58 protein-coding genes, 1 tRNA gene and 1 pseudogene (1 of these 60 cut by a window edge) are annotated in these 56,358 nt (G+C 52.0%); 28 read left to right on the top strand and 32 right to left on the bottom strand.

The window, feature by feature from the left end; genetic code table 11:
• Positions 1-245 precede the first annotated feature (245 nt).
• On the top strand, positions 246-1,607 hold the full coding sequence (locus C7M51_RS05405) for a carbohydrate porin (protein ID WP_160620843.1): 1,362 nt from the start codon (positions 246-248) through the stop codon (positions 1,605-1,607).
• A 36-nt stretch (positions 1,608-1,643) separates the two neighbouring features.
• Here the strand turns inward: C7M51_RS05405 and C7M51_RS05400 are convergent, their stop codons facing one another.
• Positions 1,644-2,549, bottom strand: coding sequence for a LysR family transcriptional regulator (locus tag C7M51_RS05400; protein WP_160620842.1), 906 nt, complete (start codon positions 2,547-2,549; stop codon positions 1,644-1,646).
• Between the two features lie 211 nt (positions 2,550-2,760).
• Here C7M51_RS05400 and C7M51_RS05395 point away from each other — a divergent pair, with 211 nt between their 5' ends.
• On the top strand, positions 2,761-3,738 hold the full coding sequence (locus C7M51_RS05395) for an NAD(P)H-dependent flavin oxidoreductase (RefSeq protein WP_160620841.1): 978 nt from the start codon (positions 2,761-2,763) through the stop codon (positions 3,736-3,738).
• A gap of 397 nt (positions 3,739-4,135) precedes the next feature.
• On the opposite strand, the gene C7M51_RS05390 is transcribed toward C7M51_RS05395, so the two are convergent.
• A complete protein-coding gene (locus C7M51_RS05390; RefSeq protein ID WP_160623578.1) occupies positions 4,136-4,552 on the bottom strand; it encodes an Ail/Lom family outer membrane beta-barrel protein in 417 nt (138 codons plus the stop codon).
• Between the two features lie 599 nt (positions 4,553-5,151).
• Between C7M51_RS05390 and C7M51_RS05385 the strand changes: the two genes are divergently transcribed.
• Complete coding sequence (locus C7M51_RS05385) at positions 5,152-6,675, top strand: methyl-accepting chemotaxis protein (RefSeq protein ID WP_244323803.1); 1,524 nt, start codon at positions 5,152-5,154, stop codon at positions 6,673-6,675.
• A 120-nt stretch (positions 6,676-6,795) separates the two neighbouring features.
• On the opposite strand, the gene C7M51_RS05380 is transcribed toward C7M51_RS05385, so the two are convergent.
• The 4 genes from C7M51_RS05380 to exaC form a co-directional block, all read right to left on the bottom strand.
• Positions 6,796-6,984, bottom strand: a complete 189-nt coding sequence (locus tag C7M51_RS05380; protein ID WP_160620839.1) for a hypothetical protein — start codon at positions 6,982-6,984, stop codon at positions 6,796-6,798.
• Positions 6,985-7,108: 124 nt separating this feature from the next.
• On the bottom strand, positions 7,109-8,089 hold the full coding sequence (locus C7M51_RS05375; RefSeq protein WP_160620838.1) for an XdhC family protein: 981 nt from the start codon (positions 8,087-8,089) through the stop codon (positions 7,109-7,111).
• Positions 8,089-8,652 (bottom strand): nucleotidyltransferase family protein, encoded by a 564-nt coding sequence (locus C7M51_RS05370; protein ID WP_160620837.1) that lies wholly within the window; start codon positions 8,650-8,652, stop codon positions 8,089-8,091. Before C7M51_RS05370 ends, C7M51_RS05375 begins: the two co-directional genes overlap by 1 nt.
• A gap of 142 nt (positions 8,653-8,794) precedes the next feature.
• Complete coding sequence (gene exaC / locus C7M51_RS05365) at positions 8,795-10,315, bottom strand: acetaldehyde dehydrogenase ExaC (RefSeq protein ID WP_160620836.1); 1,521 nt, start codon at positions 10,313-10,315, stop codon at positions 8,795-8,797.
• A 249-nt stretch (positions 10,316-10,564) separates the two neighbouring features.
• On the opposite strand from exaC, the gene C7M51_RS05360 reads away from it, so the two are divergent.
• Positions 10,565-11,458, top strand: a complete 894-nt coding sequence (locus C7M51_RS05360) for a DMT family transporter (RefSeq protein WP_160620835.1) — start codon at positions 10,565-10,567, stop codon at positions 11,456-11,458.
• A gap of 65 nt (positions 11,459-11,523) precedes the next feature.
• Positions 11,524-12,900, top strand: coding sequence for a CoA transferase (locus C7M51_RS05355; protein WP_160620834.1), 1,377 nt, complete (start codon positions 11,524-11,526; stop codon positions 12,898-12,900).
• A 3-nt stretch (positions 12,901-12,903) separates the two neighbouring features.
• Here C7M51_RS05355 and C7M51_RS05350 read toward each other — a convergent pair whose 3' ends face one another.
• The 4 genes from C7M51_RS05350 to C7M51_RS05335 form a co-directional block, all read right to left on the bottom strand.
• Positions 12,904-13,482 (bottom strand): TorD/DmsD family molecular chaperone, encoded by a 579-nt coding sequence (locus C7M51_RS05350; protein WP_160620833.1) that lies wholly within the window; start codon positions 13,480-13,482, stop codon positions 12,904-12,906.
• Between the two features lie 34 nt (positions 13,483-13,516).
• Complete coding sequence (locus C7M51_RS05345; protein ID WP_160620832.1) at positions 13,517-14,254, bottom strand: phosphatase; 738 nt, start codon at positions 14,252-14,254, stop codon at positions 13,517-13,519.
• A gap of 47 nt (positions 14,255-14,301) precedes the next feature.
• On the bottom strand, positions 14,302-15,243 hold the full coding sequence (gene ghrA, locus C7M51_RS05340) for a glyoxylate/hydroxypyruvate reductase GhrA (RefSeq protein ID WP_160620831.1): 942 nt from the start codon (positions 15,241-15,243) through the stop codon (positions 14,302-14,304).
• Positions 15,244-15,323: 80 nt separating this feature from the next.
• Positions 15,324-16,793 (bottom strand): peptide MFS transporter, encoded by a 1,470-nt coding sequence (locus C7M51_RS05335; RefSeq protein ID WP_244323802.1) that lies wholly within the window; start codon positions 16,791-16,793, stop codon positions 15,324-15,326.
• Between the two features lie 231 nt (positions 16,794-17,024).
• Here C7M51_RS05335 and C7M51_RS05330 point away from each other — a divergent pair.
• Positions 17,025-17,112: transfer RNA gene (locus tag C7M51_RS05330), tRNA-Ser, on the top strand.
• Positions 17,113-17,515: 403 nt separating this feature from the next.
• Here C7M51_RS05330 and C7M51_RS05325 read toward each other — a convergent pair.
• The 3 genes and pseudogenes from C7M51_RS05325 to C7M51_RS05315 form a co-directional block, all read right to left on the bottom strand.
• Entirely contained in the window at positions 17,516-18,307 is a 792-nt protein-coding gene (locus C7M51_RS05325) for an ATP-grasp domain-containing protein (RefSeq protein WP_160620829.1), read from the bottom strand.
• Between the two features lie 1,146 nt (positions 18,308-19,453).
• On the bottom strand, positions 19,454-20,167 hold the full coding sequence (locus C7M51_RS05320; protein WP_160620828.1) for an MgtC/SapB family protein: 714 nt from the start codon (positions 20,165-20,167) through the stop codon (positions 19,454-19,456).
• A gap of 36 nt (positions 20,168-20,203) precedes the next feature.
• Positions 20,204-21,438, bottom strand: a pseudogene (locus C7M51_RS05315) (MFS transporter).
• A 117-nt stretch (positions 21,439-21,555) separates the two neighbouring features.
• Here C7M51_RS05315 and C7M51_RS05305 point away from each other — a divergent pair.
• From C7M51_RS05305 to C7M51_RS05295, 3 genes are all read left to right on the top strand, one after another.
• Positions 21,556-21,780: a hypothetical protein gene (locus tag C7M51_RS05305; RefSeq protein WP_244323801.1), complete on the top strand. Its 225-nt coding sequence runs from the start codon at positions 21,556-21,558 to the stop codon at positions 21,778-21,780.
• 309 nt (positions 21,781-22,089) lie between these two features.
• Positions 22,090-23,757, top strand: coding sequence for an alpha,alpha-trehalase TreA (gene treA / locus C7M51_RS05300; protein WP_160623577.1), 1,668 nt, complete (start codon positions 22,090-22,092; stop codon positions 23,755-23,757).
• Positions 23,758-23,985: 228 nt separating this feature from the next.
• A complete protein-coding gene (locus tag C7M51_RS05295; RefSeq protein ID WP_160620826.1) occupies positions 23,986-26,145 on the top strand; it encodes a TonB-dependent siderophore receptor in 2,160 nt (719 codons plus the stop codon).
• 235 nt (positions 26,146-26,380) lie between these two features.
• Here C7M51_RS05295 and C7M51_RS05290 read toward each other — a convergent pair whose 3' ends face one another.
• Complete coding sequence (locus C7M51_RS05290) at positions 26,381-27,235, bottom strand: SDR family oxidoreductase (protein ID WP_160620825.1); 855 nt, start codon at positions 27,233-27,235, stop codon at positions 26,381-26,383.
• Positions 27,236-27,320: 85 nt separating this feature from the next.
• Between C7M51_RS05290 and C7M51_RS05285 the strand changes: the two genes are divergently transcribed.
• Positions 27,321-27,716 (top strand): winged helix-turn-helix transcriptional regulator, encoded by a 396-nt coding sequence (locus C7M51_RS05285; RefSeq protein WP_160620824.1) that lies wholly within the window; start codon positions 27,321-27,323, stop codon positions 27,714-27,716.
• A gap of 97 nt (positions 27,717-27,813) precedes the next feature.
• Here C7M51_RS05285 and C7M51_RS05280 read toward each other — a convergent pair whose 3' ends face one another.
• Entirely contained in the window at positions 27,814-28,062 is a 249-nt protein-coding gene (locus C7M51_RS05280; protein WP_141174355.1) for a GlsB/YeaQ/YmgE family stress response membrane protein, read from the bottom strand.
• Positions 28,063-28,075: 13 nt separating this feature from the next.
• Positions 28,076-28,273, bottom strand: coding sequence for a glycine zipper domain-containing protein (locus C7M51_RS05275; protein ID WP_160620823.1), 198 nt, complete (start codon positions 28,271-28,273; stop codon positions 28,076-28,078).
• A 216-nt stretch (positions 28,274-28,489) separates the two neighbouring features.
• On the opposite strand from C7M51_RS05275, the gene C7M51_RS05270 reads away from it, so the two are divergent.
• Together C7M51_RS05270 and C7M51_RS05265 are read left to right on the top strand one after the other, a co-directional pair.
• Positions 28,490-29,224: a flagellar brake protein gene (locus tag C7M51_RS05270; protein WP_160620822.1), complete on the top strand. Its 735-nt coding sequence runs from the start codon at positions 28,490-28,492 to the stop codon at positions 29,222-29,224.
• A gap of 93 nt (positions 29,225-29,317) precedes the next feature.
• On the top strand, positions 29,318-30,460 hold the full coding sequence (locus tag C7M51_RS05265; RefSeq protein ID WP_160620821.1) for a mechanosensitive ion channel family protein: 1,143 nt from the start codon (positions 29,318-29,320) through the stop codon (positions 30,458-30,460).
• Here the strand turns inward: C7M51_RS05265 and emtA are convergent.
• The gene (gene emtA / locus C7M51_RS05260) at positions 30,445-31,062 is read right to left on the bottom strand and encodes a membrane-bound lytic murein transglycosylase EmtA (protein ID WP_160623576.1); all 618 of its coding nucleotides are present in this window, start codon (positions 31,060-31,062) and stop codon (positions 30,445-30,447) included. The genes C7M51_RS05265 and emtA overlap by 16 nt on opposite strands.
• Positions 31,063-31,266: 204 nt before the next feature.
• Here emtA and ldcA point away from each other — a divergent pair, with 204 nt between their 5' ends.
• Both ldcA and C7M51_RS05250 read left to right on the top strand, forming a co-directional pair.
• Entirely contained in the window at positions 31,267-32,220 is a 954-nt protein-coding gene (gene ldcA, locus C7M51_RS05255) for a muramoyltetrapeptide carboxypeptidase (protein ID WP_160620820.1), read from the top strand.
• A 40-nt stretch (positions 32,221-32,260) separates the two neighbouring features.
• A complete protein-coding gene (locus tag C7M51_RS05250; protein ID WP_160620819.1) occupies positions 32,261-32,617 on the top strand; it encodes a DUF4186 domain-containing protein in 357 nt (118 codons plus the stop codon).
• A 58-nt stretch (positions 32,618-32,675) separates the two neighbouring features.
• Here the strand turns inward: C7M51_RS05250 and C7M51_RS05245 are convergent, their stop codons facing one another.
• The gene (locus C7M51_RS05245; RefSeq protein ID WP_160620818.1) at positions 32,676-32,861 is read right to left on the bottom strand and encodes a hypothetical protein; all 186 of its coding nucleotides are present in this window, start codon (positions 32,859-32,861) and stop codon (positions 32,676-32,678) included.
• Between the two features lie 221 nt (positions 32,862-33,082).
• Here C7M51_RS05245 and C7M51_RS05240 point away from each other — a divergent pair, with 221 nt between their 5' ends.
• Positions 33,083-33,427 (top strand): hypothetical protein, encoded by a 345-nt coding sequence (locus C7M51_RS05240; protein WP_160620817.1) that lies wholly within the window; start codon positions 33,083-33,085, stop codon positions 33,425-33,427.
• Between the two features lie 5 nt (positions 33,428-33,432).
• Here the strand turns inward: C7M51_RS05240 and C7M51_RS05235 are convergent, their stop codons facing one another.
• Positions 33,433-33,759 carry a four-helix bundle copper-binding protein gene (locus C7M51_RS05235; RefSeq protein ID WP_160620816.1) on the bottom strand — a complete coding sequence of 109 codons (327 nt, stop codon included), beginning with the start codon at positions 33,757-33,759 and terminating at the stop codon, positions 33,433-33,435.
• A 198-nt stretch (positions 33,760-33,957) separates the two neighbouring features.
• Here C7M51_RS05235 and C7M51_RS05230 point away from each other — a divergent pair, with 198 nt between their 5' ends.
• Positions 33,958-34,512 (top strand): hypothetical protein, encoded by a 555-nt coding sequence (locus C7M51_RS05230; RefSeq protein WP_160620815.1) that lies wholly within the window; start codon positions 33,958-33,960, stop codon positions 34,510-34,512.
• Positions 34,513-34,523: 11 nt separating this feature from the next.
• On the opposite strand, the gene C7M51_RS05225 is transcribed toward C7M51_RS05230, so the two are convergent.
• On the bottom strand, positions 34,524-34,730 hold the full coding sequence (locus C7M51_RS05225) for a DUF2767 family protein (RefSeq protein WP_160623575.1): 207 nt from the start codon (positions 34,728-34,730) through the stop codon (positions 34,524-34,526).
• A 149-nt stretch (positions 34,731-34,879) separates the two neighbouring features.
• On the opposite strand from C7M51_RS05225, the gene C7M51_RS05220 reads away from it, so the two are divergent.
• The 4 genes from C7M51_RS05220 (at position 34,880) to C7M51_RS05210 (ending at position 37,160) form a co-directional block, all read left to right on the top strand.
• Positions 34,880-35,131, top strand: a complete 252-nt coding sequence (locus tag C7M51_RS05220) for a hypothetical protein (RefSeq protein WP_160620814.1) — start codon at positions 34,880-34,882, stop codon at positions 35,129-35,131.
• 48 nt (positions 35,132-35,179) lie between these two features.
• Entirely contained in the window at positions 35,180-35,356 is a 177-nt protein-coding gene (locus C7M51_RS22210) for a hypothetical protein (RefSeq protein WP_167522362.1), read from the top strand.
• Positions 35,357-35,454: 98 nt separating this feature from the next.
• Positions 35,455-35,994, top strand: coding sequence for an SRPBCC family protein (locus tag C7M51_RS05215; protein ID WP_244323800.1), 540 nt, complete (start codon positions 35,455-35,457; stop codon positions 35,992-35,994).
• A complete protein-coding gene (locus C7M51_RS05210) occupies positions 35,994-37,160 on the top strand; it encodes a zinc-dependent alcohol dehydrogenase (RefSeq protein WP_160620813.1) in 1,167 nt (388 codons plus the stop codon). The genes C7M51_RS05215 and C7M51_RS05210 overlap by 1 nt, the downstream gene beginning before the upstream one ends.
• Positions 37,161-37,249: 89 nt before the next feature.
• Here the strand turns inward: C7M51_RS05210 and C7M51_RS05205 are convergent, their stop codons facing one another.
• The 4 genes from C7M51_RS05205 to C7M51_RS05190 all read right to left on the bottom strand — a co-directional run bounded on the left by C7M51_RS05205 (position 37,250) and on the right by C7M51_RS05190 (position 40,594).
• The gene (locus tag C7M51_RS05205; protein ID WP_160620812.1) at positions 37,250-37,498 is read right to left on the bottom strand and encodes a hypothetical protein; all 249 of its coding nucleotides are present in this window, start codon (positions 37,496-37,498) and stop codon (positions 37,250-37,252) included.
• 213 nt (positions 37,499-37,711) lie between these two features.
• Complete coding sequence (lysM, locus tag C7M51_RS05200) at positions 37,712-38,152, bottom strand: peptidoglycan-binding protein LysM (RefSeq protein ID WP_160620811.1); 441 nt, start codon at positions 38,150-38,152, stop codon at positions 37,712-37,714.
• A gap of 103 nt (positions 38,153-38,255) precedes the next feature.
• Entirely contained in the window at positions 38,256-40,142 is a 1,887-nt protein-coding gene (locus C7M51_RS22585; protein WP_280116109.1) for a M10 family metallopeptidase C-terminal domain-containing protein, read from the bottom strand.
• A gap of 251 nt (positions 40,143-40,393) precedes the next feature.
• A complete protein-coding gene (locus tag C7M51_RS05190) occupies positions 40,394-40,594 on the bottom strand; it encodes a hypothetical protein (protein ID WP_160620809.1) in 201 nt (66 codons plus the stop codon).
• Between the two features lie 220 nt (positions 40,595-40,814).
• Between C7M51_RS05190 and C7M51_RS05185 the strand changes: the two genes are divergently transcribed.
• The 3 genes from C7M51_RS05185 to C7M51_RS05175 all read left to right on the top strand — a co-directional run bounded on the left by C7M51_RS05185 (position 40,815) and on the right by C7M51_RS05175 (position 42,419).
• Positions 40,815-41,402 carry a YceI family protein gene (locus C7M51_RS05185; RefSeq protein WP_160620808.1) on the top strand — a complete coding sequence of 196 codons (588 nt, stop codon included), beginning with the start codon at positions 40,815-40,817 and terminating at the stop codon, positions 41,400-41,402.
• A gap of 299 nt (positions 41,403-41,701) precedes the next feature.
• Entirely contained in the window at positions 41,702-42,025 is a 324-nt protein-coding gene (locus C7M51_RS05180; RefSeq protein WP_160620807.1) for a hypothetical protein, read from the top strand.
• 160 nt (positions 42,026-42,185) lie between these two features.
• Positions 42,186-42,419, top strand: coding sequence for a hypothetical protein (locus C7M51_RS05175; RefSeq protein WP_244323799.1), 234 nt, complete (start codon positions 42,186-42,188; stop codon positions 42,417-42,419).
• Between the two features lie 47 nt (positions 42,420-42,466).
• Here C7M51_RS05175 and C7M51_RS05170 read toward each other — a convergent pair whose 3' ends face one another.
• On the bottom strand, positions 42,467-43,741 hold the full coding sequence (locus C7M51_RS05170) for a Glu/Leu/Phe/Val family dehydrogenase (protein WP_160620806.1): 1,275 nt from the start codon (positions 43,739-43,741) through the stop codon (positions 42,467-42,469).
• Positions 43,742-44,312: 571 nt separating this feature from the next.
• Between C7M51_RS05170 and C7M51_RS05165 the strand changes: the two genes are divergently transcribed.
• Positions 44,313-45,764 (top strand): amino acid permease, encoded by a 1,452-nt coding sequence (locus tag C7M51_RS05165; RefSeq protein WP_160620805.1) that lies wholly within the window; start codon positions 44,313-44,315, stop codon positions 45,762-45,764.
• Positions 45,765-45,820: 56 nt separating this feature from the next.
• Here the strand turns inward: C7M51_RS05165 and ahr are convergent, their stop codons facing one another.
• From ahr to C7M51_RS05150, 3 genes are all read right to left on the bottom strand, one after another.
• A complete protein-coding gene (ahr, locus tag C7M51_RS05160) occupies positions 45,821-46,837 on the bottom strand; it encodes an NADPH-dependent aldehyde reductase Ahr (RefSeq protein WP_160620804.1) in 1,017 nt (338 codons plus the stop codon).
• A 133-nt stretch (positions 46,838-46,970) separates the two neighbouring features.
• Positions 46,971-47,468, bottom strand: a complete 498-nt coding sequence (locus C7M51_RS05155; RefSeq protein ID WP_160620803.1) for a thioredoxin family protein — start codon at positions 47,466-47,468, stop codon at positions 46,971-46,973.
• A 260-nt stretch (positions 47,469-47,728) separates the two neighbouring features.
• Entirely contained in the window at positions 47,729-49,780 is a 2,052-nt protein-coding gene (locus C7M51_RS05150) for an FUSC family protein (protein WP_160620802.1), read from the bottom strand.
• Positions 49,781-50,161: 381 nt separating this feature from the next.
• On the opposite strand from C7M51_RS05150, the gene mqo reads away from it, so the two are divergent.
• Complete coding sequence (gene mqo, locus C7M51_RS05145; RefSeq protein WP_160620801.1) at positions 50,162-51,817, top strand: malate dehydrogenase (quinone); 1,656 nt, start codon at positions 50,162-50,164, stop codon at positions 51,815-51,817.
• A gap of 442 nt (positions 51,818-52,259) precedes the next feature.
• Positions 52,260-52,502 (top strand): hypothetical protein, encoded by a 243-nt coding sequence (locus tag C7M51_RS05140; protein ID WP_160620800.1) that lies wholly within the window; start codon positions 52,260-52,262, stop codon positions 52,500-52,502.
• A 14-nt stretch (positions 52,503-52,516) separates the two neighbouring features.
• Here the strand turns inward: C7M51_RS05140 and C7M51_RS05135 are convergent, their stop codons facing one another.
• Together C7M51_RS05135 and ymcF are read right to left on the bottom strand one after the other, a co-directional pair.
• Positions 52,517-52,783 (bottom strand): DksA/TraR family C4-type zinc finger protein, encoded by a 267-nt coding sequence (locus C7M51_RS05135; RefSeq protein ID WP_160620799.1) that lies wholly within the window; start codon positions 52,781-52,783, stop codon positions 52,517-52,519.
• Between the two features lie 130 nt (positions 52,784-52,913).
• Complete coding sequence (gene ymcF, locus C7M51_RS22720) at positions 52,914-53,003, bottom strand: cold shock small protein YmcF (RefSeq protein WP_425281004.1); 90 nt, start codon at positions 53,001-53,003, stop codon at positions 52,914-52,916.
• A 979-nt stretch (positions 53,004-53,982) separates the two neighbouring features.
• On the opposite strand from ymcF, the gene C7M51_RS05130 reads away from it, so the two are divergent.
• Positions 53,983-54,318, top strand: a complete 336-nt coding sequence (locus C7M51_RS05130; protein ID WP_160620798.1) for a hypothetical protein — start codon at positions 53,983-53,985, stop codon at positions 54,316-54,318.
• Positions 54,319-54,537: 219 nt separating this feature from the next.
• Here C7M51_RS05130 and C7M51_RS05125 read toward each other — a convergent pair whose 3' ends face one another.
• On the bottom strand, positions 54,538-54,891 hold the full coding sequence (locus C7M51_RS05125; RefSeq protein ID WP_160620797.1) for an anti-adapter protein iraM: 354 nt from the start codon (positions 54,889-54,891) through the stop codon (positions 54,538-54,540).
• A gap of 677 nt (positions 54,892-55,568) precedes the next feature.
• Between C7M51_RS05125 and C7M51_RS05120 the strand changes: the two genes are divergently transcribed.
• Entirely contained in the window at positions 55,569-55,808 is a 240-nt protein-coding gene (locus tag C7M51_RS05120; RefSeq protein WP_160620796.1) for a biofilm development regulator YmgB/AriR family protein, read from the top strand.
• 92 nt (positions 55,809-55,900) lie between these two features.
• Here C7M51_RS05120 and C7M51_RS05115 read toward each other — a convergent pair whose 3' ends face one another.
• A protein-coding gene (locus C7M51_RS05115) for a manganese catalase family protein (RefSeq protein ID WP_160620795.1) crosses the window boundary here: on the bottom strand, positions 55,901-56,358 show its 3' portion. It continues 400 nt past the right edge of the window; only the last 458 of its 858 coding nucleotides appear in the window; its start codon lies beyond the right edge, outside the window; the stop codon is at positions 55,901-55,903.

Below are 56,358 nucleotides of genomic sequence, written 5' to 3'. Positions count from 1 at the left end.
CCAAACTAAGTTGCCTCTTGCCTCTTGTCAGACAGGTTCATTTTTATAATCATTCTCCCCTCAAGGATTGTTACTGTACAACAGGCAAAACCTAAACCGCTTTGGTTTCGAAAATCGAAAACAAAACGGTTTAGGTTTTTTTTTGCTGCAAATTCAGCAGCCACTACTTCCACAACAAACTTTAAGGCGATTTTATTATCGTCGTTGCAATCCTGCGCCTGATATTTATTAACTTTGAGATAACCATGAAAAATTCTAACATTGCTCGACTTACTCTACTTTCAGCGCTTTTATTACCCGCAATGTATGCCTCTGCGGAAAAAAATGAATGGAATGGAACCGTATTAGGATTTGAAGCACCGGGCACCGGGTTGCTTGGTGACATGCTGGGTATCAGGCCGATACTTGAAGATCATGGCTTCAACTATCATCTTAACTATTTGAATGAAATCGCTTATAACGCTGGCGGCGGCTACAATCATGACGAACACGTCGCCTATATCGATCAGTTTTCATTAACCTTTAGCCAGGATCTTGAACGTTTTACCGGTATCCCGGATGCAAAAATTGAAGGAAATATCGTCAATCGTAACCATGATGATAATTTAACCACAAAACGCCTGCAGGATCCCCGGGTCAATATGAATGACTCCGGACAGGAAAGTCATGGTACCGGTTCGATTACGCGTCTTGGCTGGTTAACCTTCAGCCGTACCTTTGACGATCGTCGACTACAGTGGCGAATTGGTATGATGAATAAGGTGCAAACCTTTGATCAGGTCGCGCCCTGTGATTTCCAAATGCTGATGCTCTGTGGCGGCAAATCCGCGAATTCCTTTTTTTGGAATAACTGGAATATCCATACCTGGGGAACAACCTTTGTTTATAAAATAACCCCTGAAGTTACCGTTAAAACTGGTATTCTGGAGCAAAATCCACGCGCCACGGCACGTAGTCAGGCCTGGAGCTGGTCAACCAAAGGCAGTAAAGGCTTTATACTTCCGGTAGAGCTGGAATGGAAAACTCATATCAATGACCTACCCGGTATTTACAATATTGGCGCGCAGTTTACTAATGCCAGGCAATATGATCTCTATAGTGGGAAATCACAGCCTGAGGGCTTAAGCGATGCGCAAGGTTATAAAGAATACCATCGCACCTGGTTTATGTGGGCGGGTGCCAATCAGCAGGTTACGCGACACGCTGATGATGCAAACAGAGGGATGAGTTTAGGCTGGAATATCGGCGCAGGCGATCAGCGCAGTAACTTTCTGCATATTGTTACCGCTGCGTCAATGCGCTACCGCGGCCTGTTCGATGCCAGGCCGCAAGACTGGATTGGCCTTGGCGTCAGTTACATAGATATGAGTAAACATTACAGCCGCCAGCAACAGGCAAAAAATGAAACGATGAGCATCAACGATTATAACAATGCGCTTTACAATCCGGTTCCCGGCCATTCTGTTAATGCGGAACTCTACTATCGATTCCGTCCGGTTAGCTGGCTTGAATTGCAGCCGGGAATCCAGTACTGGCATCGTCCCGGTGGCTTAAGCGAAACGCAGGACGCCTGGGTTGGCGAATTAAAAACGAGCATAACCTTTTAATCACGTTACGCTGGCGGGCTCCGCCGCCTGCCAGCATTAATTTATCGAGCCAGGCCGCTGTAGTAAATTATCCAGCCAGTCGGCAAAAACACGCACTTTACGCGCAAGATGTCGGTGCGGGTAAAGAATAGATAGTTTACGGGCCGGAGGTGGATAATCGGGTAAGATTTCCACCAGGCGCCCGTTATCAATGTGGGGCTGTAAAAAAATATTCATCCCCTGTAGCATTCCCAAACCCGCCAGTCCCGCAGCAACATAGGCTTCAGCGTTATCCAGTACCAGTTTTCCCGGCATAAGGATTTTTTCAGTGCCTGTAGGCGTCTGAAATGTCCACGGTATGATTCGTCGACTGCTGCTGTTGATCCAGTTTACCGCCTGACGCCCTTGTAAATCATCAAGCGTCTTCGGCATACCATGCAGCGCCAGCCAGGAAGGGCTGGCACAGGTGGTCATTTTAATCAGCCCCAGCGGTCTGGCAATATAATCACCATCTTCCAGTTCTCCCATACGTAGCACACAGTCCAGTCCATCACGCAACATATCCCGGCGGCGATCGGAACTACTTAACACGATTTCAATATCAGGATGATCGCGATAAAAATCGGGCAGGTTGGGAATGACCAACAGAGTGGCAATTGCGGTAGGCATATCCACACGTAACTGCCCCCGTAAGGGACGGTTACCAGCCAGAGATTCCAGCAAATCATCAGCCTGATTTAACAAATGTTTGCTGCGCCGATAAAAATCTTCCCCTTCAGAGGTAAGCTGAATCCGTCGTGTTGTACGCAGCAGTAACCGCACGCTGCTGTATTGCTCCAGCTGTTGTATCGCTCGGGTTACCGCAGGACGATGAATTTGCAGATTTTCCGCCGCCCGGGTAAAGCTGCCAGACTCGACAATTTCGATAAAGATTTTAATAGATTCAAACAGATTAATTTGCATAACGCCGTATCATGTGAAGGAGATGCGCCCATTTGTATTACGGGGAATCTTTTTGCCAGCGCCCCGGACTGATTGTTACACACACAATAATAGTGTTGAAACGAATTAGCTATTTTTCAGAACAATAAGGCTGCGTAAAATTCCCGGACATTGTGTTTTCAACTTTCGCGCTCTGCTTCAGGGCGCGGTGAAAATATTAAGGGAAATCATCATGCAAAATAACCGTATCTGTCAGATTTTGGGTATAGAAAAGCCCGTCATTCAGGGGCCATTATCCTGGCTAACTGATGCCCGCTTTGTTGCTGCCGTCAGTAACGCCGGCGGATTGGGTGTACTTGGCCCTAATGCAGGACTCACCGCTGAAACCGCAGTCTCGACTCCGGAAGAAACCGCAGCAAAAATGCGCGAGGAAATTCGTAAAACAAAACGCCTCACCGATAAACCTTTCGGTGTTAACCTGATCCCTACGCCTGAAAACGATATCTGGACGCCCCCAATTGTTCAGGTGTTAAAAGAAGAAGCGGTAAAGGTTGTGGTTTATACCGGCTATGGTGAAGGCGCTGTAATTCCTGCGCTGTTTGATGAGTTAAAAGCTGCGGATATTAAAATCATCTACCGTGATATTAATCCAACGCCAGAAAACAGCCGCATCGCCGAAGAGGCCGGAGCAGACATTATCGTCGCAACCGGTTTTGATGAGGGCGGCACCCTGCCCGGCACGGTATTAGGCACCTTTTCTATTGTTCCGCTGATTGTCGATGCCGTACAGCAGGTTCCCGTTTTAGCAGCAGGAGGTATTACTGACTGCCGTACGGCCAGAGCCGCCCATGCATTAGGCGCAGAAGGCGTATTCGCCGGTTCCGTATTTATTAGCACAGAGGAAAACCGTGTTCCACAGCAGATAAAAGATAAAATTGTCGCGGCCAACGGTCTGGATTTGCTGCTCTTCCGTACGCAGCCGGCTTACTATCGCGCCCTGCCCGGCAAACTGGCAGAAAAGCTGGTGGCGATGGATAAAGCGGGCTGCAGCAATGAAGAGCTGGGCGCTGTAATGGGCGGATTGCGCGGTTTACGCCTCGGCATGCTGGAGGGAAATAGTGATGAAGGCTACATCTCGTTAGGTACCGGTATCGGCAATATCCGGCGAGTGAAAAGCGTATCGGAAGTGGTGAACGAACTGGCAATTTAGTTCAACAAAGTAAATGCAGGGTCAGACACGCCCTGCATAATGAATTAAACCATCCATGTTCATACGTGCTGCTGGTTCAGGCTTTTTTATCCCCATTCGCTGAACCTGCTCCAGAGATTAACTGTTCACGCCTTTGTTACCAGTTTGTCGGAGCTTGCGGGAGAAACAAGGCGGCCATTGTAAGCACAGGAAGACTTTATCTGAAGAGTATGGGCTATTTATTTGAACACTCTAAGCGAATTACCGGACGGCAGGCAAAGTGAGAAAAGCCTCACTTTGCCTTTTACAGACTGGCTACTGAAAAACCAACAAGCGGCCCTGGTCAGACGAAAGCCTTAATAAGGCAAACAGGTCATTTCCACGTTGGCAAATAAATATATTTACAATAAATCTTTAATCAGAAATTATAACCAATACCAACGTTAAAAGTATTTATAGTATAATCGTTAATAAAATTCATTCTTGTTCCTTCATAACCCGCATTGATGGTAAAGTTTTCATTAACGTTAAAAATAAATCCTGCGCCATAAGCAAAAGAGGATTTACGCCCATCATATTTACGATTAACTTCAGGAACTTTACCACGCACTTTTATGCGCGCCGGGCCGCCGGCCACATAGAACGATGCATAATCATTAATACGGAAAGAAGGACCAAACAACGCTGAATAATATTTCACATCAACATGATGGGTAAAATGATGATTTCTTACCGTCTTACTAAGTTCGTCATCGCCCTTCATCCAGGTTAAAGAAGTCATCAGGCTAATCAGGGAGTCCATTTTATAGTGATATTGCAGGTTAACGCCACGAATCTCGCTAAAACCACTGGCTTTGCCCTGCGCATAGCCTACCTGAACAGTATATGATCATTGGCCGATGCTGCGCAGCTGGTTATCCCGGTAACGAAAAGTAGTGCAAGGGTCAACTTTTTCATTTTTGAATTCCTTTCAAAATAAAGTATATGAAAAACCATTAATAAATTTTCTGAGTTTACGCTTCCCGTCGGCACACCATTAATGCGAGATGGTTAAGATTAATTAATATTAGCAAGTTTAACTTAATTTCCTTTTTTACAACCACACCTGCAACAAGCCTGCCTGACGGAGCAGTAATCAGACACGTAATGGTAGTCTTATTCTACTTTCACACTTTTCAAAAAGTATAATGATTCCCTGTCATTCGGTTATTTTTGGCATCTACACAAGTCTGAAATTTCCCCGTATTTATTAATTTGTTATGTCTCTCATTTCCTGCCGCCTTTTTCCTGGCCGCAACAGAATAATGACTACCCGCTCTAAAGGTTTCTCTGCCTGCGCCGATGTTTATGCGTCCCCTGGAAAGTTAACGGGATTCTCATAAAACACGCGGATGATTAATTATGTTTAAAAATCTCAGTATCAGGCGAAAGCTTATGCTCGCTTTCGGTGCAGTGGTCACGGTAATGCTGATTATCTGTACCTCATTCTATTTAAATTTTTCACGTATCGTCACGGCGAACGACTGGAATGTGCATACCTGGCAGGTCATTGATGAAAGCCGCAGCCTGGCAGAGAGTCTGGTTAATATGGAAACCGGTCTGCGTGGCTATGCGCTTAATGGCAAAGAGGAGATGCTGGAACCCTATACGCTGGGGCAAAAAAGCTTCCTGCAGCATCTGGCAACAGCAAAACAACTGACTTCGGATAACCCGGAGGAACAGCAGCGCCTGACACGTTTGCAGCAACAGCAGCAGGTATGGAATGAGGACTTTGCCCGGCAACTTCTGGAGAATCGCCGGGCGGTCACGGCCGGAACGCTGCCGCATGACGTTTTCATTCGCGCTTTTGAGGCCAATACCGGCAAAACGCAAATGGACGGGATGCGGGCCATTATTGGTGATATGGTGAACGAAGAGCATGGGTTAATGGAGCAGCGCCAGCAAGCCGTCACGGCGACCATCGCACAAACCACGTTAACGCTGATCGTGGGTTCACTGGCGGGCCTAGCTATCGCTATCACTCTTGGCTACCTGTTAACGCGCGCCATCACCGCTCCGCTACAACGGGCTGTTGATGCGGCTCAGGCGATCGCAACCGGTGATTTAACCAGCAGTCTGGTTGCCAGTTCTCATGACGAAACCGGCGTATTGCTTAATGCTCTCTCCTCAATGCAGTCTCAGCTTACCCGCGTCGTCTCCGACATACAAAATGCGGCGTCGTCTATTGATAATGCGGCAAAAGAGGTAGCAACCGGCAATATCGATCTTTCCAGTCGTACAGAACAGCAGGCCGCCTCACTGGAAGAAACATCTGCCAGTATGGAACAGCTGACCGCAACCGTACGTCAGAATACATCAAACGCCCAGCATGCCAGCTCGCTGGCCAGCGATGCCTCACAGGTTGCCCTGCGCGGCGGCAATGTCGTTGATCAGGTCGTCACCACGATGTCAGCCATTGCGGAAAGCTCACAGCATATCGTTGATATTATCAGTACGATTGAAGGTATCGCTTTCCAGACCAATATACTGGCACTGAACGCGGCGGTAGAAGCGGCACGCGCTGGCGAACAGGGACGCGGTTTTGCCGTGGTCGCCAGTGAAGTCCGTGCTCTGGCACAGCGCAGCGCCACGGCTGCCAAAGAGATTAAGGGCTTGATCCATCAGTCAACCGAACGTGTTACGGAAGGTACCGCGCTGGTGGCTGATGCGGGCAGCACAATGAAAGATATTGTTACCTCAATTCAGCGCGTTTCCGAAATCATGAGCGAAATCTCCACCGCTTCCGACGAGCAGGCAAACGGCATCGAGCATGTCGGCCTGGCGGTCGCGCAAATGGATGAGGTGACGCAGCAGAACGCTGCGCTGGTAGAACAGGCCGCCGCTGCCGCTGCATCGCTGGAAGATCAGGCTTCCCACCTCAGCAAAAGCGTAGCGATTTTTAAAACCGCTACTGTCTGATAACGGTGTAGGTGAAAAATACGCTAACGGCACCCGTCCAGGTGCCGTTTTTTATTGAGCCACTATCTGTTAAGCCTGTATGCCGTTTAAAGCCGTTAGCTAACATGATGCCGTAAAACGTTAACGCCAGATTATGCGCTCATCAGCCTCATACAACGGATCGTGCAGCGTAGCGTAATGCTCATTTACCGGCGGATGCGCGCTCAGGTGCAACGCCTGTCGCCCCGGCAACCCTACCGCAATCAGACTTTCTTCCAGAGCATCGAGCGTTTCATCGCGTTCATCGAACAGGCTACGGCTAAATGACATCGTTTCCTCCAGTGAAAGTGCGTTCTCATGCACCATAGCTATATCAGGCGACAGCGCCACAGGGCAACACGGCAGCCGCTTTTTTCCGATATTTCCGCTGCCGCCTTGCCCACATTATTTCCGGCTAACGCCCATTTTTAACTCTGACAATATCCGCCATGATGGCCAGGGCAATCTCCGTTGGCGTTTTACTGCCGATGGGTAAACCAACCGGTGCATGAATGCGCTGGAGTTGATGTTCATCCAACTCACCGATATCGCGCAGGCGTGCTATTCGTTGCTGACTGCTGCTGGTCGATCCCATTGCTCCCAGATAGAACGCTGGTGTATTTATTGCCTCCAACAACGTCAGATCGTCCACCCGCGCATCGTGCGTGGTGCAAATAATGGCCGTATGCCGCGTGGTACCATACTGTTCAAGATAGCGTGCCGGATGCTGATGAATACAGCGCAGGCTGCCCTGTTCGGTCTGCGGATCGTTCTGTTGCTCACAGAGCTGACGCCAGAAGGTTTCCCGGTGTTCGCAAACAATAACCTGCATCCTTAACATCTGCGCCATTCGCAGGCATTCACGCGATACCATCGAATAGCCCGCCAGCAACAGCGTTAACACGCTGCCAACGGGTAACGTTACTGAATGATTATCGTAATGCAGCGTACGCGGTGCGTCAGCCTTATCGTCTTCCAGTCGGGCGCGCTGACCGATCGTCACTTGCTTAACAATGCGCTCATCGCCTGCCAGCGTCTGTTGCAGGCGTGACAGATGCGTCAGGCTGGCGGCATCGACCGGAAGCCGCTCGATCAGTACCTCCAGCACGCCGCCACATGGCAACAGCACCGGCGATGTCAGCCCGCCTTCGCCGTAGCGCACCAGTTGACTGTCGCGCATAAATTCACCCTGTTGCACACGGGCCAGGAAATCATCCTCGATACAGCCACCGGAAAGCGAACCGCAAAACTCGCCCTGCTGGTTAGCCACCAGCATCGCTCCGGGCCCACGAGGTGCCGATCCCCAGCTACGCAGCACGGTACAGAGCCAGACCACAGCACCCTGCTGATGCCATTTCAACGCGCAGGCGATCACCTGCTGATCGAGTGAATGCATTATGACTCCTTGTTTAACCACATGGCGGGTAAATCGATATCCTGCACGGTACCCGCATCCTGCGTCGTCAGAAGATATACTCCGCTCTGCTTTAACAGATCGCGCGCTGCCGTTTCTCCCGACAGCGCCGCCAGCTGCGGATAGCAGTCACGGCTGAAACCTACCGGATGTCCAGGCATCCCCTGCCAGCAAGTCCGTACCTGCTTATGCTGCTTCAGCGCCTGCGCCACCTGCAACAGCGTTTCAGGTTGCAGCCAGGGCATATCGGCCAGCATAATCAGCCAGCCGTCCCAGTGGCTGGTAGCCTGTACGCCTGCGGCGACAGAATTGCCGATACCGGCGCTTGGCAGAACAATCTGCTGCGCGCCAGCCACACAGTTTCGCAGCGCCAGCGGTTCAGGCCGCAACACTATCGCTACCGGCAGGCCGCTTTGCATCGCAATACGATAACAGCGCGCCAGCATCGCTTCGCCTTCAACCGGTTCCAGCAGTTTATGCCGTCCACAGGCGGCACGGTAGCGCACACTTTCGCCCGCCGCTAACAGCAGGATCCCTACGCTCATGACCGAGGTTCCCGTTACGGTTATTATCCGTCAGGCATAACGCCTACAATAATTAACGTCAAATTCAGTAGCGCAAAGTGCGATCTCACCCGATAAAAAAAGGGACGATATTCGCCCCCTTTCATTTCGTTGTCGCCCCGCTTCAGAAAAAGCCCTGAGGCTCAATGCTGTAGCTGACCAGCAGATTTTTGGTTTGCTGATAGTGTTCCAGGATCATTTTATGGGTTTCGCGCCCGATGCCCGACTGTTTATAACCGCCGAACGCCGCATGCGCCGGATAGAGATGGTAACAGTTGGTCCAGACGCGGCCTGCCTTAATCGCCCGCCCAACGCGCCAGGCACGGTTGATATCGCGAGTCCAGAGGCCGGCCCCCAGGCCATAAATAGTGTCGTTCGCAATGGCAATCGCTTCAGCCTCATCTTTAAAAGTGGTCACGCCGATCACCGGGCCAAAAATTTCCTCCTGGAAAACGCGCATATCGTTGCTGCCTTTCAGCAGCGTCGGCTGAATATAGAAGCCGTTTTTCAGCTGGCCCTCTGTTTTCTCAACGCCGCCACCGGTCAGGATCTGCGCGCCCTCCTGTCTTGCAATATCCAGATAGGACAGAATTTTATCGAACTGCTGCTGTGACGCCTGCGCGCCTACCATGGTTTCGGTATCCAGCGGATCGCCACGTCGGATAGCCTTAATACGTTTTTTCACCGCATCGATAAAAGGCTCATAAATCGATTCCTGCACCAGCGCCCGCGACGGACATGAGCAAATTTCGCCCTGATTCAGGAAGCCCATCACCAGACCTTCAGCCGCTTTTTCGATAAAGGAGGGTTCGGCCTGCATAATATCTTCAAAGAAGATGTTAGGTGATTTACCGCCCAACTCAACGGTAGAGGGAATCAGACGCTCTGCCGCCTGTTGCAGAATACGAACGCCGGTAGCGGTAGAGCCGGTAAAGGCAATTTTAGCGATACGCGGATTACCGGCCAGCGTTTCCCCTATTTCGCGTCCGTAGCCATGCACAATGTTCAGGACGCCCGGCGGCAGCAGATCGCCAGCCAGCTCAGCAAACAGCGTAATGGACAACGGCGTCTGGCTGGCAGGTTTCATTACCACGCAGTTGCCGGCGGCCAGCGCGGGTGCCAGCTTCCACGCTGCCATCAGCAGCGGAAAATTCCACGGGATTATCTGGCCCACTACGCCTAACGGTTCATGGATATGATAAGCGGCGGTATATTCATCAAGCTCCGCCGCCGAACCTTCCTGGGCGCGAATACAGCCAGCAAAATAGCGGAAATGATCAATAGCCAGCGGCACATCGGCGGCCAGCGTTTCACGTACCGGCTTGCCGTTATCCCAGGTTTCATTTACCGCAATCCGCTCCAGATGCTGCTCCAGACGATCGGCAATTTGCAACAGAATGCGCGAGCGCGCCTGTACCGACGTTTTTCCCCAGCGTTCGGCAGCGGCATGTGCCGCATCCAGCGCCCGTTCAATATCTTCCTGCCCGGAGCGCGGAAACTCGCCGATAACGGAACCATCTACCGGCGAAGTATTCGTGAAATATTTCCCTTCAATCGGCGGCACAAACTCGCCGTTAATATAGTTATCATAACGCTGCTGTAAGACAATTAGCGAACCCTGACTTGATGGCCACGCGTAACGCATATCTATCCTCCCAAGCACTTAAGCGATTAAGCAAGAAGCAGCCATAAATTCCCTGACCGCGTCTGATAGCTGTCATTGAGCGACTCAGGTTAACAGCCGTCAGGGGAGAAAAACGTGAGCACAATGGATTCCGTCAGCCATCCACTCATTTGTGCTCCCTGGCCTGTCAACGCCAGAAACGTGCTTGTCTGGCGACTAATACCTGTCATGATAACAGGTGACTTACTGCAGACATTTAAGGATGGAGTTGTGGCGCTGCGTCATTTTTTTCTGGTGTTAATGGTTGTTTCTATCTGGGCATTCAATAACGTAGCGATTAAATGGGGTCTGCTCGATTTACCGCCGCTGTTTTTAACCTGCATGCGTTTCGTGGTGGTAGCACTGGTACTGGTGCCCTTCACCCGCGTGACACGCGTCCAGCTGCCCTGGCTGGCGGCGCTGGCCTTCACGTTTGGCTTTATGCATTTTTCGCTGCTGTTTGTTGGTATCGGCTATACGGATGCCGGTACGGCGGCGGTAGTGGTGCAGCTCGGTACGCCCATTGCGATGCTGCTGGCCTGGCTCATATTAAAAGAACGCCTTACCTTTATTCAGCTGTGCGGCATCCTGATTTCTCTTAGCGGCGTAGCGGTCCTGAGCGGCAGCCCAACCATTCCCAGCTGGTGGGTACTGACACTGCTTCTGACCAGCGCCGTTGGCTGGGCCGTCAGCAACCTGATTGTGAAAAAAGCGCCGCCGATTAAACCGCTAACCATGACCGGATGGCTCTCTTTTATGGCGATTCCGGTAGTGGGCCTCACCTCCTGGCTTACTGAAGAAAACCAGATCGATGCGCTGCTACACGCTACCTGGCGCGGCTGGTTTGGCATCCTGTTCAGCGCCATTGCCTCCTCGGTAGTGGCCTACTCGCTGTGGTATGCGCTGCTGAAGAAATATAACGTTAATTTGATTATGCCCTATTCGTTGCTAACGCCGGTGCTGGCCGTCATTATGGGCGTGCTGGTGCTGGGCGACAGCATGAATCAGTTTAAAGTTGCCGGTTCGCTGCTGGTGATACTCGGCACCGCTATTGCAGTAATCAATATCCGCAATTTGCGGATGCACGCTCGTTTTCCCCGTTTGCCGCTGCGACGTAAGCATTAGCCATAACAGGAAAAAAGCGCCATCTGTTGCTAAGGTAAAAAAGAACGATACCGAGGGAGAGCAACATGGATCACCAGCTGGCGGTACAATTCTGGCAACAGTTCTGGTACGGATTACGTAGCAAAGCGTTGCCTCTTCCTCAGATTGATCTACAGGAACAGCATGCCTTCTGTTGCGCCTGGCCGGTGAGTGAATTTGCCGTCACCTCCGTGGCGCTGGCTGCCCAGGCTGCGGCAGCCCTGGTCAATAATTCTGCCAGGCTACGGCTGAATGTCCGTCTCGCTTCACGCTGGTTTCAACACAGTTTTTACCCGGTTAATCGTCCTTTACCTTCCGCCTGGGATACTTTCTCTGGCGACTATGCCACCGCCGATGGCTGGATCCGCCTGCACACCAACGCCCCACATCACCGCCGGGCAATGGAACGCGTGTTGGGTAAACATGCCAATCGCGACAGGCTGGTCAAGAGCGTTGCCAGCTGGAAAAAACGGGAGCTGGAGCAGACGATCGTCGACGCAGGCGGCTGCGCGGCGGAAATGCGTACCCTGAGCGCATGGCAACAACATCCGCAGGGAAAAAGCGTGGCACAGGAGCCGCTTATCGCATGGACTTCACAGACAGAGGCCGCATCACCTACATGGCCCCTGCCTGTCGCGCGCCCGCTAAACGGCGTTCGTGTACTTGATTTAACCCGGATCGTTGCCGGGCCGGTAGCAACGCGCTTTCTTGCTGGCCTGGGAGCCGACGTGCTGCGTCTCGATCCGCCGGATTGGGAAGAGCCTGCGCTGGAGGAAGAGCTGATGCTGGGCAAGCGCAGCGCACGCCTCGATCTGAAAAGCACCGCCGGGCGCCAGCAGTTTGAACAGCTGCTTTCGCAGGCGGATGTGCTGGTACATGGCTATCGCGCCGATGCGCTGGAGAAGCTGGGCTATGACAGTGCACGTTGCCAGCAGCTGTCGCCGGGTTTGATCGATGTCAGCCTGAACGCCTGGGGATGGAGCGGCCCGTGGCGCAACCGGCGCGGTTTTGACAGTCTGGTGCAGATGGCCTGCGGCATCGCTGAGGCCGGACAGCGCTGGCGCGGAACCGCAACGCCTCATCCACTGCCGGTACAGGCGCTGGATCACGCTACCGGTTATCTGATGGCCGCCGCAGTGCTGGAAGGTATGCGGCGGCGTCTTGCCCAGGGTACCGGCTTCACGGCGCGTCTGTCGCTGGCACGTACCGCCCACCTGCTGACCGCGCATCCTTATCCAACGGGTGCGACACCAGGCGGCCTCGGCCCGGCGCAACCCCATGACGCCAGCGATACGCTGGAGTTCACGCCACTCGGCATCGGCTATCGCCTGAGGTCACCGCTGTGGCTGCCGGGGACGCCGCTGCTCTGGTCACGATCCGGCGGCCCGCTGGGTATGGCGTCGGCACGCTGGCTAACGCCCTGAGCGTTACGCGTCGGCGTCGTCTTCGTTTTCTTCTTCTTCTGCTTCCGCCAGCTCTTCGCGCATCGCCTGCAATGCTTCACGGCTGAGCGCCGCCAGCGTGCGGTAAAAACCGCTGGCTGCGTGCGCTTCTACCTTACCGAGAAAAGCACCGCACCACGGTAGCAGAAACTCATCAAACAATGCGATTTGCGCTGCGATTTCATCTTCCTGCGCCTGATCTTCCAGCCATGAAGCCGCCAGCAGCAGCGCACCGAAGCTGTCAGCTGGCGCTTCTGTCAGGGGCATACCGCGCTGCTGCAAGAAGTTGCGCACCTCCGCCTCCGTTGGGCCATCTTTCCACTGCGAACCGCAGAGCGGTACACGGCAGTCGCTGCCGACAAACAACGCATTGTAATCCGCCGTCAGCGCCTGTGGATCGCAGTGCTGACGCAGGCGCGCCAGCAGTTCATCCTGCTCCAGCGGCCAGTGCTGCTGAAGCTTGCCTTCGCGAATCAGGGTAAACAGCGGCGCCAGCAGCGGATCCTGCGGCTGGCGATTAAACAGCGAGCCGATCACGCGGCAGATGATGGAAAACTCATTCATTACTTTCAGTCCGTTCAGAGGTTAAACGCCGCCGTTAAAAATCAGCAAACGCGTCAAGAGGCTTCCCGCCCCGCATTTCGAGGAAATCGAGCAGGCGGCGCGGCGTGACATTTAACACGCGTTCCTGCGGAAAATCTACCTCACGCGTAATACGCAGGCAGTGTTCAAAGTTGCCCAGCGTGAAGGCGGTATGAGAATCGGAGCCAAAGGCCAGCAGGCCGCCCGCATCCCGTACCGCCTCGGCGATAGCGCGACAGTTCGGCTCACTGCCGCGACGCGAGTGGGTAAAAGAAGAGTTGTTGATTTCCAGCGCCACCTGGTATTCCGCCGCCGCCTCAGCGATTGCCTTGATATCAACCGGGAAATTAGGGTTACCGGGGTGGCTGATAATATGAACATTACCGCTGGCCATTGCTGCGATCATTGCCTCGGTATTGATTGCCTTATCCTGCGGAGCGAACACCGGCTCGTGGAATCCGGCAATAACCAGATCCATGGTATCAAGCATCCGTCCGGTGCAGTCGATCTCTCCGGCGCGGTTTTTAATGTTCGCCTCAATGCCGCGCAAAATGCCGATACCATCGACAACGCGCGGCCAGACATGCATATTGACGAAATGCCAGTAGTGCGGCGCATCGGCCATATCGGGGCCATGATCGGTAATGGCAAACAGCTTAATGCCTTTTTGTTTTGCCATAGCGATATAGTCGTGCAGCGTGCTGTAAGCATGGGTACTGGCTACGGTATGCATATGTAAATCAACAGGATACATCCGGACTCTCTCCTTTTTCGGCAAAGCGACACTTTGCCGTATGTTATTTAATAGCCGCGCGTCAAATCCACGCGCCCTTGCGGCTGCTGCCCCGCTTCCAGCTGCTGAATAGCCCCGGCGATATAATCCATCGCCTCTTCCGGCAGGGTAACGGCGGCATTATGCGGCGTAATCGTGACGCCAGGATGATGCCAGAAGGGGTGATCCGCCGACAGCGGCTCATTAACAAACACGTCCAGCGCAGCGCCCTTGATTTTATTATCATTCAGCGCTGCCAGCAGATCGTCTTCCACCACGTGCGCGCCACGCGCCAGGTTCATGACAAAAGCGCCATCTTTAAGGCGATTCAGCAGGCTGCGATTAATAATACCGACGGTTTGCGGCGTGTTGGGTAATAAATTAATTAGCACCTGCGTATCGGCAAGGAACGCCGTGAGCCGATCGTCGCCGTGAAAGCTCTCAATCCCATCCAGCTGTTTCGGTGAACGGCTCCAGCAGCGCAGCGGAAATCCCCAGGCTTTCAGACTCTCGGCAACGCTAAGCCCCAGCACGCCTGCGCCAAGAATACCGATGGTAAAATCTTCGCGCCGGTAGTTCGCCAGGTGTTTCCAGCACGCCTGCTGTTGCTGACGACGATAGTCATCAAAACGGCGAAACCAGCCCAACACGGTATGCACTGCATATTCCTGCATTTGCAGGCCCATGCCGGTATCTTCAAGCCGAAACAGTGGGACGGCGGGATCGATCATATCGGGGTATTTTTGTAGCTGACCGAGGATATCATCCACTCCGGCACCAATGGCGAAAATCGCCTTCAGATCGCCGCGCCCGCGCAGCATTTCTGGCGGTGCCATACGTACCAGCGCGTAATCAGCTGGCTGATTATCGCCCGGTTGCCAGAGGCGTAAACGCGCCTGCGGCAGGCGCTGCTGTAGCCCCTGCCGCCATTTTTCCGCGTTAAAAGAGGGATGATAAAAAATAATGTCCATAGCGCCTCCATATTGTTATTTCCCTCAAGGCTCAGGGAAAATGGCGGCGCTGGCAAGTAAAAATTAGCCCACGGGCGCGGTCAGGCCTGTGGTGCAGTTGACTGGATCAGCCTGCGCAGTAACGGCATCAGGAACAGCATTACCAGACCGACAGCTGCCGCACCCCAACCCAACAGACTGAAGATATGACTGTAGCCGGGATTAGTCAGCAACGCGCTGCTGCCGCTGTTTTCCGGCATCAGCGCCGAGACGTAGCCCGCCAGCACCGAAGCGACGCCGGTCACCATCATCCAGCAGCCCATCATCACGCCCTGATAACGCGTCGGAGCCAGTTTCCCGATCATCGCGTAGCCGATAGGTGAGATCAGCAGCTCACCAATGCTTTGCAGCACATAGCTGTAGAAAATCCATTTAAATGCCACCATGCCATCTCCACCCGCCAGCATAATTCCCAGCGGCAGCACCAGCATTCCCAACCCGATGCAAAACAGCGAACAGGCGAACTGTAACGGGATATCGATACGCCAGCCGCGCTGACGCAGACGGTTAAAGGCCAGCGCCAGCAGCGGCCCGCCAATCACAATGACCAGGGTATTGATATTCTGTACCCATTGCGGTGCCACGCGAATGCCCCAGACGTTAAGATTGATATTGTGTTCGACAAACAGCATCAACCCCATCGGTGCCAGCTGGTAGAGCATCCAGAACACCAGCGATCCCATTGCCAGCAGCAGATAGGCTGTCATACGCCGCTGTTCGTGACGCGGACGATGGCGCAGCGTAATAAAGCACATCAGCAGAAAAATCAGGCCGCCCAGCACAATAACGAAAGAGCCGGTAAAATCAGCGTGCGTCAGCATCACACGGATAACCGGCACCAGCGCGACCAGCACCACCAGTCCGATCAGCATACGCAGGCGGAACTGGCGCGGATTGACATGCAGCAGCGGCGTATCGATATCCGCCAGAATTTTCCAGCGCAGCAGGCTGATGATAATTGCCATCGCATTACCAAGCGTGGCAAAGAGAAACAGCGCCTGATAATGTTCACCCAGTTGAAAATAACCGGCACCGGTAAAACCAATAAAGAAGCCGAGATTCATCCCGGCATAGTTCCACAGGAAGGCCCCTTCACGACGATGATCGTCCGGCGCAAACCGCTGCGTCAGCATCATGTTAATACAGGTAACATTGAGACCGCTGCCGGTCAGGAACATCGCCAGCCCCCAGTAAAGTCCCTGCGCACTCTCCCCTGACAGCACCCAGCAGCCGATAACCTGCAACACCATACCCAGCACAAACAAATTACGGTTACTGAGAAAACGCCCACCAAGATAGCCGCCAAACAGGTGCAGGCCATAGTTAAAGGCACCGAAAACGCCCATAGTGGCGTTCGCCTGCGCTTCACTGAAGCCCAGTCTTTTAGTGGCATACAGCACCAGCGTGGAATAGAGCACGGCAAAGCCGAGCGTCGCGAAGATCTGAATAAAAAATAGCGCCCCTGACCCGGCTGGGGCCACCTGCGGTTGCGCTTTGGTTGAACTGTTCAAGCTGACCTCAGTGTTTTTAAGCATTGAAAGCGCATTAGTATGCATCGTCTTTTATCAGGATGCAGTCTGATTTACTGTATCAGTTATTTCTTAACTGCTTTTCGATTATTTTCACAGCGAAATGGTTTAAATCTGACTAAACACATCATTTCGCGCAGAAAGTTGATTGACGCAAGCAGGTAAAATCCCTACATTAGCGCCCATCAACAGTGTGCCTGTTGATGACAATATGGTGAGGTGTCCGAGTGGCTGAAGGAGCACGCCTGGAAAGTGTGTATACGGCAACGTATCGGGGGTTCGAATCCCCCCCTCACCGCCATTTTTCAATGAAAAAGCCTGAGCGAAAGTTCAGGCTTTTTTGTTTGTATAGCGCACCGACAAGGGGGGAGATGAGAACCCCCGCCGGGTTCGACAACCGCGCAGCGGTTGGACAGCCACAGGCTGCCCGCACAAAAACGCCGGGAGCGTTTTTGAACAACGCCTGCGTTGACCCCGAAGGGGCGAGGCCCAGGGATGGGCCGAGTAACGGCGAGCGCAGCGAGTCAATCCCCCCCTCACCGCCATTATTCAACGAGAAAGCCTGAGCGAACGTTCAGGCTTTTTTGTCTGCATAACGCACCGACAAAGTAAATTGCCACAATATGGATGTGTTATTGATTAGAATCCAAAAAAATACAGAAAAATTTTACAGCTAGCTGATGCAATACTAACCAGGTGCTGATTTAGCTGAACAGTTCACCTGAACGCAGCATATCTATAAACCTTTGCATATCCCATTCCTTGATATCAGAAACCTGACCATCGCCAATTTCAATTAAGCGAAGATCGCCCGTGGTGGATTCAGCCATATCTATGGAGAAAAACGGTGATTTAATATTATTTGCGATCTTCTGAACTACAGCAGGAATAACATCATCTGCCGCAAAAACTTTATGGTTAAATGAGAAATAGCGCCGCTCACTATCTGGCTTTAACTGTTCAAATTTTCTCAGAGCTACGCCGCCTTCTATTTCTCCACGAAACTGCTTAATGCCAGCTAATATTTCTTGAATCTCTTCAGCATTCCGGGCTACAGATCCGCGCGATGTCGTAAGCGATTTAACATAGTCTTTTACAAACCAGGCAGGCCACTGAAGTACTGACGTAACCTTGCTAAAATCATCGCTCTCTTTCAGGAAAATAGTTTCAGGCGTATAGTCACGGCATAGTTCATACCAGCCGGTGATATAGTGGCAGGCAGCGTAATACTCAGGAGAAACCCACATCTCTGCGCCGCAGCTACTGACAGCGTCATGCAGGGTGCGATATTCTTTTTCCTTAAGCATCCAGCCTCGCCAGATGACAGGTTGCCCTGGTTCAAAACTCCCTGAAAACTTAATCTTTCCTTCATAGAAAGATTGGGAAGATAACAAGACAGTTTTTAAACCCGCTTTTCTTGCGCCATCGCATTCAGCCTCAAAGGTTTCATCAACTCTGTTTGCGTTAAAATAATCGCCTGGATAAATTATTTGCATGCAACATTCCCTTTATATAAAACTAATTCTCCACCGTCACCAGTTTCATAGTACTTAAATTTCGGTAAAAGTACAGACAGGCAACGACTTCCAGCTCGGTTTAACTCCCCCCACTTACAATAAATTACGATTAATACGTTACCTTAAAAATTCTGCACCTGCCAGCTCGCACGTACTATTCCCGCCAGACAAAAATAAGTATAATTAGCATAATGAACTTGATGCATCTTAAAAAATACAGATTCATGATGGAATCACTGCCCATACGACAGAACAAAACCTATCTTTCCAGTTAAAAAATTAATTTTTAAGGAAATATAAAATTCATTTTTATCTTATTAAGAAAGCAACGCAAGATAAACTAAAAAGAGAAGTTCTTTGGCATGAACAGAAAAACAATACCGGCATAGTAGATATTAGCTTAAATGCCGGGCAGACAATTATCCCTGGGAAAGATGATCGTTTATTTTCTGCTTTTATCTCTCACCTGGATAATTTTATTGCTGATTTTAATTCTCTTTTTCCCTTTATTTACCTGTACGATAAAAATTTTTTACACTCAACGTTGTTGACTATATATCATGACAGCACTGATAATTTTTTCAGTAACAAGGAAAAGTGGTTTTCGCTATGCGAAAATATCATAGAAGATTTTAAAAAATTAGCGGAAGTAGCGATTTGCTTTAGTGAAATATTGCTAACCAGCAATGGCTCCGTTATCCTTGTTGGCGGCTCACCAGTCCTGGAATCATTCAGGGATAAAATTTATCATAAATATAACCTCCCTCAACATGTCAGGAAAAATATTATACATATCACTCTTGGCAGATTGCTACAGGAAACGTCGTCAGACAATATGCAAAGTGTTTTTAATTACTTACATCATCGCGGTAAGGTATCGCTGCCTGAACTTATTGTTAACACGCCTAAATTTATTATTTCTCGCGATGTGCTGGGCCATAAAATCGATAATGCATTAACAGATGAATTTAACAAAATTTAAATAAAAAACTGCCATTACTTATGACCTTTTTATTTTTGATGTTAATGCACATGTCGGAGATACAAACGCTGTTTACTGACGACATGTCTGATTCTGTTGACACTCCAGGTCACAGCACAACAGGCCATGACCTGGAAAGCAGGTTAATGTTCAAGCGCGATAGCACAAACGTGTTCAACTTGTGCCAGATCGTTATACAGTTCTGGCAGCGTTATTTTTTTCCTTATGCCCATTTTAAGATTCACTTCAACCTTCCCTTTTTTAATGTCTCTGATAGTAACAGCTTCAATGATATTTTTTTGTTGATGGATACTGTTTATCAAATTTTCCAGTCCGCTTCGTTCGTCAAGGATAACGCGTACTCTGACCTTGCCAGAAAACTGACTTTTTGTTTGCAAAAAAATGATAAGTGAGCTCAGTTTAATCGCCAGTAAAAATAAGGCGGTGGCGAAAAAAGCATGAAAGTAAAAACCAGATCCGCAGGCAATACCTATACCGGCAGAAGCCCAGACCATCGCTGCAGTAGTCAAGCCAGAAATAGCGTCATCATGTCGATGCAGAATCACACCAGCGCCTAAAAAACCTACGCCGCTGATAATCTGTGCCGCAAGGCGCATTGGATCGCTACGAATATTTATCGATATTTCAGCATAGTACTCCGCTGACTGTATTGAGACGATCGTCAGCACGCAACTGGCAACAGCAATAATGACGCATGTTTTAAATCCGACAGGCTTTCTTTTGGACTCTCTTTCCAGACCTATAATGCCGCCAAGGACAAACGCCAAGCTGATTTTTATCACGGTAATTGGCGGAAAAAAGCCTTGTTCAGTAAACATCGCAGCCAGCGTATTCATATACTATATCCTTAAATAATACATCCATTTACTAAATCAGGAGCTAACATTTTCCTGTAAAGGCTTTATTTTTTTACTTGTTAAATCATCGCGGAAAAAATCAGGAAAAAGAAAGAGACTCCAGCGGCAACGCCGGCGGAAACCAGCCAGAAAGTTTCCCACTGAGGGAGAGATTGAGGGCCTTTTTCCGTCACCGTGCTATTGAACAGTTGACCACATACGGTGGAAGCAAACAGTAGCCCAGCTCCATTTGATATGATGAACCTCAGGCTTTGCGCCTGTGCTTTGATTTCTGGTGCTGCCTTACGGTCGACATAAATATCATCGACGGTAAAGAAAAAGTCCCAACAGAATCCCTGTAACATCAGACCCGCCACTACAAATATCATATTGGCGTCCAGTGAAGCATGGGCAAAAAATAAGGTACGAATGATCCAGCACACCGCTCCTGTCAGCAAAACGATTTTAAAACCTGCCTTCAGCAAGAGATATGACAGCAGGAACATAAACAGAATTTCGCAGATGGTCCCAATCTGTAGCATCGAAGCTGCATTATCAAATCCCAGAGTCTGCAAAAACACCGGAATATAAGCAGTGTAGGCTGTTTTCGGGATCATCAAAGCAAAGATGCTGACCATCAATATGGTAAAGCTGCGATCTTTAAACAGCGCTAATGCACCCAGACACAACAGATCTCGCAGAGCAAAGGCGCTTCCTTTAGCCTTAGGGGGAGTATCAGGCAGAGTAAGACAGTAAAACCCTAAGAATATACCTGTAGCCGAAGCAATATACCAGGTCATGGTGTTACCGGAATATCCCATTTCGCCAAGAATAAAACCGATGGTAATAAAACCAATAGTGCCAAATACCCGGATAAAGGGAAAATTCTTAACCCCGTTAATATGACTAAAAGTGATGCTATTGGCCAGCGCAGTAGTCGGATAAAATAACAAACCAACCATGAATATTATAACAAGTGTCATGGCGGTATTTTGCGATTCAATGCATTGTGGAGCTATCAGCAAAATACCCGCATTACACAGATGCAGCGCCGCCATAACCTTCTGTGAAGAGAAAAAACGATCGGCTATCATACCGATAAAAAGCGGTGAAATAATGGTGGCCAGCCCCAATAATGCATAGGAAGAACCGATAATTGTCGCCAATCCATAGGTACTCAGCACCAGTCCCATGGTCATGTTCCAGGCACCCTGCATAAAGTATTGCAAGAACATCATAATGAGCAGGCGCGGTGTTTTATTAAAGTCCATGTTACCAATCCTTCAATGAGCGGTATTCAGAGTCAGGCCATCCCAGGCGACAAGGATATTTTCCTTTGCGCATGCCGTAACCAGTTCGTCGTGCAACAGAGCACCGGTATGAGAAATATGAGACACAATTACCCTGCTCTCTATCCGTGGTTTAATTTATTAACTACGCAGGGAAGTACTGGAATAAGAGAAACGCGAAATAATCAGGGCGAACCTTTTAACCTGCGGCAGGCAGAAATTATTATTGGTCAGGGCGTCACCAATGCCGTTAACGGTATTATGGATGTTGCTCAGGCGGTCAACTATATAAACAGGCGTATTCAGCAGGAAACCGGTGCTTAGGCGTAACCCGATTCTCCTTTTTATATCAGCCTGCCTGCTCTACACGGCCATGTCGGCAAGGCGTTTCTCTACCCGACGCCCTGCCTTGTAAATAGCGCTTTGTCTGTACAACGCCAGGCAAAGGCGCTCGCTTATAACGGATCGGCATAAAGTCAAGGCGCTCACTACGTGGTGCCTGTCGCTGCTCAAATTCCCCAAGCCAACTCACATTTCCCAACCGCCGGCAGGCAAACCAGTAAATTTCGTCTAAAGTTTTTTGCAGGGTCAATTACTTACAGGCTGTGTCTGGTCTGGACAAGGAGAACAATGATGACGAAAAAGGCCGTAAATTCTCAATGGAAAGGCGCGTTGCTGTTGCCTTTGTTGATAACGGGTGCGCTGGCTACGGGATCTTTTTATGCACAGGCTGCGGAAAATCAGCAGCAGGCTGAGGCACCTCAACCGCCGGATGTCCGTTTTGGGCCGCTGTATCACGCGATACAGTCAGCAAAATTTTTCCCGGATCAAAAAACGTTCGCCGATGCGGTACCGAAATATAATCCGGCTTCGATTCTCGCCGACTGGCAGATGCAGAAAAACCAGCGTAATTTCGACCTGCGCCGCTTTGTGGAGAATAATTTTACCGTGCCGGGCAAGCCTGAAGCCTATGTTCCCCCAGCCGGACAGAGCCTGCGTGAACACATCAATGGCCTCTGGCCGGTGCTGACGCGCACGACTGATAAAGTAAACCAGTACGACTCGCTGCTTTCGCTGCCTAAACCCTATGTCGTACCGGGCGGGCGCTTCAGGGAAGTGTATTACTGGGACAGCTATTTCACCATGCTGGGCCTGGCAGAAAGCGGCCACTGGGATCGCGTACAGGATATGGTCGATAACTTTGCTTACGAGCTGGATACCTACGGACATATCCCTAACGGTAACCGCAGCTACTATCTCAGCCGTTCCCAGCCGCCCTTCTTTAGCCTGATGGTCGATTTGCTGGCGCAGCATGACGGCGAGCAAACCTACGCAAAATATCTGCCGCAGCTGGAAAAAGAGTATCACTACTGGATGGCGGATGCACAAACCGTCACCGCAGGTAGTGCCAGCAAACGCGTAGTGAAACTGAAAGAGGGTACGGTGCTGAACCGCTACTGGGATGCGCGCGACGTGCCGCGTACCGAATCCTATATGGATGATATTACCACGGCACAAAAATCGCCCCAGCGTAACAAAGCGGAACTTTACCGCGATCTGCGTTCGGGCGCGGCATCAGGCTGGGATTTCAGCTCCCGCTGGTTTGACGATCCCAACGATCTTTCTACCATCCGTACCACCGAGATCGTACCGGTAGATCTGAACGCCCTGCTGTTCCATTTGGAAAAAACGCTGTCGCATGCCAGCAAGGTGGCGAATAAATCAGATGAGAGCCAGCGCTACGCGGAGCTGGCAGAAAAACGTCAGGCCGCCATTAACCGCTATCTGTGGAACGATAAAGAGGGCTGGTACGCCGATTATGACTGGAAACGTAACAGCGTACGCACTCAGCTAACTGCCGCCGCGCTGTTCCCGCTCTATGCCAAAGCTGCCAGCAGCGATCGTGCGGCGAAAACAGCGGATGCGGTAGAGAAACAGCTGGTAAAAGCGGGCGGTCTGGTTACCACCAATGTGCATAACGGTCAGCAATGGGATGCACCTAACGGGTGGGCACCGTTGCAGTGGATCGCGGTTGAAGGCCTGAATCATTACAACGAGCAGACGCTGGCGAAAGAGATCGGTATGCGCTTTCTGGAAAACGTTCAGGCTACCTATAATCGCGAGCATAAGCTGGTGGAAAAATATGTTGTTGAAGGCAATCTCGGCGGCGGCGGTGGCGGTGAATATCCGTTGCAGGACGGCTTCGGCTGGACCAACGGCGTGACGCTTAAGCTGATGGATATGTATTGTCCGCAGGGTATCACCTGTAACAACGTCGATGATATGAAAAAAACGCAGTAATTTGATATTGACCCGGCATTGCCGCCGGGTCAATGCTCTCTGTTTTAACACTATGAATCCGCACTATTTATCTGGATATATTCAGATAAATCTCCACTTGAATCAGACACAGAGAAAGATAATAATTCTCATTAGTCTTTGCAGTTACAATATGATTAACCGTTCAATTTCTTCTGTCGGTCGTCGCTCTGACAGCGCGACCTTTTTGTCTGTTTTAAGGGATATCAAATGGGAATGCCTTTCAGCCTGAAACGTTCCGCGCTGCTTTGTTCGCTGGCGCTTGCCGTACCTGGTTTTGCCATTGCTGCCGATACGCTGGTCGTTACCGCTCAGCCAGCGGAAACCGCTGATTCACCCACCGCTGGCTATCGCGCCAAAACCAGTAGCGGCGCAACGAAAACCGACCGCCCGCTGATTACTACCGGTCAGTCCGTTTCGGTGATTACACGGCAGCAAATTGAAGACCAGGGTGCGATGGACGTTAACCAGGCGCTGAACTACAGCTCCGGGGTGTTTACCAACTTTGCCGGGGCCGCCACCCGCTATGATACGGTTTCACTGCGCGGCTTCCACGGTGGCGATGTGGATAACACCTTCCTGGACGGCCTGCGCCTGATGACCGATGGCGGCAGCTATAACGCATTACAGGTCGATCCCTGGTTCCTGGAACGCATCGACGTGATTAAAGGCCCTTCTTCCGCGCTGTATGGTCAGACCGTGCCCGGCGGGCTGGTGATGATGACCTCCAAACGCCCGCAGTTTCAGCAGGAAGGCCACTTCCGGTTGATGGCGGGCAATAACAGCACGACCGGTGCCGCCTTCGATTATACCAATGCCATTAACGACCAGTGGGCGTTTCGTCTGACCGGTATCACCCGCAACAGCGATACGCAGTACGATCACACGCGTGAAGAGCGCTATGCCATTTCGCCTTCTCTGCTCTGGCAGCCGGACAGCGATACCTCTCTGTTGCTGAAAGCCTACCTGCAAAAAGATCCGTCTGGCGGCTATCATGGCTCGGTGCCGGGCGAAGGCAGCATTACCGAACGTAACGGACGTAAGCTCAGCAACGGATTCTATGATGGCGAAAGCGCAATCGATCAGTTTAAACGCCGTGAGCAAATTTACAGCTACGTCTTCTCACATCGCTTTAACGAGACCTGGGCTTTCCGCTCTAACGCCAGCTATACCCACTCCAACGTCGATCTGGATCAGGTCTACCAGATTGGCTGGATTGGCGACAGCAATTTGCTGGATCGCTACTACTCCGGCGAGCGTTCCTCGCTGGATGCCTTCGCTATCGATAATCAGCTGGAAGCCGATTTTACCACCGGCGAAGTTGAACATACGCTGGTGCTGGGTGCTGATTATCATCAGTACCGTGACAGCCTGTGGGATGCCAGCGCCTATGTGGATCCGCTGAATGCCCGCACCGGCGTCGGCGGCACACATTTCTGGCAAAGCGCCTACGATCCGGCCGATCCTGACGCCGCCCGTACTCCCGGCCTCTACGCCTATAATCAAACGCGCCGCTACCATCAGACAGGCGTCTATTTACAGGATGAGATGGCGTGGAATAACTGGCACATGACGCTCTCTGGCCGTTACGATCGCCTGGTGGCGAAAAGCACCAACGATACAACCGACACCAGCCGCCGCCGCTCCGATGACCATATCAGCGGGCGCGCCTCGCTGCTGTATGCGTTCGATAATGGCATTTCTCCCTATGTCAGCTACAGCCAGGCGATTACCCCTTCCAGTCTGCCAGACGCCAGCGGCGATCTGTTGAAGCCAACCACCGCCGAGCAGTATGAGGCTGGGGTGAAATATCAGCCGAACGGCACTTCAGATATGTACTCTCTCGCAGTTTACGATCTGACGCAGAAGGATGTCGGCAACCGCGTAGTTAACACCTCTTACTATGAACCTGCCGGAAAGGTGCATTCACGCGGGCTGGAGCTGGAGGCGCGTAATCAGCTGACGCCGCGCTTTAGCACTATCGCCAACTATTCGGTGACGCGCGTGCGCTTTAAAGATAGCGTCGATGGTAATGACGGGCATACGCCTTATGTCACGCCTAATCAGATCGCTTCGCTGTGGGGTTACTATAAGTTTGACTATGGCATCAGCGCGGGCGCGGGCGTGCGCTATATCGGCAAGCAGTGGGCGGATAATGAAAACAGTACGCGTTTGCCTTCGGCGACGCTGTTTGATGCCTCTGTTCGCGCCGATCTCGGCGCATGGAATAACCAGCTGAAAGGGGCATGGGTGCAGGTTAACGCCAATAACCTGACCGATCGCGAGTATGTCGCCGCCTGTTACGGCACCGGTAATTGCTACTGGGGCGCCGAACGTTCTGTTGTCGCCACCGTTGGCTACGATTTCTGACCGGCAGTTAACGTTTTATCAGGTCAGGCCGCGGTTGTTTTCTTGCAGACGGCTACAAAGCTTCAAAAGCGGGTGACATGTACCGAAGAGCAAAGCGTCCCGCGCCATGGAAGGCGCGGGCCGAGCTGGCAGGGATGCTATCTTTTGCGTCTTTGCGAACGGAACATGTCACCCGCGAGAACGCCGCTCTAATGAAAGAGGCACCTGCTTTCTTTCATTCTTATCGACAGCGCTATCAGCCACGCAGCGTGGCGGCAATCGTCTCCTGCCACGGGGTGGTTGGACGCCCAATCAGCTGGCTCAGCGTGCTGCTGTCATCAAACAGCCCGCCCTGCGCCGCGCCAACATCGGAATCCGCCAGCATCTCTGCCAACCCCTGCGGCAATCCCGCCTCAATCAACAGCGTGGCAAACGCCTGCTGTGACAGATTATTCCACGCTACCGCCGTACCGCTTTGGCGCGCGATCTCCGCTGCAAATTCCGCCAGCGTATAGCTGCTGTCGCCCGCCAGCTCATAGACTTTTTCCTGCGGCGTCATCTGTGTTATCACCGCCGCGGCTGCTTCAGCATAGTCCTGGCGCGTGGCTGATGCGATACGCCCCTCTCCCGCCGCGCCGGTAAACGCATGGAACTGTAATGCAGCAGGAATGCTGGCCGCATAGTTCTCGGTGTACCAGCCGTTACGCAACAGCGCAAAGCGCAGACCAGAGGCGCGCAGTGCCGCTTCCGTCTGGCGATGTTCGTCAGCCAGGCCCAGCGGTGAACGATCGGCATGTAGCAGGCTGGTATAGGCGATAAAACGCAGCGTATTTTTCTTTGCCGCATCAATCACTGCCTGATGCTGTGCCGCCCTTTTCCCTATCTCGCTGGAAGAGATCAGCAGCAGACGCTCAACGCCTGCCAGCGCCCGCTCCAGCGCAGAAGCGTCATTGTAATCAGCCTGACGAACAGCAATGCCCTTTTCTGCCAAATCGCGTGCCTTCTCCGGGCTGCGCACAACCGCCACAATCTCCTGAGCAGGCACTTTCGTTAACAGACTTTCGATAACCAGACGGCCAAGCTGGCCGGTAGCGCCGGTAACTGCAATCATTTTCTTTCTCCTTAACAATAACGGTGGTGTCGAAACAGCCTAAAGGATAGACTTACTTAAAGTAAGTACTTACAGGAATGTTAGGATGAAAAAAAATAACCAACCCGTAGCCAATCTGCCGTCAGCGCGCGGAGAGCTGCTTAACCCTAACTGTCCATCACGCGAGCTACTAAAGCGCATGACCAGCCGCTGGACAATGCTGGTTATACTGGCGCTGCGGGAAAAAACGCTGCGCTTTAGCGAAATTCGCCGTGCCATCGGCGGCGTCAGCGAGCGCATGCTGGCCCAGACGTTACGTTATATGGAAGAGGATGGCCTGCTGATCAGAAAAGCCTACGATGTCGTACCGCCGCACGTCGAATATCGCCTGACACCGCTCGGAAGGGAAGCCAGCGAGCACGTACTGGCGCTGGCCGACTGGCTGGAAAGCCATTTTCCGCTGATCCAGCAGCAGCGGATCAACATGCAGAACCTTGATTAATTCCTGCCTGAACGCGACAAAAACGAAAGCCGTATAAAACATCAATAACAGAAAAGGAGGCCGAAGCCTCCTTTTTTTAACCTTTATGACTTAACGATTAGTGTCGTACTTTACGGTAAATAAACAGCACCACGATGGCACCGATGACCGCAACAACGAAGCTGCCAAAGTTAAAGCCGTCCACGCGACCGAAGCCGAAGAAGGTGCTGATCCAGCCACCAACTACCGCACCGATAATCCCCAGAATGACCGTAATGATGAAACCGCCGCCGTCCTTGCCCGGCATAATCCATTTAGCGATGATACCGGCGATTAAACCAAAAATAATCCATGACAGAATTCCCATCTGCAACTCCTTCTTATCTACGACTAATTAACATACCAACAATAATTCCCACTACGGCGCCAGCACCAACGCCCGCCCAGGGGTTACTTTTCACATACGAACACGCCTGATGCGTTACGTTGTTCATCTCGCGACACAGTTCACTACCTGCTTCGCGGGTGCGATCATGTGCATAATCCAGTTGATTACGCGTTTCTTTTTTCGAAAACATTACCTGCCCTCCTGAAATCGGTTCGCGGTCGTCCTGCTCATTCCACTTCTGGCAACAAGTATAGGACAGGATTCTAACTCTGTGATTTCAGGTAAAACTTTCTGAGAAAAATTTCTTAAAAAATACTTAGTGAGCATAAAATTTCGCGTCACGGTGCCGATAATCCCGATGTGACGGTAACTTGTAACTATTTTTAACAACTCGCTGGAGCCGGACGTGAAAGAGCCAGACAATGAACAGTTTTATAAACGCGGCGCGCTGGCCGTTTTGGGCGTGTTGCGCGACATCGGTCGCGACAATACGCCGCTGTTGGTGTCCCATGCGCGCGGTCAGTTTATCAGCCGTGTGCTGTTCGTTGATCAGACGCAGCTGATGATTGATTACGGCAGCCACGATTACGATAATCAGGTTACGCTGGAGGTGCGCGATTTACGCGTTAGCGCAGAGATGCGCGGTGCCAAAGTGGCGTTCACGCTGCCGCAGCTACACGCCACGCAGTATGAAGGCCTGCCCGCGTTCGGCGCGCCGTTGCCGCCGGAGCTGCTGCAAATTCAGCGTCGTGAATATTTCCGCATCAGCGCCCCGCTCGATCCGATTTTTTACTGTCACGTCACCTGGCCCGAAGGCGGTAGCGCTCGCTTACGTATGCAGGATCTGTCGCTGGGCGGCGTCGGCCTGCTGGTGGATGGCGAGCTGCCGGAAAACCTCGCCGGCGGCGATATCTGGCGCGGCCTGCGGCTGGATATGGGCGAATATGGTGAGTTTAAGGTTGATGCGCAGCTGCTACATATTGGCTGGCGAACCACCGTCAGCAGCAAAAATGAGACCATTCACACGCCGCGATTAAGTTTCCGCTTTACCTCGCTCAGCGCCGCACAAGAGCGCCAGCTACAGCAGATTATTTTTTCTCTGGAGCGTGTCGCACGCGAGAAGGCGATGCGCTTTCGCTAATCCCGCTTTTTCTCCTCCTGGCAAAGGTAATCACCCTGAGCCAGGCTTACAGTTGATTTTTTTGCCCGCTCAACCGTAAGGAGATTTTCCCTGATGGAGGAATTATTATCCGATCAGACACTGTCACTACTCACTAACCGGGCGTTCTGGATCAATACGGCTATCGTCGTGGTCGGCACGCTGGTCATTTACTGGCTGCTGCGCTCGCTGATTGGCTTCTTCAGCACCCGCCTGGGGCGTTTTACCGAAGGGCACCACTCGCGCTTTTACAATATTGCCGTAGAGATGCTGCGTACCACCAGCCGCCTGCTGCTGTTTATCTTCTCTCTGCTGATCGCCATTAAGTTTATCGATCTGCCCGCCAACTGGCGCGGCGCTGTCGATCACGGCTGGTTTGTCGCGCTGATATTACAGTTCGCGCTCTGGCTCGACTGCGGCGTGCGTCTCTGGCTGCGCAATATGCTGCGCGATCCGACACACGTGCGTAACCCGGTCACCATGGTCATTCTCGGCATTATGCTGCGGGTGTTTATCTGGGCGATTATCCTGCTGGCCATCCTTTCCAACATGGGCGTTAACATCACCGCGCTGGTGGCGAGCCTCGGCGTTGGCGGTATCGCTGTGGCGCTGGCTATCCAGACGGTGCTGAGCGACGTGTTTGCTTCGCTGGCGATTGGCATCGATAAACCGTTTGAGATCGGTGACTTTATCGTTTTCGGCGACGTAGCCGGATCGATCGAGCATATTGGTCTGAAAACCACGCGCATTCGTAGCCTGAGCGGTGAGCAGATTGTCTGCTCTAACGCCATCCTGCTACAGCAAACCATTCATAACTACAAACGGATGCAGGAGCGTCGCATTCAGTTTCGCTTTGGCATCAGCTATAACACGCCTGCGGAAAAAGCGCGTCAGATTGGCGGGATCGTTAAAGAGATTATTCAGGGTGTGGAACAAACGCGTTTCGACCGCGCGCACTTTTTCTCTTTCGATGTTTCCCAGCTGACTTATGAAGTCATCTATTACGTGACCGATGCCGACTACAACAAATATATGGATATTCAGCAGGAGATTAACCTGCAGCTGATGGAGCGACTGACGGCGCTGGAAGTGCATTTCGCCTTCCCGATCCGGCATATACAGTTCACCGGCGGCACGCTGCCGGAAGTCAACGTGACGGACGCCGCCTCCAACGAAGAGAACGAAGCGCCGTCGCGGGAACATCAGATGGTGCGATAAACGGTATTCACCTTCCACAAATAGCGCGGCGCCTGGGCAGCCGGATGTTTGGTCTGCACATGGCGCCGGAATTCATCCGGCGTCATCTCATTAATCATCGCAATAGCGCGGTCCCGATCGCGGGAAAAAGTGCGCAGCAGCGCCCCGGCACCGTTGGCATAGGCGACGATAGTCGCGTAACGCAGCGTTTCAGGATCGCGAATGCCGGAGAGCGCCCGCTTCTGTAACAGACGAATATAGGCGGTGCCGATATCGATATTTTTTGCCGGATCGCGCAGCTCAGCGGCGGTTGGCTGACCACGGCGGCCCTGTGCCCGGTAAACTTCCCGTCCGGCGGTAGAAGCTTTAATCTGCATCAGCCCAACCGCGTTAGAGCGGCTGACCACGCCGGGATTACCGCCCGATTCGACGCTGATAATAGCGTTGATCAGACGCTCATCCACGCCATAATGGCTGGCGGCATCTTCGGTAAACATTGACCATGTCTGTGCTACCTGACGGGGTGGCGCTTTGGTTAGCGGCGTTTGTTGCTGATGAGAAATCGTGTGTCTGGCGTTTTCGCTGGCGCAGCCAGCCAGTAACAGTGCAGAAAGCATCAGCATCCTGATTTTCACGCGTTAGGTTTCCTTAAAGCCTGATAACTGCGTTTCATCTTACTGACCGATCCGCATTGCCATATTGCCGCTTTTCCGAATTTACAAATAAAGTGTGACAAATGATGACTTTAGCGCGCGGTTTCGTCATTATCACGCCTGTTGGACGGCAAACGCGTAAAATGCCTTCAACGCTTTAAGGAGAACAGAGTCATGAACCCGCAGCCCCCCCGCACTATCCATCTGATTGCCCCTTCAGGCTACTGCCACAACCAGCCCGCCGCCGCGCTGGGCGTACAGCGATTGCAGCAGGCGGGTCATCAGGTGAACAACCAGCACGCCATCAGCCGTCGCTTTCAGCGCTTTGCCGGTAGCGATGCCGAGCGTTTACAGGATATCAATGCGCTCGCCAGGCTCAGCCCTTTGCCGGACATTATTCTGGCGGTGCGCGGCGGTTACGGCGTCACACGGCTGCTGGAACAGGTTGATTACAATGGCCTTAAGCAGGCGCTGACCGCGCAGCCGGTCGCCCTGTGTGGACACAGCGATCTGACCGCGCTACAGCTGGCGCTGCTGGCAAAGAGCGGCCTGATTACCTTTAGCGGGCCGATGCTGAGCGGCAATTTCGGGGCACCGGTGCTTTCCGACTTCACCTCAGATCATTTCTGGCAGGCAATAACCACGCCCGCCTTTAGCCTGACATGGCAAAGCGGCGTATCTGCCCTGCCGCGGCTGGAAGGCACACTGTGGGGCGGAAATCTGGCGATGATCATGACGCTGGTTGGGACGCCATGGCTGCCGGAGGTGACCGACGGCATACTGGTTATCGAAGATGTTAATGAGCATCCCTTCCGCGTCGAACGGATGCTGTTGCAACTGCACCAGTGCGGCGTGCTGGCGCGGCAGCGGGCGATTATCGTCGGTAGCTTCAGCGGTTTTAACCCGACGGAGTATGATAACGGTTTCAGTTTTGCTACCGTCTGGCAGCGTATTCGTGAGGTGACTGGTCTGCCGGTCATTGACGGCCTGGATTTCGGACACGAACAGAAAACAGTTACCCTACCGCTTGGCGCACGCGGCGCATTATGCGTGGCTGAGGGACAGGCGACTTTGGATATCAGCGGCCATCCGGTTTTACGCCAGGCCGCAGCGCAGATCACAGGTTGACAGCACCCGCGCCAGAATCGCGCCGGTTAACGGGGTGAATATGACTGAACTCGATCGATTATTCCAGCGGCTGAGCGCCTCCCCTTTCCGCCGCCGTTTCCGGCTCGGCGCGAAGGAGCGCCGCTACTGTACGGAGAAAGGCCCGGAGACAATCGAGCGCCACGCCGCCGACTTTGTCGCACAGCGTCTGGCCGATGCCGAGCCGCGTAACGATGGCAAACAAACGCCGATGCGCGGACATCCGGTATTTATTGCGCAACATGCCACCGCAACCTGCTGCCGGGGATGCCTGGAAAAATGGCATCATATCGCCGCGCATCAGCCATTAAGCGCCGGGCAGCAGCGCTATATCGTTAAGGTGATTTATGCCTGGCTGGTGAGAGAGATGAACCGCTAAACACGGCAGGCGTCCTGCCAGCACCGCTGGTTTAGCGCCATTCAAAATTTATGCCCATTTATCCTTGTTCAGCAGCCACTTCCGCCGCTACCAGCATCAGCGCCAGACCAGCATCTTCACTGGCATAATCATTCATCACGCTTCTGATGCCGTTAATACAGGCCTGTACCTGTGTTTTTTGCGGTTGAGGCAGGTTATCGATGGCATGACGAATCAGCATCAGGCTCGCTTCTTCTTCTTTCATTAAATTTTTCCCTTTAGTGACAGCGCGCACATTTTGCCAAAGTTATGCCGTCAAACCAAGTTAAGTCACTTTTTTTCACTGGCACGAAAAGTGGAAATATGCTGAATCCTGCCGTTTTTTCATGGCGATGCTATGCTGATCAAAGCGTACCGCGTTGCGGCGCGCCCGTGACGGCCTGCTTTGCGACAGGAAAAGTAATAAAAGATCAAAAGGCGATAACTATGCTGCGTGTGATGGTGCTCACTCTTCCCCTACTGCTTGCCGCCTGCTCATCCAGCCCGCCGGGCGTTGAGTGTGCGGGAAGCGTTGCCACCCTGTACGGAGAGGAAACCGCTACCACTCACGGAACCATTTTCGATCTGGTTAATTCATTTAGTGTGGCTAATGAAAAAGTGAAGGTAGAGAGCGGCCCGCTGCACTCCAACGATCGTAGCCGCTATATTCCGGCTGCGGTCACTAAGGAGGGCTATCTGGCGCAGCGCATTTCAGATCGACAGTTCCGACTTATCGATCCGCAGCAGGATAAAATGATTACCTATACCTGTGAGAATTCCTCCCACAGATAACCTGTTTAGAGGATAGCCGCATCAAAGACCGTGGCGCTTTGGCGGCAGATTTGCGCGCAGTAGGAGCAGGATAGCTGCGCATGTTTATCGCACTCCAGCGCACAGGCGCGACAGGCGGCGGCGCAGATCGGATAGAGCGCTACAGCGGCTTTACGGTCATCGATAACCAGCTGGGCCGTCAGGCGACAGAGCGCCGCGCACTGCGCTGCCAGACGCAGGCAGTCATACATGGCTTCCTGTTCAGACGATAGCTGTGCGGCACTGATACAACGCTCACAGGCGATTGCGCACCGGTAGCAATGCTTGATACTGCTTTCAATATAATCAATCATTTGTTTTTCCTTATGTTTATCTACAACACAAACGCTAAAAACAGGAATGGTCATAGGATAAACATCCGAAGAACGCTGCGGCGCTCTCCCGACATTTCCTTGTCTTTTGAGCAGTATCCTCCCTGTGGCACTTTTTTATTAGTCATTTGCCGTCAGATATCGCAGGATAAAAGAGTCTTTCTCTAACAGAGTGCTTATATGGATCAGGATAAACGCAACGATCGCTACGTTATCTTTCCCTACCCGCGTGAAAATTATGATGATGGCAGCGTTAACTATGGCGGCATCGATCTGCTGCATGAAACACAGCGCATTGATGAAATCGAGGAAGCAAAACGTTCGCCGAATCTGCGGCAGCTGCTGGAGGAGGTCAATTTACAGGATGGGCTATTTATGACGCTCGGCTGTGATTATCGTCAGCTGGAGGATGGCATTAGCGGCTACGTCGATTTTGCCTTTCGCCCTGGGCTGCCCGCCTCGCTCACCGACGAAACGCCTGTGCTGGATGACTATTTCTGGGCGTATCTGGCAAAACAGGAGATCGCTCATCATATCAGCGATGGCGCGATGGTGAGCTATGCCCGTTCAGCACTGGAGTGGAGCTGGTCACCGCTGGAGATTGCCGGAACGCGCAGCAAAAAAATCACGCTGGCTTTCTGCTGCCAGCGCGTCGAGGATGGCGAGTGGTGTCTCGACCACCTTCGTCATTTCCTGGTGACGGAATTTCCCTCTTTACCCACGCGGCAACGCTGAGCGAAAGTGGTTCAGACCTTAATCAGCCTGATGGCGTGCTCCAGCACCTTTTGCTCGTCACGATCGCTGTCATGACGGCGCAGGCGCGTTTGCCACAGCAGGCTGGCCAGCGTGTTGCGTTCGGTATCAAACCCGCTTTCCGCCAGTACGATCACCGCATCGCCAATCACCCGACAAACCTCATCATAATACTCTTCGCTCAGTGCATCTCGTTTCATCATCGTTTCCTCCCCTATAAACCTGGCACAGCTATGGCAGAATGAGAAACTGAACGGAAAGTAAAATTAAAGCAAAACCCCAATGCGCCAATAGCCCGCTGCGTATGATCACTGCTTTTAACTGCTGTTCCGACGCCGGGCGGACAAATATGCTTACCCAAATATCCCCGTTCACAGCAAGCGGCGGGCAGCAGACAGATCACACCGGTGACGCTGGCGCGCCTGACCGCCGCCTTTCTCGATACCTGTACGTCACCGGCTACCTCGATGCCGTGACCGGGCGGCCTAACCGTCAGCGTCTGATGCGTAAACCGGAACTTAACGCAGACATATTGCCGCACCAGCAGCAGCGCCTGTTAATACTGCGCCGAATTCTCCTTATTTACGCTTCTGTGCTATAGCTTTTACATCGCTATGTTGTGACAGGGTAAGGAAAAAAGGAGGATAAGTTGAAGATTTTCTACTTTATTGCGCTGATTGCCGCTGCGTTTTATCTATTTATCAATTTGCCAAAAGAGAAAAATAAACGTGACCCGGTGGCCTGGTGGGGCTGCTGGGCCTATCTGGTGGCATCGGTTATCTACTGGGGCTTTTTCAGCCTGCGTCACCATTTTCATCTCTTCTGAGTTTGCCCCGTGCGCTGTGACGGCGCGACGGAGTGATATGCCGGGTGACCCACCCTTCACAGACTGAATAAGCACCGTTGTTCACTACCGGAGGTCTTGTGAGTAAGAAAGCTCAACCGACTGGCGCCCATAAGGCGCATGAAGTGATGCTACGCCGCTGGATTACCGTTGGCCAGCCTGCCGATCGGCTCTATGCATTATGGCGCGATCCCGCTACGCTGCCGCAAGTTATGCGTCACTTCGCGGAAATTAGCGTCATAAACGATACAGAAGCCGAATGGCATGTTGAGGGACCGCTGAAAAAAAGCTATCGCTGGCGCAGCCGTATAACCGATCAGCAGCCCGGCGTGGTTATCGCCTGGGAATCGCTGGAAGGTGCCGATGTGCCCAACGAAGGGATGTTGCAGTTTCGCCCGGCCCCAGGCGAATGGGGAACCGAGCTCACGCTTACGCTGCGCTTTAACCCGCCCGGCGGCGCGCTGGGGAAAAAGGTCACCGCCTTTCTCGATCTTTTCCCGAAAGAGCAGCTCAGTAAGGCGCTGCATCGTTTTAAAAGCCTGGCCGAAACTGGCGAAATTCCTGGCCTCGACGGGCAGCCCGCTGGCCGACATGACAGCCGAAAAGATGAGGAGGCATAATGCGAGCGCTTTGCTGGAATGGCGTAAACGATCTACGCGTAGAAACCGTCGCGGACCCGGCGCTGCTGAATCCGCACGATGCCATTATTAAAGTGAGTTTGACCACCACCTGCGGCTCGGATCTGCACGTTATTGACGGGCTGATCCCCACCATGCGCGAAGGCGATATTCTCGGTCACGAGTTTATGGGGGAAGTGGTGGAAGTCGGCAGCGCAGTCAAAAATATCAGGCGCGGCGATCGGGTGGTGGTTCCCTCTTTTATTTCCTGTGGCTCCTGCTGGTATTGCCAGCACGAACTGCCCTCCTGTTGCGATAATACCAACCCGCACTGGGAACAGGGCGAGCCGATATTAGGTCATGCAACGGCGGGCATCTACGCTTACAGCCACGCTTTCGGCGGCTACGCCGGATCCCACGCGGAGTATGTACGCGTTCCGTTCGCCGATAACGACTGTTTCGTGGTGCCAGACGAGGTCAGCGACCAGCAGGCGCTGTTTCTCTCCGATGCAGCACCAACTGGCTATATGGGCGCGGATTTCTGCAATATTCATCCCGGCGATACCGTAGCGGTCTGGGGCTGCGGCGGCGTTGGTCTGATGGCGATGCAGAGCGCCTGGCTGATGGGGGCGCATCAGGTCATCGCCATCGATCGCTATCCGGAACGGCTGGCAATGGCACGCGATTATGCCGGGGCGATTACGCTCGATTACAGCAAGGCCGATATTCATGAAGCCTTGCTGGAGCTGACCGGCGGACGCGGCCCCGATAGCTGTATTGACGCGGTTGGCATGGAAGCACGCGGCGAAGGGCTGAGTCAGGTTTACGATCGCACGAAACAGCTGCTGCATCTGGAAACGGATGTTGGCGCGGCGCTGCGTCAGGCGCTCTACTCCTGTCGTAAAGGCGGCAATATCTCGATTCTGGGCGTTTACGGCGTGATGGATAAATTCCCGCTGGGGCTGATGATCAATAAAAGCCTGACGATTCGTACCGCTCAGCAGCATGGACAGCGCTATATGCATCGCCTGCTCGATCATGTTGCCAAAGGTGAACTCAATCCTGCCTTTATGGCCACGCATCATTTTTCGCTGGAAGAGGCGCCAAAAGGCTACGAGATGTTTAAGAATAAAGAGGATGGCTGCGTCAGAGCGGTATTTATGCCCTGACTGTTGCAAGAGGATAACGGGGAGATGATTGTCCCGGCTATCCTCTTGTCATTCACCATGACAAACGCGACTGGCTTACTGCGCCGTGCTTACAGGCTGTCCATCAGCTTATCGATCACCACCCTGCCATGACTGTCCCGCTGCGTAATACGGTAGTTCACCGGCCACGAACGGCGGCTGCAAAATTTATCAAACAGCATAACCTGCCCTTTCAACGTGCCGTCCGGTCCTTTAATCGACCACGTCGTAATCTCTTCCTGCCCGCGATTTTTCAGTTGAATCTCTTCCACACGCTCCAGCGTGTCGTGTTCATGAATATGCAAGTGATCTCTTAACATTTTGCCAACCCTCCGTTTACGCATTTAACTATACGCTTTTTATTTATGCTAACAATCGAATCTTCTTATCGAAATAGCCGCAATAAAAACGTGGTTAAGGACGCGCTAACGCAGGGAAAAACAGGCGGTAAAAAACGGGCATCACGCCGCGAAGGGAGCAAAAAAGAAGGGTAAAAGAGGGGAAAAAGCCCGCCGGATGGCGGGCCTGATAAGTTATTGCGGAATGCGCAGCGTTTGTCCCGGATAGATCTTATCGGGGCTGCTCAACATCGGCTTATTCGCTTCAAAGATTTTATTATATTCGTTCGCGTTGCCGTACATTTCTTTAGCAATAGCGCTCAGCGTATCGCCTTTCTTCACGGTATAAAAACGGCTCTCTTCGGCAGGCTGCGCCACGGCAACCTTATCGTCGACGTCGCTGATACCGGCAACGTTACCTACCGCTACCAGGATCTTCTCTTTGGCTTCCTGGCTAAGACCTTCGCCAGTGACCGTTGCCTTGCCGTCTTTAACTTCAACCTGCACTTTATCCGCATCCGGAATGCCGGTTTTCTGTAAATGCTCCTTGATTTTAACGTCCTGCTGTTCTGTATTATGCGTTACCGCATCCCACAGTTTCTCTCCTGCGTCTTTCACAAAGCTAAACAGACCCATGTATCATCCTCCATTAATTGACGATAAAAAAACTTAATGTCCTTATAAGCGTAGCAGAGAGGATATTATTCAGCCTTAGCCATAAAGTCGAGCCATTGTTGCTTTAAACAATAAAATCGAGGCGCGCATTGGGATGCGCAGCGATATCAATCGTCATATCGGGATGGCTATCCCCCGACAGATTCAGGCTGAGGTGGGTCAGATGGGCCTTCACATCCCAGATCATCTGCATCTCGCCGAGCTTGCCGGTAAAGTTTGTAACGAAATGCAGCGGATGCGCGCTGCCGTTCAGTGCGGAAAGATCGATTTTGTCACGCCCGCTGGTAAAGTCGCCGATCATATCCCGCAGTGCCGGGAGTGAATCGCTGGCGCGCGTAAAGACGAACACATCGTTGCCGTCGCCGCCGTAGAGCTTATCCGCTCCACCGCCGCCATAAAGACGATCGTTACCCGCCCCTCCCTCCAGCCGATCGCTGCCGCTATCGCCAAACAGCTGATCGTTGCCATTACCGCCATACAGCGCGTTATTGCCGCTTCCGCCGTAGAGCCGATCGTTGCCGTTTTCGCCGTACAGCGTGTCATTGCCGTTGCCGCCATACAGCGTATCGTCATTTTCACCGCCGTAGAGCCGGTCGTTGCCGTTCTCGCCATACAGCGTGTCATTACCGTTGCCGCCGTACAACGCATCGTCATTTTCACCGCCGTAGAGCCGGTCAATACCGTTTTCGCCATACAGCGTGTCATTGCCGTTACCGCCGTACAGCGTATCGTCATTTTCACCGCCGTAGAGCCGGTCAATACCGTTCTCGCCATACAGCGTGTCGTTGCCGTTACCGCCGTACAGCAGATCGTTGCCGTTACCACCATAAAGCTGGTCATTGCCGCTATCGCCATACAGCGTATCGTTACTGTCATAGCCATAGAGCCGATCGGCACCGCCGTTACCGCGCAGCAGGTTAGCGGCACTGTTGCCGAGCAGCGTATCGTTGCCGTTACCGGCAATGGCGTTCTCAATCACCACGCCCAGCGCGATGGAGACATTGCCCGTCAACCCGCCAACGTTAGAGAAGGTTCCGGCGTTAAGATTGATTAGCTGATTCTGGGTGTAGCCGGAAAAATTAAAGGTATCGTTGCCGCCGGCATCCCAGACGGAGAAGATCAGCGCATCAGTGCCGTTCGTCGCGCTGTAGTAGTCACGCCCGCTGTTTGAAGAAAAGCCATAAACGGTGTTGCCAGTACGCGTGCTCATATTCGCGCCGTAAAGGCGCTGAATCGCGGCAATATCATCCAGCAACGGTGCCACGGCATAGTGCCCGTGGAAATTGGCGCCGGTGTTGGTTTCGCTCCAGTAGCTCATCAGCGTGTACTGACGTGAATCCTCAATGTAGCTGGCGCTGGCACTGTAAGAGATAACGCCGGTGCCGCTGTTATAGGTGCCCGGATGGCTCAGCCCCAGCGCGTGACCCAGCTCATGCGTCAGCGTCTGACGGCCATATTCATATTTATCGGGCGAGCGAATATTGTTGATGTTGTAATCAAACCACATCGTCCCACCAGCCTTATTGGCGCTGGGAAGATAGGCATACGCCTGATCGTTAGCCTGTTGCCCGTTGGCAAACTGCGTGTAGTTGGCAAAGGTCAGCCGGGCACCGGAGGTTACCTGGGTAAAATGCACGTTAGCCACATCCGCCCAGGCCTGTAACGACTGGAGCGCTGCCGTCTTCTGCGCGCTGTTAAAGGCGACAATGCCTTTGTCGCCGCGCGGCGAGGCCGCCACGTTATCGATAAAAGCGAAGCTGAGCGACACCGGTTTATTGTAAACCTGATAACCGTTCCAGCTCTGCCCGCTGCGGGTAAGCTGTACGGCGGCTTCGCTGATGCTGTAATGTACCGTGGGGACGTTGTGATAATAACCGGTGCTGGTGGTTGAACTGCTTGCTGCCTGAGCGTCAGAATCAAACCAGGAGTGACGCGTCGTTTTTGTAGCCAATATATTCTCCGACAGAAACAATTCCCGAAAAGCCAGCACTACCCACTCATCCTGACGGGATACGGCATTCTTTCGACGTTGTGGATTTCGGGATAGAAACGGGCTTAGCGCCGTCGCAACGGATTATCGACAGGTTTTAAATTAGCTTCAATGAATTGTCTTACTCTTAAGCATTAAAGCAATTTAAATAATACGTGGCTTAAAGAGGGCGACGGATAATTTACCGTCGCGCTGGAAAATAATAAAAATGGTCAGGCAGAGACTTTACTGATCTGCATAATTTCATCGAGCCGGTTTTTCATCTCGCTGAGATTGTTACGCAGGTTTTCATCCGCTTCGGTTGCGGTTTTGCCTTTACCAATGAGCGTAAAGCGATAGCCCGGCTGATCACAGCTTGCCCGATACTCATAATTGCCGTCAGCCATCTGATGTTTCTCAATATTCAGATCCATGCTCTCCTCCTGTTGTTTTCTTAAATATAGCAAATGCGCGGCATAGCTATCCTTAACGCCATAACACCCGCTAATCGCAGTAAAACCCGAAGAGAAAAGATCATTCGCCCGCTGAGTGAAGGTCAAATTATTTGATAAACAAAAACAATTATCTTTGCTTTCCGTTTCGCTGCTCAGCGACCACACTTAAAATCCTTTTAGCGATTGCAGGATTGTTGTTATGTTGAGCATGAAAAAAATAGCTGTGCCGCTGGCGCTGAGCCTGGGATTGTGGGCGCAGTTCGGCCACGCCGCCGCACAAACGTATCAGCTGAACCCGGAGCATACCTCTGTCGTGATGAGCTGGTCACATTTCGGTTTTTCCCACCCGACCGCAGATATTTCTAACGTTTCCGGCACGCTGGTTTTTGATAGCGCAAACCCGGAAAAAGCGAAAGTTGAAGTTAAACTGCCGATGGATACGCTGGATACCCACGTTGATGCGCTGACCAAAGAGTTTAAGGCGGGCGAGTATTTTAATACCGGCACTTATCCTGAAGCCACGTTCCGCAGCACCCGCGTTATCAGCAAAGGCAATCAACAATATGAGGTGCAGGGTGATTTGACGATGAAAGGCGTTACTCGTCCGGTCACGCTTCACGCCACGCTCAACAAACAGGGCGAGCATCCCATGCTCAAAAAACAGGCTATTGGTTTTGACGCTACGGCAGTGGTGAAACGTTCTGAGTTTGGCCTGGCACAGTATATTCCTGCCGTCAGCGATGACGTCACCCTGACAATTTCCACCGAAGCCTACGCGGATAAATAATTCCCTTAGCCCTTTTAAGATTGTTCCAGCCTCGTCACTGGGGCTGTTTTTTATCCTGACCACGCGATACAGAAAAAGACCAGGGAAATAAATTCAATCCGCCCCACCATATTCTGCGGCACAATCTTGCCTGGTTCAGCTTTTTCCTGCACATGCCGCTAAACGGCGCCACGGGTTAAGCAGAGCGCATCAAACGCGCGATAGCTATTCTGTTACAGGTAGTACACTAAAAGAACCAGAGTTTGTGCAGGGCTGGCCGATGTCAGGCCGGTGGAATGAGATGCAATCAGGGAGCAATAATGAAATCAACAACATTTATCCTGCGTCTTTCGCATCCTGTTAGCGCAGATATGCTGGAGGATCTGCGTGCCGTGATCCCCGCAGACACGACGCATATTTTTATCAATGCGCTGGATGAAGAGAGTCACACCACCGTAGAGTGCGCCCAGAACGACGATAACTGTTCTCTTGCCGCCTCGGCGATCGCCCTGTGGCGTCAGCTGGGCCATATCCATCATCTTACCTGGCGGCACGGCTGGCAGAGCCTTAACGTTAACGAGGCCAGCCAGCAAGAACTCTTTCAAATGTTAAAAACACCCGGTGCAATTATGCACATCAGCTAACCCCACCTGCGCAAGGCGTCAGCAAGCGAAACGGTTAAATTTCTTTATATTTAATTACCGCTAAACTTGACTTCAATCAAGTATTGTTGCCTGAAAAGGGTTAAAAAGAGATCTTAAGCCAAATTTATTTAACCTTTCTCACCCCTGGCTTAAGGAGGTAATGATGGGACGTTTGCACGTTACCGCGCTGGAGTTCGCCCGCTATGCAGGGATCAGGGAAGAAGATTTAATTCGGGCTATCTGTAACCAAGGTACGGTTGAAGGTATAACGCTGCCGGAGGCGCTGGACCGCGCGCCGCTCTCCTCCCGCGTGTGGCTGCGTAAAGATGTGGTGCTGTTTACCCATCGACTACGGCGCGTCAGAGGAAAAAAAGGGCCCGGCATTAATCGTTGAGGGATAGCGCAGCGTGCGGCCTGTTTCCGCACGCTGTCGCTGGCTGTTTAACCCGGATAGATACCGCGATCTTTACGCGCCATCAGGATACGCTCGCAGGCGACAATATAGGCAGCGGTACGTAGCGTACACTCTTTTTCTGCCGCTTTATCCCACACGTGTACCATTGCATCCGTCATGATCTTATCCATACGCGCATTGATCTCTTCTTCGCTCCAGAAGAAGCTTGCCATATCCTGTACCCATTCGAAGTAGCTGACCGTTACCCCACCGGCGTTACAGATAACGTCCGGCACCACGGTAATGCCGCGTGCTTTAAGGATATCGTCCGCATCAGGGTAAGTCGGGCCGTTTGCGCCTTCCAGCACCAGCTTACAGCTGAGTTTTTCCGCACGCTGGCGGGTAATCTGGCCTTCCAGCGCCGCCGGAATAAAGATATCCATCTCCACCGTCCAAAACGCTTCGCTGTCGATATTTTGCGCGCCAGGGAAACCAGCGATCTGTTTGTGGCTGTTCTGCCATGCGCTGAGCGCGGTCAGATCGATACCGTCAGCGTTGAACAGCGTGGCGGTATGATCCTGAATCGCAATCACGCGCGCGCCCGCTTCGGCAAACAGACGTGCCGCCTCGCTGCCTACGTTACCAAAACCCTGTACCGCGATTTTCGCGCCCTCGATGCCGATACCGGCACGTCCGGCCACTTCACGTCCGGTAACAAACACGCCGCGCCCGGTAGCTTTTTCGCGTCCCAGCGAGCCGCCGAGGTGAATCGGCTTACCGGTCACCACGCCGGTGATGGTGGTGCCGTGGTTCATGGAATAGGTATCCATCATCCACGCCATGACTTTGCCATTGGTGCCGACATCCGGGGCCGGGATATCGCGCTGCGGGCCGATGATCAGGCCGATTTCGCTGGTATAGCGGCGCGTCAGGCGCTCCAGCTCGCCCTCTGAGAGTGAGAAAGGATCGACGCGAATACCGCCCTTCGCCCCGCCGTAAGGCAGGTTGACCGCGGCGCATTTAATGGTCATCCATGCGGAGAGGGCCATTACTTCATTCAGGTCCACGTCAGGATGGTAGCGAATACCCCCTTTACCTGGACCCCGGGAAAGATTGTGCTGAACGCGGAAGCCTTCAAAGTGGCGGATAGTACCGTCGTCCATCTGTAGGGGGATATCAACAATCAGAGCGCGTTTCGGATGGCGCAGCGTATCAATCCAGCGTGATAACTCACCCAGGTAAGGGGCAACACGATCGATTTGCTGTAGGTAGGTGTTCCAGGCCGATGTACCGCTTTCTGACGCGTAAGATAGCTTTTCCATAACAAACCTTTTTGAACAAAGTTATTTATATTGTTTAACCGTGGAAATGACCCGCATATCACTATGCGTCGATGAATTTATCATTAATTATCGTCGACGGATTTTTCATGGTGGTTGAAAGTTTTGTTTTTCCGTAAAGCAATCGTAACAGGGGTGAATAATTAATTACTTTTATGCCTGACCTCTATAAGCAGCCGCTTTATATGCGAGTTTTATTCACTTTTTATGCATAAAAACAATTTTTCCTGAGTTTTCAGATTCTTGAATGTGATCATAAAGTTAATTTTTCGTTATTCGATGCGGTTGACAATGTAAATTGCGCCAGCCAGCATTGAAGCTACCCGATGCCATTGTCATCACTGACCGTATACGTTCGAAGAGGAGTCTCGTTATTTCAATAACCTGCATCTGCTGACATCTGTAATTTGCTGTTTATCGCCTGTCATCAGGCACGTCCCCCTGCTTTCGGCAGCGCCGCTGCTTCTGTTCTCCGATCGATCGGGGAGGGCCGCTTTTTGTCTGATGAAAACCGTTAATCGCTTCATGGCCAGACGTCAAACAAGGAGATGCCATGACCTTACCATCCCCCCTGCGCCCGCCCTCTTCCGGCGCGCAGGATGAAACACCGCAACATCTGGCCCGCGGCCTGAGCGGACGACATATCCAGCTGATCTCGCTGGGTGGTGCCATCGGCACCGGATTGTTTATGGGCGCGGGCAAAACCATCGCCGTTTCCGGTACATCAATTCTGATCACCTATGCGGTGGTGGGATTCTTTATGTATATGGTGATGCGGGCAATGGGCGAACTGCTGCTAACCCGCATGGATTACCGTTCGTTCGCTGATTTCGTTTCTGATTATCTGGGGCCGAAGGCCAGCTTCTTTCTGGGCTGGTCATACTGGCTGAGCTGGGTGGTTACCTGTATCGCCGACGTGGTGGTATGCGGTGCCTATGTGCAGTACTGGCTGCCGGAAATTTCTGCCTGGATACCGGCGCTGTTAACGCTGGGGCTGCTGTTTGTGTTTAACATGCTGTCGGTGAAGATGTTTGGCGAGGCGGAATTCTGGTTTGCGATGATCAAGATTATCGCGATCGTCGCGCTGATTGCGGCAGGGCTGTGGATGATCGCTACCGGCTGGGTTTCGCCCGACGGCGTACGCGCTTCGGCGGGTAATATTACCGATCCGGCGGTGTTTATGCCGCACGGCATGATGGGCTTCTTCGCTGGTTTTCAGATCGCTATTTTCGCCTATACCGGCGTAGAGCTGCTGGGCACCATGTCTGCCGAAACCAGAACGCCGGAAACCATTCTGCCACGCGCTATCCGCGCTATTCCGCTGCGCATCATCATCTTCTATGTGCTGTCGATGATGGTGATTATCGGCGTAACTTCGTGGCAGCACGTCTCGCCGGAAACCAGCCCCTTCGTCACGCTGTTTGATAAAGCGGGCCTGCCTGCCGCCGCCGCGCTGATTAACTTTGTGGCGCTGACCTCCACCATGTCTTCAGCCAACAGCGGCGTCTACTGTAGCACCCGCATGCTCTACGGCATGTCGCTGGAAAAACATGCGCATCGGCAGTTTCGCATCCTGTCGCGTGCCACGGCGATCCCGGTACGTAGCCTGCTCTTCTCCTGCTTCTGTATGCTGAGCGGCACGCTGCTGTTGTTCCTGGTGCCCAACGTGATGCGGCTGTTTACCATCGTCTCTACGCTGTCGGCGATTCTGGTGATTTACAGCTGGGGGATGATCCTGATCGCCTATCTGATTTATCGCAAACGACGTCCGGACCTGCATCAGCGCTCAGCGTTTAAGATGCCTGCTGGTATTGTGATGAGCTGGCTGAGCCTGATCTTCTTCCTGTTTTCGCTGGTGATTATGGTGTTCGATCCCGATACGCTGATGGCGCTGTGCAGTATGCCGTTCTGGTTTTTGCTGCTGGCGATGTTCTGGCGGCTTAAGTTGCGCCGTCAGCAGGCCCGCCAGATGCAGCGATCCTGGGCCGCACGTACCAATGCTTAACGTAAAAAGCGGCGATCGCCGATCGCCGCCCCGCCTGATACGCTTTTCTGGCTGTCTCAGAAATCCGCTTTCAGCACCACACGATAGTTCGCTTTACCGGCACGCACGTGCTCCAGCGCGTCGTTGATTTTTGACATCGGGAAATATTCCACCTTCGGCGCAATATCGGCGCGTGATGCCAGCTTCAGCAGCGAACGCAGCTGGCCCGGTGAACCGGTAGAGGAGCCGGTTACCGCCCGGTCGCCGAGAATCAGGCTAAAAGCAGAAACCTCAAACGGCTTCATCACAGCACCAACGGTATGGAAATTGCCGCGCGGCGCGAGAGCAGCAAAGTAAGGCTGCCAGTCGAGATCGACCGCGACGGTGCTCAGGATCAGATCGAACTGTCCCGCCAGCTGCTTCAGCGCTTCCGGGTCACGGCTGTTAACCACATGATCAGCACCCATATCAAGAATGGACTGCTTTTTATCCGGCGAGGAGCTGAACGCGGTGACCTCTGCGCCCATCGCGTGCAGGATTTTAATCGCGATATGACCCAGGCCGCCGATACCGATAACGCCGACGCGGCTGGTAGCGGTGATGTTATGCATCAGCAGCGGTTTAAATACCGTGATGCCGCCGCACAGCAGCGGACCAGCGGTAGCAGCATCCAGTTTTTCCGGTAGCGGGATCACCCACTGCCAGTTGGCGCGCAGCTTCTCGGCGAAGCCGCCCTTGTTGGCGATAGTCGGCACGCTGCCGTTCAGGCAGTTCACCTGGTCGCCGTTAATGCAGGCATCACAGTGCTCGCAGCTTTTCGCCGTCCAGCCAATGCCGACGCGCTGACCAATGGTCAGCCCTTTGTTTTTCGCTGCTTCGCCCAGTGCAGAGACGCGCCCGATCACTTCATGACCGGCAATCAGCGGATATTGCGACACGCCCCATTCATTATCGATCATCGAAAGATCGGAGTGGCACACGCCGCAGTAATCCACGTCGACCTCGACATCTTCAGCGTTCAGCGGCGCGGCTTCATATTCATACAGGGTCAGCGCCTGACCTGCTTCCATCGCTGCGTAGCTTTTGATTTTCACGTATTACCTCAGACTACGTTAGGGGGACCAGCAGAGAGTGTAGCAAAGGCGTTAACCAACTGACTTTCCACATCATGCCACGGTTATTTTTCAGACAGTGAGTTAAAACGGGTGCTTCCCTGCCCCTTATCTTCTACTGCGCGGCGGCAAGGATCGCGGTGATATCGCTGATGGTTTCTGCCAACAGATCGCCACGGCGGTACGCCTCCAGTTCGATTTCGCCACCGTTTACCACCGGGGAAGGCCGCTCGATAAACAGACCACGCGGCGTGAAAGCCGGGTCCAGTACCACCGCAAACGGGATTTTTACCTTTTCAATCTTCAGCAGATCGATGAAGGGCTGCGCCTCTTCACGCGTAATGATAGCGATGCTGACCGGCAGGCGCTGACACAACAACGCCATCGGCGGAATGTTACGATGACAGTCGGGGCACCACATCTCCGCCGCTACCAGCAGGCGAAAGCCCTCACCGATCTGTCGGGCGGGAGCCAGCGCTTGCTCTACCGCCGCGCTTTGCGACGCCAGCAGCGTCTGCCAGCGGCGCAGATCGGCAATCTGTTCCGGCGTGCCGGTATTGATAAACTCTTCGGGACTTTTTCCCTGTTTAAACAGCGCTTCAAATTCGGTCATCGCCTTTCTCCAGCTTAACGGATGGCCTGTCATGATAGAAGATTTGCGCTTGCAGCACACCTTTCTTCAGGGGCGAGATAACCCCGTCGATCGGGCTTGCCGGTTTCCTTTTACAGGATAAGCGAGCAGCCCAGATACCCCTGACCACGCGGCCTGACGCAGGTTATCCACAGAAAATGGGGATAGCCTGTGTATGAATAAGTATAAATGGGTGTGCTGCCGGAGGATAAAAGGTAAAGCGCTCCTTGCACATCATTAACTTAGCGCTTTTCCGGCCAGCGCTGCTGCGGAAACAGCGAGACGCGCAGGTTAAACAGCGAGACCAGCGGCGGCAGCGCCGCACAATCGCGCATGGCAAGCGCTTCCAGCGTCAACAGCAGATCGTTCAGCTCATCCAGCAGGCTCTGATGAGGCCGCGTCTGTAACGAGCGCATCCGTCGCTTCAGATAGAGGCCCAGCTCATGCAGCATCTGCCCGCTCTCTATCCGATATTGCGCCAGCACCTGTTGATGGCGCGCATAGAAGTCGTAGCAGTTAGCGCCCAGCCAGGCTTCAGTAATCAGATCGCCGCCCGCCAGCAGTTCCGGATCAGGATCGAGACGCTTACGCGGCAGAATGATATTGACCCGATCCAGCATACGGGCGATGAACTGCTGACGCGCCAGCAATGAAGAGGCGTTGCGTTCAATCTCCTTAATAAAACCGAGCAGGTCGCGGATACCTTTACGCACCGCCCGCTTCGCAATCCATGAAGGCCGTTTGTTACGAATAATCGCCGTTAGCGTCACCGCGAAAAGAATGCCCACCAGCGAGGAGATCGCCGCGTTCAGCGTCGTAATTAAATTGGGCACATAGTGATGGCTAAGGCCGATAAAGCCGGGGATCTGGATCGCCACGCTCAGGCCGATCAGGTTAGTTGCCGGGCGCGCGATTGCCAGGCTAAGCGCAAACAGCCCCGGCAGCAGGCACATCATCAGCGCCTGGAGTGTGTTAGCCTGCGGGATCAGCACGCCCACGTAAAACAGGCTGACCGCCAGCGCCGCGACTACGCCTTTTACAAACAGCTTCATCGGCGTAACGGGAGAATCGATGCTGGCGAAAAATGAGCTGATAATAGACGCCATCAGCGGCGCGTTAGCGCCGTCCGCCCAGCCGCTGCCGATCCAGTAAAGGCTGGAAAGGAACGTCGCCAGAAAAGCGGTAAGCGATGAGAGCAGCAGCAATCCCTTATCAATATGCCGGTGTTCACGCGGATTATTCACCAGCGGCGCATCGCTGTCGCTATAAAGATCGCCGGCGCGGGCACTGACGTTCTGATAGGCATCAACGATACGCACGACGTTAGCCAGCCGCTCCAGCAGGCCAATTAACAGCATACTCTCTTCACCGCTGCGCTCGCCCTGACGCCACGCCAGTTCCAGCGCGGCCTGGCCTTCGGTTAATGCCTGCCTGACCGCATTCACATGGCTTACGCGGTCATGGTTCAGCCACAGTAAAAACCGCTGAAAAACCTGCGTCACGCTGGCCGGAAAATGAATTTGCAACTCTGCCAGCAGGCTCAGACGGGTTTCGATAGCGGTCAACGTTGGCAACAGATAGCTCAGGTGCTGATACTGAACGCTGACCAGCCGAATCACCTGACGCGCCGCCTCACCTTCATAGACACAGTGGGTAATCAACGTCTCAACGTTAAGCGGATAGTTGGCCATCTGTATAAGGATATCCTCGCGTTCCAGCGATTTATGCTGCGGCGGGCGGGTAATCAGTTCGTTGCAAAGCTTACGCGCATTCTGATACCAGATATCCACGCTCTGCTCCAGCAGGTGCTGCATTGATACCGGAAACAGCAGCCGGTGAATCAAGGTGCTACAGAGGATCCCCAGCGTGATCTCCTCAATACGCGAGATCACCGTAAAGGTGATCGCCGAGGGCGTAGTCACGTCAGGAAATCCCATAATCGCCGCACTGTAGCCCGCCAGCATAAAGACATAGCTTTTTGGCGTGCGGTCATGAAGCGAAAGGTACAGGCAGGCGGTCACCCACAGCGACACGCAGAAGCTGAACAGCAGCGGCGACTGTACCGTCTCAGGATAGATAAGCCAGATAAACAGCCCGCCAAGCAGCGTCCCGACGAGACGGAATATCGATTTCGACAGGGTTGAGGCGGCATAAAGCTGCGACGTGACAAAAACGGTTGTCAGCGCCCAGGCAGGTTTTTCAAAATTCAGCAGAAGAGCAATAGATAACGCCAGAAACGCGGCCAGAGAGGTTTTGCAAGCGAACAAAACCGCGTTTTTTGAAAACCACTTCATCTTAAAAGAATACCGTAGCACAGCAGTGTGGCGCGTATCCTGACAGAAGTGCATGGCTTTTGCGCTGGATTATGTAATACAAATTATTACTATGTTAACCATATGATATTATTGATAATAAGATTTGTATCGCTACGGTTACAGTTTGCGCACCTTTCGCCATCTCTCGGTATGAATAATTTCTTATTTGCTTTACTTCGCCTTGTGACGCTGAAAAACATCGCGCCAGGGTAAAACAATCACCCTTATGCGCTTTATCAGGCTACACGCCATTCTTTATCAGAAAAAACGCACCTTTTTTGTTAATTAAATCTTTCAATTGTTTAGTTAAGCGTTAAAATACCGCCCCTTTTTTATATTAACTTTATGTTTTTAACTAAAATGTCACAATCCATCAAAACCTGTTCGGCACTATCTCTTGCAGTCATGCTGGCGTGTTCAAACGCCTGGGCTGATAACACCACGGAAAAAACCGACGTCCTGCTGATTGGCGGCGGGATTATGAGCGCCTCTTTAGGGACGCTGTTACACGATCTGCAACCGGACTGGAAACAGCTGATGGTTGAGAAGCTGGACGGCGTGGCGCTGGAATCCTCTAACGGCTGGAACAATGCCGGTACCGGGCATTCCGCCAATATGGAACTGAACTATACGCCGGAACGTGAGGATGGATCGATCGACGTCACCAAGGCGCTGGAAATCAATGAAGCCTTTATGATTTCGCGCCAGTTCTGGTCCTCACAGGTGAAGCGCGGTGTCTTAAACGAACCGCACTCCTTTATCAACTCAACGCCGCACATGAGCTTTGTCTGGGGCGACAAAAACGTTGATTATCTGACAAAACGCTATAAGGCGTTGCAGCAGACCACCCTGTTCCAGGGAATGCAGTTCTCTACCGATCAGCAGCAGATCAAAAAGTGGGCACCGCTGATTATTGAAGGCCGCGATCCGCAGCAGAAAGTCGCTGCCACCTGGACGCCGGTAGGCACCGACGTGAACTACGGCGAGATCACCCGCCAGCTGATCGGCAGCCTGAAAAAGAATAATAACTTCACGCTGGAAACCTCCACTGAAGTCACCGATTTTAAACGCAATGGCGATAACAGCTGGCACGTGACCGTGACCGATGTCAAAAGCGGTGAAAAACGCGCGATTGATGCCAAATATGTGTTTATCGGTGCCGGTGGCGGCGCGCTGAAGCTATTGCAGGAGACCGGCATACCGGAAGCGGATAACTATGCAGGCTTCCCGGTTGGCGGCTCCTTCCTGGTGTCCGAAAATCCGGTTATCGCCAGCCAGCACGGCGAGAAAGTCTACGGTCAGGCTTCCGTTGGCGCACCGCCGATGTCGGTACCGCACCTGGACGCCCGCGTTCTTGACGGCAAGCGCGTAGTGCTGTTCGGGCCATTCGCTACCTTCTCAACCAAGTTCCTGAAAAATGGTTCGTTCCTCGATCTGCTGAGCACCACCACCACCAGGAACGTGATTCCGATGACCGATGTCGGCCTGGATAACTTTGATCTGGTGAAATATCTGGTTGGTCAGGTCATGCTGAGCGATGAAGACCGCTTTGAAGCGCTGAAAGAATACTACCCTGGCGCACGTAAAGAAGACTGGAAACTGATCCAGGCGGGTCAGCGCGTTCAGATCATCAAGAAAGATGCGGAAAAAGGCGGCGTGTTGAAGCTGGGTACGGAAATCGTCACCGACAGTCAGAAAACGCTGGCGGCCCTGCTGGGCGCTTCGCCGGGTGCCTCTACTGCCGCGCCGATCTCGATTAACGTGATCAAGCAGCTCTTCCCGGCACAGTTTAACTCGCCGGAATGGCAGAGCAAGCTGCACGCTGTGGTTCCGAGCTATGGACAGAAGCTGAATGGTAACGTTGCGCTGACCCAACAGGTATGGGACGAAACGGCTGCCACGCTGCAACTGACCAAACCGCCGGTAATTAAGATGGGCGGCAACGCTGAGGCAACGACAGCTCAGCCGCAGCAGGAAGCTCATGCCGCTGCGCCGCAGCACGATATGGCGCTGTAAGCCAGGCGATTCCAGGCCCCCTCTCCGGGGGCTTTTTTATGCGGCAGTTTTACCACTATCTGACAGCGCGGCGGCAAGGCTGTGATTGCAGGCAATACGCTTTATCCAGGCCAGCAGCAGCCTTGCACTTTTCCAGATAAATCAATCAACTGTTAATCAGCTTTTTTTCCTGCCACAAAACAGAGGCGGAATGGTTGATGTATCTATCCTGTCAGCGGGATATTTTATGAGATTTTTCTTACAGAATATCTTTCTGTCGACATAGTATTTTCCCCGACAATCCTACAGTATCGACAGAGAACTACCCTTTACGACGACAATAAATCGTCATTGCTACATTTTATTTAATGACAGAAATTTCACAAAACATCCTGATTTGACAGCAGAATTCATCGTGTCAATGATTAGGAAGAACTGACTATAAACCGCTGTGGAGATGGCGATGCCTCTGAAAATAGTAACTATGGTTCCGGCCACCGCCGCTTCGATTAAAGCTGCCCGTCAGGCGGCCGGTTTAACCCAGGCGCAGGCCGCAGAGCGTTTTGATTATAGTCTGCGCGTATGGCAGAAGAAAGAAACCGAAGCGGGAACGGGCAAAGGCAGTGGCCTGAGCCAGGCAGAATATGAGCTGTTATTGTTACTGGGCGATCGGCATCCCGACTATGCGCTGGTAGCAAAAAAATAACCGGGACGGCCAGCCTATCTGAGCTGGCTATCTTTACTGCCGCGACGATTATAGAGGCTAAGGCTATTTTGCTGTTTATCCAGTTCCATCTGGCAGGCCAGGCAGTATCTGACCCCTTTTAGCGCCTGACGTCTGGCTTCAGGGATCGCTTCACCACATTCCTGGCAATAACGCTCGCTTTCGCCCTGCCCGATCGCCTGACGTGCGCGCTCGACACCATCATTAACCGTGCTGTTAATTTGTTCGTTAACGGCTTCGTCAGAAGCCCAGCCGCTGGCCATAATGCTCTCCTGGTTGAAGGAATAAGTATCAATATGGTAGCTGAGCAGACAGAGTTCAAGTTAAGGAGGCACACCGGCAGCGCTAACGGCGCAGAACAAGGTTGGACAGTCAGATAGCAGGGATTCAGGCTCAGGCAGGCGCCGCATAGCTGATAATCATCGGTGCTTTACAAAAGATACAAATGGCACCATGCGGATTACGAAAAGAGACGTCAAACAGTGAGATGCGACACTGATGTCCGCTACAACGCGAGCATCGATATTTAATAGTTAAAATAAATAATCCTTAATAATTTCACAATGAAAAGGCAGCTTAACACGCTTATTGTCCGTTGTCTGCGTTTTAAGAAATTTATTTAACTTTAGCATTTTGTATTAATTTTACCGCATTAACCATACGCTTTTACCGCCAACGAACGCGTTTACCTGCTTTTCATCCTGTCGCCGTTCTATTTAACGCCACCTTTTTATCGACAAAAGGAAAAAGCCACCCGAAGGTGGCCTGAATAGCACTTAATTTTTTTATATTTTCCAGTCCAGCATGCTGCTTTTAATGGAAAAGATTTCCCTGGTGTTGGTAGCCTTACGGCTTTTCGCCCCTGAAGGACGACTGTCAACAAATGGGAGTTCCGCAACGCCTGTTATAGCGACTACGTAGCCCTTCGCTAACGACAGCTATATTGCTTTAAAATAACTTATGTATCAACTCTCTTAAAGTACAGGTCAGAAGGCGACAAAGCAGACATATTCTGATGGGGATGAAGAAATAATCATTTCAGCCGTAACAATATAGTTAGCAAAAACCTCACCGAATGTAGTAACGGCAAAACCAGATAAATCGATAAATTACTCGGCTGATAAGCGATGAGAATGGTAATAATTTAATCTACGCCGGGAGAGTTTATGAATGTATTGAAACGTATCGAGAACCTGGAATGCAGATAACCTCTTTTCACCGCTACAGATAAAATGCAAAAAACGCGTTAAAATATCGTTTCGCTTTATCGTAACGCAAAGTAAATACTTATTTTATTTCGCAAAATATTCAATAAGTTAAAAGGAATTTACTGGAAAATTTTATCAATTTAATGGTTTTCAGGTGATAACAGTGATTTCTTACTATAATCTGATAAACGGAGTACAGATTTCGGTCGTCAAAAAGCAGGAAATTTTTTGGAATGGGATCAATGGAGCAGTTTATGGTTTGGTACGTACTTGACTCAATCATCAGTCCTGATTCAGACACGGCTTTCTCTCTTATTAGTTCACCTTATAACCTGAAGTTTGTTTTGTGGTATGATACAAACCATTATTTAGCGCCAGGCGACAAGCTGGAAACATCAGATAATGGTTTGATTGTTAATGGTCATCTCCAGAATGTCTATATTCTGGATGTCTCAACCTTCCGCTCCGATTACTGGCAAAAGCTGCATATTTATAATAAGTGCTGTCCGGGCAATACCAATAGCCTTTCTTCCACCTGTATTTATAAACAGCGATGTCGGGTAAAAAAATGCCCCTTTACACCCCACTAAGATCGCTTTGTCGCTTATGCCGGGCTGCCCTGGCATTTCCCATATTGAATTAAGGTTCTGCCGATCGCTTTACGAGTATTACCATGGCTAATACGCTTTCAGTATTATCCATAACGCCGTCCGCTATTTCATGATCCGTCTGGCGCTTTGGCTACCCCATTAGCGATATATCATGCCAGTCATTTTTCACCACACCGGATCTTCTCGTTTCGTCTGTTTTTAGCGACAGGCAATCGATGCCTTTTCCAGTTCGTAAGGACAGCGAGGAAAGCGACACTGTTGCTGTGGGCAGGCAACAACCGGCCTTACCGGCCCGTTTGCCGGGCATCCAGTACGGGCAGAAAGCAGCGCCCAATTGGTACGGTTGAATGGCATTACGGTAATAATGGCGATATCACCCGTAACGCCATTTATAGCCAGTTCGTTTTCCGTAATATCCAGCACGTCACCAGACCGGGCAACTTTCTCGCCCTGGTACCAGATTATTAATTTAAGATTTTCTGAGTTTATGGCGCAGGTAAAAACGGTACCCGTTAAAGGGCATACCAGCGAATCCATGACGTTATAAAGCATATCCGCCTCTGTAAAACAATAACCTGATTTGTAGCGTATTAACGAAAAAGGGGTTAAAGGGCCCGCAAGCATTTTTGCTGACCGCTTCGATAGTATTTCAATACAGCTACAGCTTAAAGGAAATTTCCCAATATTCTATTTAAATTAAGAGCCGCTTAGCAAAAATAACATTTATTGATAAAAATTGATTTAGCGGGTTTAAAATGACGTTTTTTGACACTTTTTTCACAACATATTCTTAATAATGCATACATATGACGGCGTAATTTGTCCATATAAATCAATATAATCATCCAAAATACGAAAGAAAATAACCTTCGTTAACAAACTACTAATTAATGGAATTATAATTAATCACGCAACTAATTTATTAATAAATAATTGCCGCATTAATAATTTACTTGCGAGTTATATTTCCTCTGGCATTCAATACTAAAAACCAACTGGTTTGACCAGATAATTTTTTTCATGGCGGAAATGGATAATTTCAGATTCTGTCCTATAACTTCAGACGTGGTAATTAGCCACAAAGTAACGAATGGTGCTTTACACCGCCTCTGGGAACAAAAGGATTTCCGTTCTCAGAGGTTCTTTTACTTAAAGCCTGCGTTATTTCTGGCTTAGCCATGCCCACGCTATAGCGATATCTTATCGCCTACTTTCTACTGGAGAATATTATGGGTCAGGAGACCGGCACAGAAATGCAGATTGCTGACTATTTCAGGCAGTCAGCGTCACAGCGGTTGAACGAAAGCGAAATGATTGGTGCGCTGACAAAGCATATCGCGCGTAAGAAAGAGACGTTTAGTGAAAAGGTGTTACTTGCGGGCCTGCTGGAAAAACTTGAAACGGAAAGCGACGCAATAAAGCTACAGGTTTATCGTCAGGCGTTAGAGATATTGCTGAAAAGACGCTAACCGCTAGCAGAGAGGTTTCGTATTAGCAGACGGATAAAAAGGCCGCCTGCGGCGACCTTTATTCTGGTGATGCACCTGTAACAGGGCAAAAATTATTTCACAGTGCCGGTCGGCGGTACTGCACCGGAAATTTGCTCGTTCTGTGCGCCAGAACCCGGACGAGCCGCTCCCAGCAGCGGTTCATCACCCAAAATTTCGGGCTTCTCTTTTGCGGTAAATTCACCGTTGCCATCATAAGAGGGACCTTCGCACCAGCGTCCTTTCGGCAGCGGTTTATCCAGCGAAGTATTAAGGCAGTAATAAGCGTGCCCGGAAGCCTCATGCTCCTGCGGGAAGCTATTCGGTATCGGCAGAGAGGCGTTCAGGCCGCCCATCTCTTCGATCACCGCCAGCCACTGCTGCTGGTGCATGGTATCGCGTGCAATCAGGAACGACAGGAAATCTTTCATTCCTTTATCTTCAGTCATGTTATACAGGCGCGTTGCCAGTACGCGGCCCGTCGCTTCCGCCGTTACGTTTGCCAGCATGTCTGCCGCCACGTTACCCGAAG

Source organism: Mixta intestinalis, assembly GCF_009914055.1.
Taxonomy (GTDB): Bacteria; Pseudomonadota; Gammaproteobacteria; order Enterobacterales; family Enterobacteriaceae; genus Mixta; species Mixta intestinalis.
This window is presented reverse-complemented; position numbering and strand designations above follow the sequence as displayed.

Excerpts from the sequence above, each read along its gene's own strand:
- lysM (WP_160620811.1), bottom strand. The coding sequence starts at position 38,152 with ATGGGTCTGTTTAGCTTTGTGAAAGACGCAGGAGAGAAACTGTGGGAT.
- C7M51_RS05150 (WP_160620802.1), bottom strand. The coding sequence starts at position 49,780 with ATGAAGTGGTTTTCAAAAAACGCGGTTTTGTTCGCTTGCAAAACCTCT.
- C7M51_RS05305 (WP_244323801.1), top strand. The coding sequence starts at position 21,556 with ATGAGACACAATTACCCTGCTCTCTATCCGTGGTTTAATTTATTAACT.
- C7M51_RS05275 (WP_160620823.1), bottom strand. The coding sequence starts at position 28,273 with ATGTTTTCGAAAAAAGAAACGCGTAATCAACTGGATTATGCACATGAT.
- C7M51_RS05165 (WP_160620805.1), top strand. The coding sequence starts at position 44,313 with ATGACCTTACCATCCCCCCTGCGCCCGCCCTCTTCCGGCGCGCAGGAT.
- C7M51_RS05220 (WP_160620814.1), top strand. The coding sequence starts at position 34,880 with ATGCTTACCCAAATATCCCCGTTCACAGCAAGCGGCGGGCAGCAGACA.
- C7M51_RS05175 (WP_244323799.1), top strand. The coding sequence starts at position 42,186 with ATGATGGGACGTTTGCACGTTACCGCGCTGGAGTTCGCCCGCTATGCA.
- C7M51_RS05345 (WP_160620832.1), bottom strand. The coding sequence starts at position 14,254 with ATGTATCCTGTTGATTTACATATGCATACCGTAGCCAGTACCCATGCT.
- C7M51_RS05230 (WP_160620815.1), top strand. The coding sequence starts at position 33,958 with ATGGATCAGGATAAACGCAACGATCGCTACGTTATCTTTCCCTACCCG.
- C7M51_RS05155 (WP_160620803.1), bottom strand. The coding sequence starts at position 47,468 with ATGACCGAATTTGAAGCGCTGTTTAAACAGGGAAAAAGTCCCGAAGAG.
- C7M51_RS05240 (WP_160620817.1), top strand. The coding sequence starts at position 33,083 with ATGCTGCGTGTGATGGTGCTCACTCTTCCCCTACTGCTTGCCGCCTGC.
- C7M51_RS05405 (WP_160620843.1), top strand. The coding sequence starts at position 246 with ATGAAAAATTCTAACATTGCTCGACTTACTCTACTTTCAGCGCTTTTA.
- emtA (WP_160623576.1), bottom strand. The coding sequence starts at position 31,062 with ATGCTGATGCTTTCTGCACTGTTACTGGCTGGCTGCGCCAGCGAAAAC.
- C7M51_RS05190 (WP_160620809.1), bottom strand. The coding sequence starts at position 40,594 with ATGGATCTGAATATTGAGAAACATCAGATGGCTGACGGCAATTATGAG.
- C7M51_RS05140 (WP_160620800.1), top strand. The coding sequence starts at position 52,260 with ATGCCTCTGAAAATAGTAACTATGGTTCCGGCCACCGCCGCTTCGATT.
- C7M51_RS05355 (WP_160620834.1), top strand. The coding sequence starts at position 11,524 with ATGGATCACCAGCTGGCGGTACAATTCTGGCAACAGTTCTGGTACGGA.
- C7M51_RS05395 (WP_160620841.1), top strand. The coding sequence starts at position 2,761 with ATGCAAAATAACCGTATCTGTCAGATTTTGGGTATAGAAAAGCCCGTC.
- ghrA (WP_160620831.1), bottom strand. The coding sequence starts at position 15,243 with ATGGACATTATTTTTTATCATCCCTCTTTTAACGCGGAAAAATGGCGG.
- C7M51_RS05290 (WP_160620825.1), bottom strand. The coding sequence starts at position 27,235 with ATGATTGCAGTTACCGGCGCTACCGGCCAGCTTGGCCGTCTGGTTATC.
- C7M51_RS05380 (WP_160620839.1), bottom strand. The coding sequence starts at position 6,984 with ATGTCATTTAGCCGTAGCCTGTTCGATGAACGCGATGAAACGCTCGAT.
- C7M51_RS05375 (WP_160620838.1), bottom strand. The coding sequence starts at position 8,089 with ATGCATTCACTCGATCAGCAGGTGATCGCCTGCGCGTTGAAATGGCAT.
- ldcA (WP_160620820.1), top strand. The coding sequence starts at position 31,267 with ATGAACCCGCAGCCCCCCCGCACTATCCATCTGATTGCCCCTTCAGGC.
- C7M51_RS05210 (WP_160620813.1), top strand. The coding sequence starts at position 35,994 with ATGCGAGCGCTTTGCTGGAATGGCGTAAACGATCTACGCGTAGAAACC.
- C7M51_RS05135 (WP_160620799.1), bottom strand. The coding sequence starts at position 52,783 with ATGGCCAGCGGCTGGGCTTCTGACGAAGCCGTTAACGAACAAATTAAC.
- C7M51_RS05185 (WP_160620808.1), top strand. The coding sequence starts at position 40,815 with ATGTTGAGCATGAAAAAAATAGCTGTGCCGCTGGCGCTGAGCCTGGGA.
- C7M51_RS05180 (WP_160620807.1), top strand. The coding sequence starts at position 41,702 with ATGAAATCAACAACATTTATCCTGCGTCTTTCGCATCCTGTTAGCGCA.
- C7M51_RS05400 (WP_160620842.1), bottom strand. The coding sequence starts at position 2,549 with ATGCAAATTAATCTGTTTGAATCTATTAAAATCTTTATCGAAATTGTC.
- C7M51_RS05320 (WP_160620828.1), bottom strand. The coding sequence starts at position 20,167 with ATGAATACGCTGGCTGCGATGTTTACTGAACAAGGCTTTTTTCCGCCA.
- C7M51_RS05245 (WP_160620818.1), bottom strand. The coding sequence starts at position 32,861 with ATGAAAGAAGAAGAAGCGAGCCTGATGCTGATTCGTCATGCCATCGAT.
- C7M51_RS05350 (WP_160620833.1), bottom strand. The coding sequence starts at position 13,482 with ATGAATGAGTTTTCCATCATCTGCCGCGTGATCGGCTCGCTGTTTAAT.
- C7M51_RS05385 (WP_244323803.1), top strand. The coding sequence starts at position 5,152 with ATGCTCGCTTTCGGTGCAGTGGTCACGGTAATGCTGATTATCTGTACC.
- C7M51_RS05265 (WP_160620821.1), top strand. The coding sequence starts at position 29,318 with ATGGAGGAATTATTATCCGATCAGACACTGTCACTACTCACTAACCGG.
- C7M51_RS05235 (WP_160620816.1), bottom strand. The coding sequence starts at position 33,759 with ATGATTGATTATATTGAAAGCAGTATCAAGCATTGCTACCGGTGCGCA.
- exaC (WP_160620836.1), bottom strand. The coding sequence starts at position 10,315 with ATGCGTTACGCGTGGCCATCAAGTCAGGGTTCGCTAATTGTCTTACAG.
- mqo (WP_160620801.1), top strand. The coding sequence starts at position 50,162 with ATGTCACAATCCATCAAAACCTGTTCGGCACTATCTCTTGCAGTCATG.
- C7M51_RS05325 (WP_160620829.1), bottom strand. The coding sequence starts at position 18,307 with ATGCAAATAATTTATCCAGGCGATTATTTTAACGCAAACAGAGTTGAT.
- C7M51_RS05370 (WP_160620837.1), bottom strand. The coding sequence starts at position 8,652 with ATGAGCGTAGGGATCCTGCTGTTAGCGGCGGGCGAAAGTGTGCGCTAC.
- C7M51_RS05125 (WP_160620797.1), bottom strand. The coding sequence starts at position 54,891 with ATGCTTTATAACGTCATGGATTCGCTGGTATGCCCTTTAACGGGTACC.
- C7M51_RS05285 (WP_160620824.1), top strand. The coding sequence starts at position 27,321 with ATGAAAAAAAATAACCAACCCGTAGCCAATCTGCCGTCAGCGCGCGGA.
- C7M51_RS05280 (WP_141174355.1), bottom strand. The coding sequence starts at position 28,062 with ATGGGAATTCTGTCATGGATTATTTTTGGTTTAATCGCCGGTATCATC.
- C7M51_RS05120 (WP_160620796.1), top strand. The coding sequence starts at position 55,569 with ATGGGTCAGGAGACCGGCACAGAAATGCAGATTGCTGACTATTTCAGG.
- treA (WP_160623577.1), top strand. The coding sequence starts at position 22,090 with ATGACGAAAAAGGCCGTAAATTCTCAATGGAAAGGCGCGTTGCTGTTG.
- C7M51_RS05295 (WP_160620826.1), top strand. The coding sequence starts at position 23,986 with ATGGGAATGCCTTTCAGCCTGAAACGTTCCGCGCTGCTTTGTTCGCTG.
- C7M51_RS05250 (WP_160620819.1), top strand. The coding sequence starts at position 32,261 with ATGACTGAACTCGATCGATTATTCCAGCGGCTGAGCGCCTCCCCTTTC.
- C7M51_RS05205 (WP_160620812.1), bottom strand. The coding sequence starts at position 37,498 with ATGTTAAGAGATCACTTGCATATTCATGAACACGACACGCTGGAGCGT.
- C7M51_RS05130 (WP_160620798.1), top strand. The coding sequence starts at position 53,983 with ATGGTTTGGTACGTACTTGACTCAATCATCAGTCCTGATTCAGACACG.
- C7M51_RS05170 (WP_160620806.1), bottom strand. The coding sequence starts at position 43,741 with ATGGAAAAGCTATCTTACGCGTCAGAAAGCGGTACATCGGCCTGGAAC.
- C7M51_RS05225 (WP_160623575.1), bottom strand. The coding sequence starts at position 34,730 with ATGAAACGAGATGCACTGAGCGAAGAGTATTATGATGAGGTTTGTCGG.